This window comes from Nocardia sp. NPDC004718 (assembly GCF_053601535.1).
Window position 1 is genome coordinate 57,117 of sequence record NZ_JBSGCA010000017.1, and the last position, 57,671, is coordinate 114,787.

Consider the following 57,671-nt stretch of genomic DNA (forward strand, 5'->3'; position numbering starts at 1 on the left):
AGTGCGACCGGCAGCGTCCTGGGCGGCCCTGCGGCTACGACCGCTGGATGCGCTGGCTCGGCAGCAGCCCTTTCTCCATCCGGCCGCGCACGTCGGCGCGCAGCACCAGGATGAAGCCCCAGACCACGGCGAACACCACACCGATGACGCCGATGGACATGTGGATGAACGCGCCGAGCAGCACCAGGACCTGCAACCCGAGGTTGAACGGCAGCGCCCAGGACCGCCGCTGCAACCCGGCCCCGAGGAACATCACCACCGCGAGCACCACGAGATAGGTGCCGGACAACCAGGTCACGCCGCCGCCGACGTCGGCAACCACCGGCAACGCGAGCAACACCACGATCGCCTCGAGCACCAGCGTGCCCGCCATCACCCCGCGGAAGCCCTTCCACGGGTCGGTCGCGGGCGCGGGCACCGACTGCTCGTCTCGTTCGGCCGGTTCGCTCATGCTGTGCCCTCCTCGGCATCCGCCGGGCTCGTGACCGGCGCTCATGCGGTGGTTCTCGGTCCCGCGATGGTCGAGTGGGCCGGGGTTCACGCACCTGGCGCTCACGCCGGGTCCTTTCCGAACAGCGCGCGAGCCGCGCCCGCCGTGACGACCGATCCCGTGATGATCACTCCCGCGCCGGAGACCATCTCGCCCGCGTCGCCCACTTCTTCGGCGATCGCGATCGCGGTCTCCAGCGCGTCGGGCAGGGTGGCGGCGGAAACCACGCGCTCGTCGCCGAACCGCTGGACCGCGAGGTCGGCGAGGGTCTCCACGTCCAGCGCGCGGGGCGACCCGTTGCTGGTGACGACGATCTCGTCGAGCACCGGCTCCAGCGCGGTGAGGATGCCCTCGGCGTCCTTGTCACCGAGCACCGCGACCACGCCGACCAACTTGCGGAAGTCGAATTCGTCGGTCAGCGCCGCGGCCAGCGCCCGCGCGCCCGCCGGATTGTGCGCGGCGTCGATGAAGATGGTGGGCGCGCTGCGCATCCGCTCCATCCGCCCGGGACTGGTGACGCTCGCGAAGCCCGCGCGCACGGCGTCGATGTCGAGCCTGCGCTGCGCGCCCGCACCGAAGAAAGCCTCCACCGCCGCGAGCGCGAGCACCGCGTTGCGCGCTTGATGCTCGCCGTGCAACGGCAGGAAGATCTCGTCGTACACCCCGCCCAGGCCCTGCAACTCGAGTTGCTGCCCGCCCACCGCGATCTGCCGGGCGAGCACGCGGAACTCCGAGCCCTCGCGCGCGACCGCGGCGTCCACCTCGACGGCGCGGCGCAGCAGCACCTCCATCGCCTCGGGTTCCTGCTGCGCGATCACCGCGACGTTGTCGCGCGGCACCAGGCTCTCCGGGGCGCGCTTGATGATCCCGGCCTTCTCCCCCGCGATCGAGGCCAGGTCCGGACCCAGGTAATCGGTGTGGTCCAAGCCGATCGGCGTGATCACCGCCACCTGCCCGTCGATGACGTTGGTGGCGTCCCAGGTGCCGCCCATTCCCGTCTCGACGACCGCGACATCGACCGGCGCCTCGGCGAAGGCGGCGTAGGCCATGCCGGTGAGCACCTCGAACTTGCTCATCGCGGGCCCGCCCGCGGCCGCCGACTGCTTGTCGATCATCTCGACGAAGGGCAGCAGTTCGCGATAGATCTCCACATACCTCGCCGGGGTGATCGGCGCGTTGTCGATGCTGATCCGCTCGGTGGCCAGCTGCAGATGCGGACTGGTGATCCGGCCGGTGCGCCGATGCAGTGCGGTGAGCAGCGCGTCGATCATCCTGGTCACCGAGGTCTTGCCGTTGGTGCCCGCGATGTGGATCGCCGGGTAGTTCTGCTGCGGCGAGCCGAGCAGGTCCATCAGCGTGCCGATCCTGGTGAGCGACGGCTCGATCTTGGTCTCCGGCCAGCGCTGGTCGAGTTCCGCCTCGACCAGCGCCATCTCGGCCAGTTCCACCGGCGACGGACCGGAGCCGAGCCGCGCTCCGCCGCCACGGCCCTCGTCGTCGCCGTATTGCGGTTCCGGCTCGTGGTTCACTTGCCGCTCAACTCCGCCAGTCGGGCCCCGATGCGCTCCACCTCGTCCGCGGCGACCTGCTGCCTGCCGCGGATCTTCTCGACCACGTGGTCGGGCGCCTTGGCCAAGAACGCCTCGTTGCCGAGCTTGGCGGCGGTGCCATGGAGTTCCTTCTGCGCGGCGGCCAGATCCTTCTCCAGCCTGCGGCGCTCGGCGTCCAGGTCGACCGCGCCCGAGGTGTCCAACTCCACGGTAACCGTCCCGGTGCTCAGGCGGACCTCCACCGACGCGGTCGCGGCGAAGCCCGCATCCGGCTCGGTGAGCCGCGCGAGGTTCGCGACCGACGCCGCCTGCTCGCCGAGCCCCGCCTCGCCGACCCCGATCAGCTTGGCCGCGACCTTCTGCTTGTCCGCCAAGCCCTGGTCGCTGCGGAACCGCCGGATCTCCGTGATCAACCGCTGGGTGTCGGAGATACGTTGCGCCGCTTCCTGGTCCGCGGGCACCCCGGAGGCCTGCGGCCACGGCGCGATCACAATCGACTCGCCGCCGGTCAGCGCCTGCCACAACGCCTCGGTGACGAACGGGACGACGGGGTGCAGCAGGCGCAGCACCGCGTCGAGCACGGTACCGAGCACCAGCCGGGTCGCTTCCGCGCGCGCGCCGTCGGCGGCGAACTGCACCTTGGCCAGCTCGAGGTACCAGTCGCACAGCTCGTCCCAGGCGAAGTGGTAGAGCGCCTCGCACGCCTTGCCGAACTCGTAGGCGTCGAACGCGGCGTCCGCTTCCCCGCGCACCGCGTCCAGCCGGTCCAGGATCCAGCGATCGGCGTCGGTGAGCTGTGCGCGATCGGGCAGGTCGCCGACGCGCGCACCGTTCATCAGCGCGAACTTGGTCGCGTTGAACACCTTCGTCACGAAACTGCGCGAGGCGAGCACGTGCGGCTCACCCACCGAGAGGTCGCCGCCGGGCTGCGCGCCGCGTGCGAGGGTGAAGCGCGTGGCGTCGGCGCCGAAGGCGTTGATCCAGTCCAGCGGGTCGATGCCGTTGCCGCGCGACTTGGACATCTTCTTGCCGAACTGATCGCGGATCAGGCCGTGCAGGAACACGTCCTTGAACGGCACCTGCCGCGCGCCGCCCTTGCCCGTGGTCAGCACGGCGTCCTCGGCGACGTAGGTGCCGAACATCATCATCCGCGCCACCCAGAAGAACAGGATGTCGTAGCCGGTGACGAGCACGCTTGTGGGATAGAACTTCTCGAGTTCGGCGGTGGCGTGCGGCCAGCCCATCGTGGAGAACGGCCACAGGCCGGAGGAGAACCAGGTGTCGAGGACGTCCGGGTCCTGCACCCAGCCCTCGGGCGCCTGCTCGTCGGGCCCGACGCACACCACTTCGCCCTCGGGGCCGTACCAGATCGGGATGCGGTGGCCCCACCACAGCTGACGCGAGATGCACCAGTCGTGCATGTCGTCGACCCAGCCGAACCAGCGCGGCTCCTGGCTCTTGGGGTGGATCACGGTGTCGCCGCTGCGCACGGCGTCGCCTGCGGCCTTGGCCAGCGACTCGACCTTCACCCACCACTGCATGGACAGGCGCGGCTCGATCGGCTCGCCGGTGCGCTCGGAGTGCCCCACGGAGTGCAGGTACGGTCGCTTCTCGGCGACCACACGGCCTTCTCGCGCGAGCCGCTCGCGCACCTTGACGCGGGCCTCGAAGCGGTCCATGCCATCGAATTCGGTTCCGGTGCCGGAGATCCGGCCGCGCTCGTCCATGATCGTCGGCATCGGCAGCCCGTGCCGCAGACCCATCTCGAAGTCGTTGGGGTCGTGCGCCGGTGTGATCTTCACCGCGCCGGAGCCGAATTCGGGATCGACGTAGTCGTCGGCGATGATCGGGATCTGCCGTCCGGTGATCGGATGCTCCAAAGTGGTGCCGATCAGCGCCCGGTAGCGCGGGTCCTCCGGATGCACGGCCACCGCCGTGTCGCCGAGCATGGTCTCCACCCGGGTGGTGGCCACGACGACGTGCGGTTCGTCGTCGCGGAGCGAGCCGTAGCGCAGCGAGACCAGCTCGCCTTCCACGTCCTCGTACTTGACCTCGATGTCGGAGATCGCGGTGCGCAGTTCGGGCGACCAGTTCACCAGCCGCTCGGCGCGGTAGATCAGGCCCGCGTCGTAGAGCCGCTTGAACATCGTCTGCACGGCGCGCGACAGGCCTTCGTCCATGGTGAAGCGGTCCCGGCTCCAGTCGACGCCGTCACCGAGCGCGCGCATCTGCCACTGGATGGCGCCGCCGGATTCCCGCTTCCAATCCCAGACCTTCTGCACGAACAGTTCGCGGCCGAAGTCTTCCTTCGTCTTGCCGTCCACCGCGAGCTGCTTCTCCACCACGGTCTGGGTGGCGATGCCCGCGTGGTCCATGCCGGGCAGCCAGAGCACCTCGTACCCCTGCATCCGCTTGCGGCGCGACAGCGTGTCCATCAGAGTGTGGTCGAGCGCGTGGCCCATGTGCAGCGTGCCGGTGACGTTCGGCGGCGGCAGCACGATCGAGTAGGGCGGCTTCCCGCTGCCGGTGTCGGCGGTGAAATAGCCAGCGGCTACCCAGCGCTCGTACATCTCGGCCTCCACCTCGCTGGGAGTCCAGCTCTTGGGGAGGGCATCGGCACGATTACGCGTGTTGTCAGGGGCTGCGCTGGTCACCCCGCGATTCTAGAGCGCGTCGCTGCGCCGACTTCGGGTCGGTCGACCCGGCTCGCCGCTGCCCGCGGATCCGCCGGGCGGCAGCGCCGTGGAAATCGGGCGGGATATCGGCCCGCGGGGCGCTCCGGACGAATCGCGCGGAGCGGTATTTCACGACGGAGACAAAGAAAGGCGGAGTCTTCGGTGGATGAGGGACACCGAACACTCCGCCTATGCCAGTAGCTTACCGGCGATCCGAGGCCGGACTCGGAATCCATAAGCAATTCTCAGCTTCCGGTATTTTCTACCCCGGATATTCCCCTTATCGGGCCGGCACGGTGACGTCGGCCGACACCAAGTCGCCGTTGATCGCGATCGCGGCGGTCGAGCCCGCGCCCGCGGCGGAGATCACCTGCGCAGCCGGATTGCTCACATTACCGGCGGCCCATACGCCCCCCACGCTGGTGCGCCCGGTGGCGTCCGTCACCACCCAGCCGTTGTCGTCGAACGCACAGCCGAGCGCCACCAGCACGTCGTCGTTGGCGCGGAAGGTCGGCGCGACGAATATCGCCCTTCTCGGCACCGCTCGCCCGTCGGCCAGCTCCACTCCGCGCAGCCGGTCCCGCACCACGAACCGGGCGACCTCGCCGTCGAGCACCCGCACTCCGCGCGCGTCGAGGTGAGCGCGGTCGTCGTCGGACAAGGTCATCTTGTTCGGGAACAAGATGACGTCGTCCGACCACTGCGGCAGCAGCAGGGCCAAGTGCACCGCCCGCGCCGAGGCGCCGGGTTCCCGCCCGCCGAGCACGCCGAGCGGCTGGTCACGCACCTCGTAGCCGTGGCAATAAGGGCAGTGCAGCACGTCGCGCCCCCATCGTTCGCGCACGCCCGGCAGCCGTGGCAGTTCGTCGCGCAGCCCGGTAGCCACCAGCACGCGGCGCGCCCGCAGCGGCGCACCGCCCCGCAGCCGCAGCACGAACTCCGACTCACCCACCCGTTCCGCGCCGACGACGACGTCGGAGATCACCTCCGCGCCGTAGCCCGCCGCCTCCTCGGCTCCGGCCGCCAGCAACTGCGCGGGCGGCATCCCGTCCCGGGAGAGGAACCCGTGCATGCGCTCGGCGGGCGCGTTGCGCGGCGCGCCGCCTCCGATCACCGCGACCCGCCGGCGCGCCCGGGCCAGGACCAATGCCCCGGACAGTCCCGCCGCGCCGCCACCCACGATCACCACGTCATATGTCTCGCTCATCCGCGATCACCTCCACCGACACCGTGCCGTCGCTCGGCGCGAATCAGCAACTATTGTTGCCAAATCCGGGACAACGCGGTGCACTGGTGACATGTCCACACCACCGGGCGTCGCCCAAGCCCTCGCCGACATCGGTCCGCGACTCAAAGCGCTGCGGACTCGACGCAACGTCACGCTCGCCGCGCTGGCGGAAAGCACCGGGATCTCCAAGAGCACGCTGTCGCGGCTCGAGTCCGGCCAGCGAAAAGCCAGTCTGGAACTGCTGCTGCCGATCGCGATGGCCCACCAGGTGCCGTTGGACGAACTGGTGGCCGCACCGCGGATCGCCGACCCCCGGGTCCACGCGACGGCGCGGAAGATGAACGGGCTCAGCATTCTTCCGCTGACCCGGCAGCCGGGGCCGCTGCAAGCGTTCAAGATCGTCATCCCGCCCGAGCGTGGCGAGCCCGACCCGAAGGTGCACGAGGGTTTCGAGTGGCTCTACGTCCTGTCCGGACGGCTCCGGCTGGTGCTGGGTGAACACGATCTGGTGCTCGGCCCCGGCGAAGCCGCGGAATTCGACACCCGCCAACCGCATTGGTTCGGTAGCGCGGGCCGGGGACCGGTGGAAATTCTCAGCCTTTTCGGGTCCCAGGGTGAACGAATGCATCTTCGCGCGCGGTCGGCCGGCCGGAAACCCACATGAACCGATAATGTCCGAAATGTCCAGTATTGCCGAAAAGGCGAAACCTCGGGACTCTGGGAAGGGTGAACACCCCAGGCGCACCTCACTCGGCGAATCACCAAGAAAAACGGGGGTTTTCCCGGATGCCGAACCCGTCTCGGCCGCGGACGCTGGGAGAGGTGAACCCCCCGCTGGAAGCCGTGCCCGGGCACGTCCCCGAACCGCGACCGCCGATCCTGGTCCCGGACGCACTGCACGATCTACGCGGTCGCGCGGTCGCGGAGATTCGATACCCCGCCGCGGCGGCGCTGATCGTCGCGGGCGTCCCCGGCGCGGGTAAGAGCACCGCCTTGCGCAAATTCTTCGACGCCGACGCGGCGGCCACCGCACCGTCGCATAGTCCCGCCGGGGTGCTGGTACTCGACTCGATGCAGGCGCGCAATCGCTGGCGGCCCAAACTCTGGTGGCTGCCGTACCTGCTGTGGCGTCCGGTGGTGCACGTGGCGCACTTCGTCGCTGTTCGCGCCGCGTTGCGTGAGGTCGACGGCCCGGTCGTCATCCACGACTGCGCCACCTTCCGGTGGGCGCGCGTTCTGATCGCGCGCTGGGCGGCGGGACGTGAATTGCACCTGCTCCTGCTCGATGTGCCCGCGCCGGTGGCCAGGGCGGGCCAGCACAGCCGCGGACGGCGGATCAATCACGTGGCCTTCCGGCTGCACGTGCGCGGCTGGCGGCGATTGATGAGCGTGGTGGCGACGGAATCCGCGGCCCGCGGTTCCCGGTCGGTCGTCATCGTCGACCGCGCGGCCGTCGACCGCCTTGGGTGCGTGACCTTCGCCCGACCGGCGCAAACCGCCGCCCAGGTGCGCCTCAGGGCACCAGGACGGTCAGCGCCGCCGGGACGGCCCTGATGGTGAGCGGCAGGGTGCCCGCCGGTTCGCCGTCGGCCGTGGCGGGCGCGCCCGCGGCGGTCAACGTGACGGCCGCGGCGCGGAACTGCTTGACCTCCGGGTGATTCTGGCGTTTTCCCGCCGACAGCGCGGGCAGCAAGCGCAGCATCTCCCGCCGCGACAGCGCACCGACCACGGTCAGGTCGAGCAGTCCGTCGTCCATGATCGCGTCCGGGCAGATCAACATGCCGCCGCCGTAGGTGCGGGTGTTGCCGACCGCGACCATGACCGCCTCGGTCTCCAGCAGCGAGCCCGCGCCGGGGTTGGTGAGCCCGTCGGTCACCGCGTCCACCAACTCGACGCGGTAGGGAACGGTGAAGCGCCCGGAGATCTCGGCCAGCGCGGCGACGGTATAGCGCAGCCTGCCTTTCGGCCAGCGCATCTCATTGGCGCGCAGCGTGACTCGCGCGTCGAATCCGGTGCCGGTCACCGTGGCGAACCACATCGGCGCGCCGGGCGACTCGATCCGGCCGAGATCGATCGTCCTGGTCCGCCCGCGCAGCACGAGCGCGGCGGCGGCGAGCGGGTCGTCGGTCGGCACACCGAGTTCCCTGGCCAGGTCGTTGCCGGTGCCCGCGGGAACCATGCCGAGCGGGACGCCGGTCTCCGCGACGGCCTGAAGGGTCAGGTTGATCAGGCCGTCGCCGCCGACGCAGACCACGGCATCGGGCGGCGCGTCGCCCGCGATGACATCTCGCACCTGCCGAACCGTTTCGGCGGCCGAGGGCGCGCACACCTCGGCGACCTCGGCGCCGCCCGCGCGGAGACGGGCGATCGCGGCGCTCGCCGCCGCGCCGCTCTTGCCGTGCCCGGACCGCGGGTTGGTCACCACGGTGACCTTGCGTACCGGCGAATATTCGGTCACGGCACCAGCTTTCCCGGATTGAGGATGCCGGCCGGATCGAGTTCGGCCTTTACCGCGCGCAGGACGCGCACGCCGAGGTCACCCACTTCGTCCGGCACCCAGGGGCGGTGGTCGGTGCCCACCGCGTGGTGGTGGGTGATGGTGCCGCCCGCCGCCACGATGGCGTCGCCCGCGGCGCGTTTGGCAGCCTGCCACTGCGCCAGCGGGTCGTCCAACTGCTTGGCGACGACGGTGAAGTACAGCGACGCACCGGTCGGGTAGGTGTGCGAGATGTGGCACATGACCAGCGGGGGCGTCCCCTGCGCCCTGAGCGAATCGGTCAGCGCCCCGGTCACCTTCTCCTTCAGCGCGCTCAGATTCGACCAAGTGGTGGCGGTTTCCAGGGTTTCACAGAGCACCCCGGCATCCAGGAGCGCGTCGCGCAGGTACGGCGCGGCGAAACGACCGTGCTCCCATTCCCTGGCCGCTGTCTCGCCCAGGGCCGAGCCGCCCGCCGCGGCCAGCAGGGCGCCCGCTTCGGCGCTGCGCGCGGCGACGTGCGCGGCACTGCCCTCGTAGGTGGTGACGGCCAGGCATCCGGCCACCGGGTTGCCGCCGATATCGCCGGAGCGGGCGAGGTTGATCCCGGTCTCCGCCTCGTCGGACAGCCGGAGCACGGTCGGCGCCGCACCCTCCTGTACCACCGCGCGCAACGCTGCGGCGCCGGTCGCGAAATCGGGAAACGACCATGCCTGGTAGGCGACGGTTTCCGGGACCGGGTGCACGCGCAAGGTGACCGCGGTGATCACGCCGAGCGTGCCCTCCGATCCGACGAACAGCTCACGCAGATCCGGCCCCGCTGCCGAGGCGGGGGCGCGCCCGAGGACGAGCGTGCCACTGGGCGTGGCGATCTCGAGCCGCTGCACCATGTCGTCGAAACGGCCGTAGCCCGCCGAAGCCTGGCCGGACGATCGCGTCGCCGCGAAGCCGCCGATGGTGGCGAACTCGAAGCTCTGCGGGAAGTGACCGAGGGAGAAGCCGTGCACGCCGAGCAGTTCCTCCGCGCGCGGGCCGGTGAGTCCCGCGCCCAGTGTGGCGGTGCCGCTGATCGGATCGATCGCGGTGATCGTGTCCAGCCTGCGCAGATCGAGGGCGATCACGGCGTCGAAGCGACCGCGCACGGGTTCGACGCCGCCGACCACGCTGGTGCCGCCGCCGAACGGCACCACCGCGACGGCGTTCGCCGCGCAGTAGGCGAGCACGGCGAGCACCTCGTCGTGGTCGGCGGGGAAGACGACGGCGTCCGGCGCGTCCTGCGGGCCCTCGGCCCGGCGGCGCAGCAGATCGGGTGTGCTCTTCCCCCCTGCGTGCCGCAACCGATCGCGGTGGTCGGCCGACACGTTCCCGGAACCGACCACCTCGACCAACCCGGCTCGCCGCGCGGGCGTCAACGCCGATTCGCGCAGTGGCACGTCGCCCTCATCGCGGCGCGCCACCGGATCGCCGGACACCCCGAACACCTGCGTCAGCAGACCACGGATCCGCTCCGAAAGTGGCTGGTGCCCAGCCGGGATTCCCCAGGCATCCCAGACCATACTCGCCGCCGACCCGCTCACGCCGGTCTTTGCCGCGGAAGCCGAATCGCCCGCGGCGTGCTGCCGTGTCTCCACCATGCGTTACAGTTTGACATAGACTGTCAAGCAGTAACGAAGGTTCGGACCATTCCCCCGGTCGACGCCAGTCGTCGGCCGATCAACCCCCGGTGGTGACACCTTGACCGCTCCTGACGACTCCGCCGAGCGCCTCTCGGCGACCGACCTGGCGATCCTCGACGCCGCTCGCGCGTGCGTGGAGGAATTCGGCGTGCGCCGCACCACCCTCACCGAAGTGGCGCGGCGAGCGGGCGTCAGCAGGCCGACCGTCTACCGCCGCTGGCCGGACACCGGCGCGCTGGTGGCCGAGCTGCTGGTCCGCGAGCTGCGCGGGATCGTGGCGGCGACCATGCCGTCGGCGGGCAGCGCGCGCCTCAGGCTGGTCGAGGGCGTGGTCGCGGGAGCGGCAACGGTCCGGTCGAATCCCTTGTTCGGCAAGATCTTCCGTACCGACACCGATCTGATGCTCACCTACGTCTTCGGCAGGCTGGGGCGCAACCAGCGCACTCTGATCGAGCTGTTCGCCGCGGGTATCCGCGACGGCCAGCGGGACGGCTCCATTCGCGGGGGCGACCCGGAACGGATGGCCACGATGCTGCTGCTGATCGCCCAATCCGCGGTGCAGTCGGCGGGCACCGTCGCGCCGCTGCTGTCGGGCGAGCACCTCGACACCGAACTCCGTCGCGCGATCGACGGGTACCTGGACGACCACGCCCGGGAGACGACCGAGGACAAGCGCGATGAGCCGTCTTCGCACCCTTCTCGCCGTATCCGAAAGGCATTGTGATGAGCACTGATCCGGGACACACCGGGGACTTCGCGTTGAACGCCGCCCGCCGCGCGGCGGATCTGTCCCGGCTCGGTGACGGCGCCGAGGTCGACGTCCTGGTGATCGGCGGTGGCGTCACCGGCGCGGGCGCGGCGCTGGACGCCGCGGCCCGCGGGCTGCGCACCGTGCTGGTGGAACGCCACGACCTGGCCTTCGGCACCAGCCGCTGGAGTTCCAAGCTGGTGCACGGCGGCCTGCGCTATCTCGCGAGCGGCCACGTCGGCATCGCCCACGAAAGCGCCTCGGAGCGCGGCATTCTCATGCGCACCACGGCGCCGCATCTGGTGCGCCCGCTGCCCCAACTGGTCCCGCTGCTGCCGAATATCGGCACGACGCAAGCCGCACTGGTGCGCGCCGGTTTCCTGGCGGGTGATCTGTTGCGGCGTGGTGCGGGCACCCCCGCTGCGCTGCTGCCCCGGTCCCGGCACATCGCCGCCGCGGAGGCGGTACGGCTCGCACCGACCGTGCGCCGCGCGGACCTGCGCGGCGGGCTGCAGGCATGGGACGGACAGCTGGTCGACGACGCGCGCTTGGTCGTCGCACTGGCGCGCACCGCGGCGGCCAACGGCGCGCGCATTCTGACCCGCGTCGAAGCGCTCGACGTGACCGGGAATTCGGCGACCCTGCGTGACACGCGCACCGGGGAGACCCTGGCGGTGCGGCCGCGCGCCGTGGTGAACGCCACCGGAGTCTGGGCCGATCAGGTGGATCCGAGCATCCGGCTGCGCCCGAGCCGCGGCACCCACCTGGTGTTCTCCGCCGCGTCCTTCGGCGGCCTGTCCGCGGCGCTCACCGTACCGGTGCCCGGCAGCACCGGCCGCTTCGTCTTCGCCTTCCCCGCCGCGCACGGCCGGGTGTACCTGGGGTTGACCGACGAGGACGCGCCGGGCCCGGTTCCCGACGAGCCGAAGGCCACCGACGGCGAGATCGATTTCCTGCTCGACACCATCAATCCCGCCCTGCGCGAGCCACTGACCCGCGCCGATATTCGCGGCTCCTACGCCGGGTTGCGCCCACTGCTGGAGACCGCCGACGACAGCACCGCCGACATCTCGCGCAAACACGCGGTGCTGCGTTCCCCGAGCGGGATCGTCACCATCGTGGGAGGCAAACTCACCACCTACCGCAAGATGGCCGAGGACGTGATCGACGCCGCCGTCGCGCACAACCGTCTCGCCGCGGCACCGTGCCGCACCCGGCGGCTACCACTGGTAGGCGCGGTCTCCGGAGCGGCGCGCGACCGCATCGACGCGCCGCCGGTGCTGATCGAACGCTACGGCGGTGAGGCGGACGCCGTGCTGGCCGCGGCGCGCCGCGATCCTGCCCTCGCCGAGCCGGTCGCGCCCGGAATGGACGTAATCGGAGCCGAATTCGCGTTCGCGGTGTCCCACGAGGGCGCGCTGGAGGCCGACGACCTGCTGGATCGGCGCACGCGCATCGGCCTGATCGCCGAAGATCGGGCCGCCGCGGCGCCCGCGGCCGTACGCGCCCTCGCTTGACGGCACGACGCGTACGGGCGGCTCAGTCCATCGACCATGCGGACAGTTCCGCGCGCATGCACGCGCGCGGCCAGCGGTCGAGGCCGTGGGCCTGCTCGGCGGCGCGCAGCGCGACCAACCCCGGCGTCTCCTCCCCCGCCGACAGGTACCGGAAGCCGAGCCGCTCGTAATACGGCCCGTTCCACGGCACCTCGGTGAACGTGGTCAGCGTCATCGCGGGTAGGCCCGCGGCGGCGGCCCATCGGGCGGCCTGGTCGAGCAAGCGCTTGCCGATCCGGCGCCGGGCGTGATCCGGGCGCACCGAGACCTGCTCGATGTGGGCGTTCCCGTCGACCACTGCCGCGACGAGGTAGCCGATCGCCATGCCGTCGTCGGTCCACACCCAGGCCCGCCCGGCCTGCTGGAACTGCCGCAGAGTCGCCAGTGAGGGTGGTTCGTCGTCGGCCACGGTCGTCATCCCTATTTGCGCGAACGGCTCACCCGCCGCGCGCTCGATGTCCTGGAGCACGGGGAGGTCTCGGGGCGTCGCGGGCCGGATCACCGGCCCATTGTCAGTCCACCCCCACGACATGAACCAGCGAATTTCACTGCGCCCGCGTGGCGAGGATGCCGTTGAGCAGCACTTGCACGGCCCAGGCCGCGCGCGCCGCACCGCCGCCCGCCAGCAGAGCCTCCCGCATGGCCACGACGGTCGGATAGCGGTCGGCGGGCAGTTCGGCGAAGCGCCGCTCGATCGCGGCGAGGTACTCCTGCTCGCTGCCGCCCCCGACGCGGTGCGCACTCTGTTCGGCCGCCGACGCGGTGATGTGCAGAAACAGCAGGTCCACCGCCCACGACGCGGTCCGCTCGTCCAGTCCCGCCGCGGTGAGCGAACCGAGCATCAGCTCCACCAGCCGCAGGGCGTTCGGACTGCTCGGAATCACGCCGAGCGCGACGAGCGCCAGCCCTTCGTGCCTGCTCATCGCCGCGACCGTGGCATCGACCAGTTCGGTGAGCCGCTCCCGCCAGCTCGCCCCGGCGGGCTCGGGGACGGAACCGAGGACATGGTCGAGCATGGCGGCCATCAGATCTTCGCGATTGGCGACGTACACGTACAGCGAGGCGGCACCGGTGTCCAAGTCCTGTGCGACCCGGCGCATGGTCAGCGCCGCCGCTCCATCCCGGTCCAGGATGCGCAGGCCGGTCTCGACGATCACCTCGCGGCTCAGCGGAGCTTTGGCCGGGCGGGCCCTGCGGCTGACGGCTGCTGCGCTCATGGGCCGAGCATACGAGGGACGAACGCCGTTCGGGTGACCGGCGCACTCCCATGCGCGTCCGGAGATACCGCGAAGAGGCCGATCCGGCGAGACGGATCAGGCCGCCGAACGCCGCCCATCGCGTGCGAGGGCTCTTCGACGTGGTCGCGGCCGACCGATGCGCCATGCTGCGCGGAGCCCGGCACAACGGGGTGCGCCGACGATCCGCGGTGGGCGCAGCGCGCCCGGTCCCGCCGGCGGATGCACCGCCGATACAGATAATGTGACTCGCACCATAGTATTTCTTTGTTCGGCATGACCGGCCGCTTGCTGCGGAAAACACCACAACATGCAGCTCACAGCCTTCGCGAAGGTTGGCGGCGACCGCTCACGAGAACCCGCCCGACAGAGTGCGATTCGAGAATCCGAGGACACGGCGAGACGTTCGCACTGTCCGCTTCGCGATGCGCGCAGACCCCGGTTCGGTTGTCGCCGACGCTCTATGCTGACTTCGGTATGCCGGTAGTGCGCCGGGAAGGAGGGCGCGGGTGCGCAGAAAACCGTCCACCGTGGGTGTCGCACCGGGCGACGGACTCGTCGCCCGTTTCGGTGCGGTCGTCGCCTACCTCGGGGCCGAAACGACCTCCACGGACCGAATACTCGGCACCATCGAAGCCGTGGCCGAAGGCGAGCATCCCGGCGCCGCGCTGGCGCAACGCTTGGCCGCGGTGATCTTCGGCAGCACCGTCCAACCGCCGCCGTTCGGTGTGGTCGCCCCCACCGCGGACGGCGTGCTGATCCTGTTGCGCGGACCGGTGACCGCGGAGATCCAAGGCGCGGAGGGCACCCGCCGCCTCGACGGCGGGCGTGCGTTCACCTGGGTGGACGAGATCGTGCGCGAACCGGTGCGCCGCATCACGATCGGCGCGGACACCGGCGAGCCGCCGACCGCCCTGCCCCGCACCGACCTGCGCGCAGGCGTGGTCCCCGGCGGCGGCTTCGTGCTGCACGCCGCGGTACGACGCACCGGAAAAGCCGCCGAACCACGGACGTCCGAGCCTTCCGCACAGGCCGAGCCCGAGGCGACGGCGGCGGCCGGTTTCGCAGCCATGCCGGAACCGACCGGCGCGTCCGACGCCGTCCCGCGAGCATCGCCCGCTCCCCGCCCGACCGGCGCGTCCGACGCGGTCGCACAGGCAACGCCGATCCCTCGGCAGACCAGCGCCGCCGACGCCGTCGCACCAGCGACACCCAGGCCGACGGAGTCGGTCCGCCCCTTCGCCAAACCGCGTCCGCCCCGGCCGATCCCGGACCGACCGCTGGCGTGGTCCCAGGTGCAGCCCGCGCGCGAACCGGTCGCCCTGCGCAAAGCGCCCGAGAACGGCGGAACGCGAGCCATGAGCCCGGCGGCGCTGTCCGGAGACGCCGTCGGTGCGCTGGTCACCGAAGAGGGGGCGGCCTACCCGTTGGACCGCGCCTACGTCATCGGGCGCGGACCGCAGGTGGACGAGGCGGTCCGCACCGCCGCCGCCACGCCGATCGTCATCCAGCGCGATCGCCATGTCTCGCGGGTCCACGCCTATGTGTCGGTGGACGGCGGCAAGGTGTACATCCGGGACGCCGCCGCTACCTCCGGCACCTTCATCGCGGGTCCAGGCACCGACCAGTGGACCAGGATCGGCACGTCCCCGACCGAGCTCCCGCCCGGCTGGCGGGTCCGCATCAGCGAGCGGGTCCTCACCTACCGAGGCGACGAGCAGCGCACGGGCACGGCGGATATCGCGGGAGCGCGCCGCCGTTCGTAGCCGGGCAAAGTGGCCGCGGTGACGACAGCGTCGCCGCGCCCGCACACGCACGGCGTCGGTCACCCGGACCGGCGCCGACCATCGAGCCGCCCTGCGAGGTGGACTCCGTTCGAGCATGTCATGACCCCGGTGCTCGCGGCTGCCTCGCGCCAGGACGCCGCACGGCGTGAACGGCTCGCCGGGCCGCCGCGCTTGCGGAACCGGGCTCCGGATCGCCCCTCGCACGGCCGAGGCCGGGGCCGACAGCACAGCCGTGCACCGGACGGCTTCGCGCCCGGCTCACCGGCCTCGCGCCGGAGACGGCCGATCCACCGGTCGAGTCGAGCCCGGACCGCGCGGGGAGCACAATGGCGGCATGCACCGAAACGGACCGAGCCGCGACATCGACGAGGCCGAGCTGACGGTGACCCCGCCCGAAGAGCAGGCCGCGGGCGTCACCGCCGTGGCGGTGGCGTTGAAACGCTCGATCGAGGAAATGGGCGTCATCCGCACGGCGCGCACCCTGGCCCGGGTCAATCAGGTGCACGGCTTCGACTGCCCTGGCTGCGCCTGGCCGGAGCCGAGCGGCCATCGCAGGCCCGCCGAGTTCTGCGAGAACGGCGCGAAAGCCGTCGCCGAGGAAGCCACGCTGCGCACGGTGACCCCCGAGTTCTTCGCCACCCACTCAGTGGCGGACCTGAGTGACAAATCCGGCTATTGGCTCGGCCAGCAGGGCAGGCTGACCCACCCGATGGTGCTGCGTCCCGGAGACACCCACTACCGGCCGATCGCCTGGGACGACGCCTACCGTTTGATCGCCGACACGCTACGCGGGCTGGACTCCCCGGACGAGGCGGTGTTCTACACCTCCGGCCGCACCAGCAACGAGACCGCGTTCCTCTATCAGCTGCTGGTGCGCAGCTACGGCACCAACAATCTGCCGGACTGCTCCAACATGTGCCACGAGTCCTCCGGCGCGGCGCTGTCGAGCTCGATCGGGATCGGCAAGGGCTCGGTCTCCATCGACGACTTCGCCAAGGCCGACCTGATCATCGGCGCGGGGCAGAATCCGGGCACCAATCATCCCCGGATGCTCAGCGCGCTGGCCGCGGCGAAGGCGAACGGGACCCGGATCGTCGCGGTGAACCCCTTGCCCGAGACCGGGCTGCTCGGCTTCCGCGACCCGCAGACGATCAAGGGCGTCACCACCGGCGTGCCGATCGCCGACGACTTCCTGCAAATCCGCCTCGGCGGTGACCTGGCCCTGTTCCAGGCGCTCGGCCGCCTGCTGCTGGAAGCGGAGGATCGCGCACCGGGCACGGTGGTCGACCGGGCGTTCGTCGACGCCCACTGCGCGGGCTACGCCGAATACGAAAAGCACGTGCGCATGGTCGATCTCGACACCGTACTGGAAGCGACGGGTCTCACCACGGCCGAACTCGAGCACACCGCCGAGCTGTTCGCCCGCTCGCGCAACATCATCCTGTGCTGGGCGATGGGCCTGACCCAGCAGGCCCATGCCGTGGCCACCATCGAGGAGGCCACCAATCTGCTGCTGTTGCGCGGCATGATCGGCAAACCGGGCGCGGGTGTGTGCCCCGTGCGCGGTCACTCGAATGTGCAGGGCGACCGCACCATGGGCATCTGGGAGAAGATGCCCGATACCTTCCTCGACGCCCTCGACCGCGAATTCGGCATCATCAGCCCGCGCGAGCACGGCCTCGACACCGTCGCCGCCATCCGCGCCATGCGCGACGGACAGGCGAAAGTCTTCATCGGCATGGGCGGCAACTTCGTCTCCGCCACCCCCGACACCGCCGTGACCGAAGCCGCGCTGCGCGACTGCGCGCTCACCGTGCAGGTCTCCACCAAACTCAACCGCAGCCACGTCGTGCACGGCCGTACCGCGCTCATCCTGCCGACGCTCGGGCGCACCGACCTCGACCTGGCCCCGGATGGCGCCAAGAATCAAGTCTCCGTGGAGGACTCGATGTCGATGGTGCACCTGTCCACGGGACGGTTGCGGCCGGTCAGCGACCAGCTGCGCAGTGAAGTCGCCATCGTCTGCGAACTCGCCCAGGCGGTCCTTGGCCCCGACCACCCGGTGCCGTGGGCCCGCTTCGCCCGTGACTACGACAGCATCCGCGACGCCATCGCCCGCGTCGTGCCCGGCTGCGCCGACTACAACGCGAAAGTCCGCGGCCGGGGCGGCTTCCAGCTACCGCATCCGCCGCGCGACGCCCGCGAATTCCGCACCGCCACCGGCAAGGCCAACTTCGCGGTCAACGAGCTGACCTGGCTGCCGGTCCCCGCGGGCAGACTGATCCTGCAAACCCTGCGCAGCCACGACCAGTACAACACCACCATCTACGGCTTGGACGACCGCTACCGCGGCATCCACAACGGCCGCAAAGTGGTGCTGGTCCATCCCGAGGACATCAGCGCGTTCGGTTTCCGCGACGGCGATCTGGTCGACATCGTCTCCGAGTGGACCGACGGCACCGAACGCCGCGTCGAAGGCTTCCGCCTGGTCTCCTACCCCACACCGCGCGGCAACGCCGCCGCCTACTACCCCGAGACCAATCCCCTGGTGCCGCTGGACCATGTCGCCGAACGGTCGAACACTCCCGTTTCCAAGGCGGTCACGGTGCGGTTCGAGGCTTCGGGCACATGAGCCGCGTCACCGCTCGCCGCCGGATGCGCCGGATCTCGCCCAGCGGGCAGATCCAGCGCCCGGACACCTTGGCCGTCGAAGAACCGCTGGAGATCCGCATCGACGGACAGTCGCTGACGGTCACCATGCGCACCCCCGGCAACGACATCGACCTGGTGCACGGATTCCTGCTGAGCGAAGACATCATCGGTTCCGCCGAGGACATCGTGGCGGCCCGCTACTGCGCGGGCACCGACGACCAGGGTCGCAACACCTATAACGTCCTCGACGTCACCCTGCGCACCCCCGTCCCGGTGCCGACCCGCTCCTTCCTCACCACCGGAGCCTGCGGACTGTGCGGCAAGACTGCCCTGGACGAGGTTCGCAAGCGCACCCGATTCCCCCTGCACGCCGCCGGCCCGGTGGTGGACACCCGGGTACTGGCCGCGATGCCCGGCATGCTGCGTGACCGCCAATCGGTGTTCGAAGCCACCGGCGGCTTGCATGCGGCGGGCCTGTTCACCACCCACGGGCAAGCGCTTGCGGTGCGCGAGGACATCGGCAGGCACAACGCGGTGGACAAGGTGATCGGCTGGGCACTGCGCGAATCCAGGGTGCCGGCCCATGATCTGGTGCTGATCGTGAGCGGACGCGCGTCGTTCGAACTGGTGCAGAAGGCCGTCATGGCCGGAATCCCGATGCTCGGCGCGGTCTCGGCGCCGAGTTCGCTGGCGGTCGATCTGGCCGCCGACGCCGGACTGAGTCTGATCGGCTTCCTCCGTGGCGACACGATGAACGTCTACACCGCCCCCGAGCGGCTGCGCACCGATCCGGGCGCCGACTCGTTGTTGGCCTGACTCACTATTGCCCGCGCCGGACGCCCGTTCTACCGTGACTGCACGGAGCTGGAACGGATTCGGCGAGAACGGAGCGGCCGATGCGGATATCGGTGGAGGGGAACTCCGAGGGCCTGCGGGTGCGGATGCGGTTCGAGCAGTACCGCCGCCTGCTGCTGACGCGGATCGTGCTGGCCGTCTTGGCCGTACAAGGAGCGATCGTCGGCCTTTGGGCCACGTTCGCGCCGCACTCCTGGTACACCAGTTTTCCGGGGTTCGGCGCCCAGTGGGTGGCGGCGGACGGCCCGTACAACCACCATCTGGCGGCCGACGTGGGTGCCTTCTTCCTGGCGCTGACAGCGGTGACGATCGCCGCGCTCGTGGTCAACCGAACCACGGCGGCCCGGATCGCGGGCGTCGGCTGGCTCACCTTCGGTGTCCCCCATTCCCTTTACCACCTCTTCCACAAGCCCGCGGAGATGGGCGCGGCGAGCTTCACGGCCAGCCTGATCGCGGCGTTCCTGCTCGTGATCGGCGGAGCGGCCTGCCTCTTCCTGCCGCCGCGTGGCGAGTTGCCCCTCTCGGACCCGCAACCGGTGACGCTGCGTTTCCCGCGCCGCCGTCCGCGCGCCGTCCGCTGATCGGCGAACCCGGCAGCCGAGTCCGGGACGCCCGTGGGAGATCACCACGGGCGTGATCCGGTGGATCCGCGGATGACGCCGCGACTGGGCGAATTCCCCGCCCGTCAGTCCTTCAGCGCTTCGAGCAGTGCCGCGCGCTGACGCGCACCGAGCCCGCCGATCCGGCGATCCTCCGGGATCTCCGCCTGGTCCATCAACTTCGCGGCCTTCACCGGCCCGACACCGGGCAGGGCCTTGATCACCGCGGCCACCTTGGTCTTCTTCACCAGCTCGTCGGAGTCTGCCTTCTTCAGCAGATCCGCGACCGAAACCTTGCCCGCCTTCACCTTGCCGATCAGTTCGGAGCGTGCCTTGCGGACCGCAGCCGCCTTGGCCAAGGCCTCGGTGCGCTGCTCTGCGGTCATGGTAGGCAGTGCCATGTCTCCTCCGCTTCCACTCGTCACTCGAACATCTGGTTGACCGGACCGAGTAAACAGCACGGCACCGGGAGCGCAAGCTCGACACACCGGGGCACGAACTGCGGAAATGACGATGAATTTCCCCGGTCCGCGCCGTCGGAATCATTGGACGGCCGACGGGCTACAGACGAAAAGGACTAAAAGAACACCACGTCACGGAGCTGTCCCTCGCCCGGATCGTCGCGTCGGACGACGCGTACCGAGAACCCCGGAGCAGGAGCGGTGCGCCGCTACGGCGACTACTCCGAAGCGGCCGTCGCCGCGCGGTAACGCGGGATGAGCCGTTACCGACAGAGTCAGCAAATACCGAGCGCGGGTCTGGTTCAACGGCGAACCTGAGGGGGGTCAACGGCGATCCCCCGAGCCCGCTCGGGTCATACCGAGCGGAGCCTTCACCCCGGACAACAGAAAATATCGCGGTTCGCACGGCCCGTGACAGCATGACGGCATGGAGCCGAGCACTCCGCAGGGGACGGCCGCGTCCGCGATTCTGTGGCTATGGCCCGGGCAGGCGATCTATCGCGGACCGTCCCTGCGTCCGGACGCGCATTCCACCGCCGTGAACTGTCTGGCCGTCGGGTTGGACGCGCCGTTCACACTCGCGACCGATGCCGTCACGCACACCGTGCGCAGCGCGCTGATCCCGCCGCGCCGGGTGCACCGCGTCGTCGCGGGCGGCGACCAGATGATGTTCTGCTATCTGGATCCGGGGTCGCGGGGCGCCCGAGCCTGCCGAGACCGGATGATCCGGTGGCACGCCGAATTCGGACTCGGTCATCGGGCGGAAGCCGCGCTCGCCACGGCCGCGAGCGCCACGTGCCCCGATCCGCGCTCGCTGGCCGAACTCATCGGCGCCGGGCCGGCCCCCACGCCGGACGACCGGGTAGCCGAGGCGATGGCGGCCCTCCTCGCCCATCCCGCGCGGGAATTCGCCGCCGCCCGATTCGCCGCGGCCGCGCACCTGTCGGAGTCGCGCTTCCTGCATCTGTTCGCCGCCCAGGCGGGCACCTCGTTCCGGCGGTACCGGCTGTGGGCCAGGATGCTCGGCGTCGGTCGCGCGCTCGCCGAGGGCGCGAACCTCACCGCCGCGTCGGCCGACGCGGGCTTCTCCAGCCCCTCACATTTCAGCGACGCTTTCCGCACCCTGTTCGGCCTGTCGGCCACCACACTGCTCGCCACCGGAGTGCGGATCGTCGTGCTGGACCAAGCGCAGGGGATCGAATCGGGCGCCCGAACGCGCTAGGCTACAAACTAGAACACGTTTCATTTCAAAGGAGACTCGATGGCCGAACAGATTCGCGACGTGGTGGAGCAATACGTCAAGCTGGTCGGCTCGGGGCCGACCGAGGACATCGTCGCCCTGTACGCGCCCGACGCGATCGTGGAGGACCCCGTCGGCACTCCACCCAAGCGCGGCCATGAGGCCATCCGCGAGTTCTACGGGGTGATCGCCGCACTGGATCGGGAGACCGAGCTGCGGCCGGAGGACGTGAGAATCGCAGGCAATCAGGCCGCGTTCCCGTTCACCATCGTCACCAAGGTCGGCGGGCAGCGCTTCGTCCTGTCACCGATCGATGTGATGGAGTTCGACGAGGAAGGCCGGATCACCGGGATGCGCGCCTACTGGAGCCAGGAGGACATGCGGGTCGAGCCCGAGTAGCGCGCGCGGCGGCCGGGTGCGCCAGGTCACATCGCGGCCCCATCACATTCCGGCACGGTCTCTCGTCCGAGAAGTAGGAACCACATCCGCTGATCGAAGGAGATCGACATGGGCGCCACCCGTATCGCCGCCGTCACCCCGCAACACGCGGGACCGACGACCAAGCTGCTCTACCGGCTGGCCAAGCGCCGCTTCCGCGAAGTGCCGGAGCCCTTCGCCGTCACCGCCAACCATCCGAAATTGCTGAGGGCCAGCGCGGTCCACGAGACCATGGTCGGCAAGGCCAGCACCGCCCTGCCCGCCGTCATCCGCGAGATCGCGGTGTATCGCACAGCGTGGACGATCGGCTGTTCGTGGTGCGTCGACTTCGGAGCCATGCTCATGCGCCTGGGCGAGCTGGACGTCGCGCGGCTGGAACACATCGCCGACTACGCGACCTCGCCGCTGTACTCCGACGACGAGCGCGCCGCCATCGCCTACGCCGACGCGATGACCGCAACGCCGACCGCGGTCACCGACGAACAGGTCGCCGACCTGGAGCGGCGCTTCGGCCGAGCGGGTGTGGTGGAGCTCAGCTATCAGATCGCGCTGGAAAACTCACGCGCCCGGTTCAATTCAGCGCTCGGGATCACGGCGCAGGGCTTCAGCACCGATTCGTGCCGGGTGCCCTGGTCGTGAAAAGGGCTGCGGCGCTGCGGGAATGGTTCGATCCGACCTGATACTTCGGCGCCGCGTTCACCCGGGGCTGTCGTTACGGCCCGGAATGCACTAAGAATAAGAGGTGTTGACGTCGCCTGGCCGTGCCGCGGCCTGCGAGCTACCTTCGCGAGTTTCGGTGCGGGGTGACGGCGTCTTCGGTTTCTCGAGTTCCCCTCCGCCCGACCGTTTGGAGCCGCATGCTCGACGAACAGACCCCGGACGACGACGTCGCACGGCTGGCGAGACGAGTCGAGAAGGCCCGCGGCCGTCTCGCCTACCAGTTCGACCCGGCTCTGACCGGCGCGCTGTCGGAGGAGGAACTGCTCGCTGAACGCGAACTGGCCGAACGGATCCGGACCCAGGACCGCGAACAGCGCTGGAAGCACGCCGAGGCGGGCGCCGCGGCCTCCGACCGGGCGCGGCACACCGCGGAGGCCATCGAGAAGGCCGAGATCAGGGACCTGCTGTTGGCGCGCAAGGCGATTGCCGCGCAGCGGCGCGCGTCCAGCCCGCACGCCAGGTTGGCATCGCTGTACCGGCACCGCTCCTGGTCGCTCGGCGCGCTGGCCGGCGTGGTCGCCGCCGGAATGCTGTGGTCGGCGGTCAACGTTCAGCACAACATCGCGCCAGGTGGCCCGGACGACCCACTGTACTGGTTCAGCTACCTGCTCGAGGCGATGATCAGCGTGTCGCTGATCATCATCATGATCGGCACGAACAAGGTCACCGAATGGGGCGTGCTGGACAACCGGAGCCAAGTCGCGGCGGCGGAAATGGCCCTGCTCGCGCTCACCGTCGGACTGAACACCTACCCGTACGTGAGCGCCGGGCGATGGTTCGACGCCGCCGTGCACGGTGTCGCCCCGGTGATGATCGGCGTCGCCCTGCTCATCCACGATGCCGCGAGCGCGCGATACGGACGCGCGATCGGCTATGCCACCGAGCAGGTACGGAGCCTGCCCGACCCGACCGGGCACAACCCCTTGCCGGAACGCTCCGCGGCGGACAGCCTGACCAGCGCGGACGGCGACTTCCCGGTGGATCTGCACACCCCCGTGGTGCAGGGCGCACACAGCTAGGCCTATCAGCCTGCCGTGCAGCGCAAGTCGTCGAAGAACGCCCGCTCTACGTCCGCGCCGGCGCGCGAGCCGTCGAGTCCTGTGCTCGCGCCCCGGTGATCAGTACGGATACCGGCGTTCGACCGCGTCCTTGGCCTCTTTCAGGCCGCACCCGGTGAGTTCGCGATACCGCTTGATGGCGTGAATCTTCTTGCCCTGCGCCAGAAGCGCATCGATCTCGGCCATGCCGTCGCCGCGCGGGACCGCAGGCACGGCACGCGGCGACACGGCCGATGCCGGCGCCTCGATGCCCAGATGGGTCATGATCAGGTCGAGCTTGGCGTGCAGGGCATCGACCTTGCGCTCCAGGCGCCGGTTGGCGAACATGCACCGATGGTATCGACCCGGGCCGCGTCAGGCCGCGTCGAGCACGGCGTCGGCGAGACTCGACATCGTCTCGAAGCGCGCCAGATCTCCCGCCAGCTCCAGCAGCCGGTCCACACACCGGGGCCCGGTCACCAGGCGCATCCTACGGCCGGTCTGGGCCAGCATCGACCGCGCGTCGACCAGGACGTGCAACCCGACGACGCCGAAGAACGTGACCTTCGACAGATCGACGACCACCAAAGGCGCCGCCGTGCCCAGCGAGCCGATCAGCCTGCGTCGAAACACTTCGATGGTGTAATGATCGACTTCGCCCGCGAGCGCGCACAGCGTGACCGAGTCGCTCGGAACTGTGACAGAGATCTTGAGCCGCTCGGCGGGGTGATCGGCATTGCGAGCGGCGGTGAGAACGTAGGTGGGGTTGGCCAAGCCTGTCGACATGAGGACCTCGGTCCAGTCGCCCGCGAGCAATCTCGAAACGGACTTGCTCGCGGGTAATGACGCGCCCCGGAGAGAACGCCGGAACTAGGCTGTCTGCTCAACCCTCACGGAGTAGTACCCCCTGCGACGGGTCGCCACACCCGAATTACGCCGACTTCTCCCGGCGCTCCGGCCGCTGCGCCTTGCGCGGCACGATGGTGGGCAGGACGTTGTCGTTGACCGTATCCGCGTTGACGACGACCTTGGCGACGTCGTCGCGGCTGGGGATGTCGTACATCGCGGGCTGCAGGACTTCCTCCATGATCGCCCGCAGGCCACGCGCGCCGGTGCCGCGCAGAATCGCCTGGTCGGCGACCGCCTCCAGCGCGTCGTCGGTGAACTCGAGATCGACCCCGTCCATCTCGAACAGCCGGACGTACTGCTTGACCAGCGCGTTCTTCGGTTCGGAGAGGATCTTGACCAGCGATTCCTTGTCCAGGTTCGTCACCGAGGCGACCACGGGCAGGCGGCCGATGAACTCGGGGATCAGGCCGAACTTGATCAAGTCCTCTGGCATGACCTCCGCGAAGTGATCGGTGGTGTCGATCTCGGCCTTCGACCGCACCTCGGCGCCGAAACCGATGCCGCGGTGGCCGGTGCGGTCGGAGATGATCTTCTCCAGACCGGCGAAGGCGCCCGCCACGATGAACAGCACGTTGGTGGTGTCGATCTGGATGAACTCCTGGTGCGGGTGCTTGCGCCCGCCCTGCGGCGGCACGCTCGCCTGAGTGCCCTCCAGGATCTTCAGCAGGGCCTGCTGCACGCCCTCGCCGGACACGTCACGGGTGATCGACGGGTTCTCGCTCTTGCGGGCGATCTTGTCGACCTCGTCGATGTAGATGATGCCGGTCTCGGCGCGCTTGACGTCGTAGTCGGCCGCCTGGATCAGCTTCAGCAGGATGTTCTCGACGTCCTCGCCGACGTACCCGGCCTCGGTCAGCGCGGTGGCGTCGGCGATGGCGAACGGGACGTTCAGCATCTTCGCCAACGTCTGGGCCAGGTAGGTCTTGCCGCAGCCGGTGGGACCGAGCATCAGGATGTTGGACTTGGCCAGCTCGACGGTCTCGCCGCGGCTGTCCCGACCCTTGTCACCGGCCTGGATGCGCTTGTAGTGGTTGTAGACGGCCACCGCGAGAGTGCGCTTGGCGGTGTCCTGGCCGATCACGTAGTTCTCCAGGAAATCCCGGATCTCGGCGGGCTTGGGCAGCTCATCGAGCTTGACCTCGCTGGACTCGGCGAGTTCCTCCTCGATGATCTCGTTGCAGAGATCGATGCACTCGTCGCAGATGTACACCCCTGGTCCCGCAATGAGCTTCTTGACCTGCTTCTGGCTCTTTCCGCAGAACGAGCACTTCAGCAGATCGCCGCCATCTCCGATGCGCGCCATCTCGTGGGTCCCTACTTCCTTGTCCGCGTGCAACCGTCCGTCCAGGTTGCCAGCTGTCCACCACTTTCGCAGCCGCAAACGCATCGGCTGATTTCGTGGCCGGTGGGGCAGTGCCGTCAACCGGGAGCAAAGGTCCCTAGGTTGACCGTACCCGGTGTTCGGGATGGAGGTCGACAACTCGCGCATGTTTCTCGCGCGGGTTGTGCGAGTCGTCACGAGCCATCCTCCGGACCGCCCGCCGCGCGGCGCCGTCGGTTCGAACAAATTCTCGAACCCGCGGCGGCGCGAGGGCGGCCCGGCCGGGCGGTATGCCCCATTGCGTACTTCCCGGCCGGAATTCCCTGTCACGAAGCAATTTAGAGCGAACAGCCCCGGGATCGGCAATTCGCCCCGCCGTCCCGGCTCCGGCCGGGAACGACGATTCGCGCCTTATTTCTGCGCGCTCAGCTTCCGGTAGTCGAACACCGTGTCGATGATCCCGTACTCCTTGGCCTCCTCGGCCGTCAGGATCTTGTCGCGGTCGGTGTCCTTGCGGATGGTGTCGGCGTCCTTGCCGGTGTGCCGAGCGAGCGTGCTCTCCATCAGGCGGCGCATGCGCTCGATCTCGGCGGCCTGGATCTCCAGATCCGACACCTGGCCCTGGATGCCGCCCTCCAGCGAGGGCTGGTGGATCAGCACGCGGGCGTTGGGCAGGCACGCGCGCTTGCCCGGGGTGCCCGCGGCCAGCAGCACGGCGGCGGCCGAGGCGGCCTGGCCCAGGCAGACGGTGGCGACGTCGGCGCGCACGTACTGCATGGTGTCGTAGATGGCCATCAGCGAGGTGAACGAGCCACCCGGCGAGTTGATGTACATGGTGATGTCGCGGTCGGGGTCCAGCGACTCCAGCACCAGCAGCTGCGCCATGATGTCGTTCGCCGAGGCATCGTCCACCTGCACGCCGAGGAAGATGATGCGCTCCTCGAACAGCTTGTTGTACGGGTTGGACTCCTTGACGCCGAAGCTCGAGTGCTCGATGAACGACGGCAGGATGTAGCGCGCCTGCGGGCTCTGCGGTGCCATGCCGGACAGGCCGGCGCGCGGGTCGATCGAATTGGCCATCTTCGTCTCCAAAGTCGGTGCGGCGGCCGGACGTTCGAGGTGTCCGGGGGCCTGTGGGTGATCCGGTGCGTTACTTCTTGGCGCCGTTGGCCTGATTCGCGTGGCTGATCACGTGGTCGATGAAGCCGTATTCCAGGGCTTCGGCCGCGGTGAACCAGCGGTCGCGGTCGGCATCGGCGGTGACCTGCTCGACCGACTTGCCGGTGTGCTGCGCCTGCAGTTCGTTCAGCTCACGCTTCGTGTGCGCGAACTGCTCGGCCATGATCGCGATGTCGGCCGCCGAGCCGCCGATCCCCGCGGAGGGCTGGTGCATCATGATCCGCGCGTGCGGCAGCGCGTAGCGCTTGCCCCTGGTGCCCGCGGTGAGCAGGAACTGTCCCATGGACGCGGCCAAGCCCATGCCGTAGGTGGCGATGTCGCACTCGGCGAACTGCATCGTGTCGTAGATGGCCATGCCCGCGGTCACCGAGCCGCCCGGCGAGTTGATGTAGAGCGAGATGTCCTTGGTGGGATCCTCCGCCGAGAGCAGCAGGATCTGCGCGCACAGCTTGTTCGCGATGTCGTCGTCGACCTGTGTGCCGAGGAAGATGATGCGCTCACGCAGCAGGCGCTCGTACACCGAATCACTGAGGTTGAGACCAGCAGTCGCGGTTGTCATGACCCCTGCCTGGTTGATTGTCACGGATACCTGCCTTCTCTCGCCGGCTCGTTGCGGATTGCCGCATAGCCATCACTGGTTGGATATGCCGCACCCGGTCGGACATGGCCATCCAACTTGTCGTCACAAACATTAACGAAGCAGGGCGGCACCGAACTCCCGGTACCGCCCTTTCTTCGCTCACAGCGCAATCAGCGCACCTCGCGGGCGTCGACCACGCCGACATTCCATGGAATTATTCGGCGTCCGCCGGGGCCGTCTCGACGGCCGCGTCCTCGTCGGCGGAATCGGCGGGGGCACCGAACATTTCGGTGGTGTCCACCGAGTTGCCCGCGGAGTCGGTGACGGTCACCTGGCCGACCACGCCCGCCAGCGCCTTGCCGCGCCGCACGTCGGCGAAGATCGCGCCCAGCTGGCCCGCCTGCTGCACCTGCTGGATGAACTGCTCCGGCGACAGGCCGTAGCGCTGCGACTGGAACAGGATCCGCTCGGTGAGCTCCTCCTGGCCGACCTGGGTGCCCTCCGCCTCGGCGATCGCGTCCAGCAGCAGCTGGGTCTTGACCGACTTCTCGGCGGCCTGCTTGGTGTCGGCGTCGAACTCCTCGCGGGAGCTGCCCTGCGCCTCGAGCGCCTCGGCGAACTTGTCCTCGTCGTGGTCGAAGCCGTGCACCGCGTCGTGGGTCACCGCGTCGATCTCGGCCTTCACCACGGCCTCGGGCAGCGGCACCTCGACCTGCTCGAGCAGGGTGTCCAGCACCTTGTCGCGGATCTCGCCCGCCTGCTGCACCTTCTTGACCCGCTCGACGCGGCCGCGCAGATCGTCCTTCAGCTCCTCCAGCGTGTCGAATTCGCTGGCCAGCTGCGCGAACTCGTCGTCGGCCTCGGGCAGCTCACGTTCCTTGACGGTCTGCACGGTCACGGTGATGACCGCGTCCTTGCCCGCGTGCTCGCCCGCGACCAGCTTCGAGGTGAACTCCTTCGACTCGCCCGCCGACAATCCGACCAGCGCCTCGTCCAGGCCCTCGATGAGCTGACCGGAGCCGACCTCATGGGACAGGCCGGTCGTGGCGGCCTCGGCCACCTCCTGGCCGTCCACGGTCGCCGACAGGTCGATGGAGACGAAGTCGCCGTCCTGCACCGGACGCTCCACCCCGGTCAGGGTGCCGAAGCGCTGGCGCAGCGACTGCAGCTGCTCCTCGATGTCCTCGTCGCCGACGGTGAACGCGTCGACGGTGACCGCGATGCTCGCGTAGTCCGGCAGCGTGATCTCCGGCCGCACGTCGACCTCGGCGGTGAAGGCCAGCTCCTGGCCGTCCTCGATCTTGGTGATCTCGATCTCGGGCTGACCGATGACCTTCACCTCGGAGGTGGTGACGGCCTCGCTGTAGCGACCGGGCAGCGCGTCGTTGACGACCTGCTCCAGGATCGCGCCACGGCCGAGACGGGCCTCGAGCAGCTTCGCGGGCGCCTTACCGGGACGGAAGCCGGGGATGCGGACCTGCTTGGCCAGTGCCTTGTACGCGCGGTCGAAATCCGGCTTCAGCTCCTCGAAGGGCACCTCGACGTTGATCCGGACCCGGGTCGGGCTCAGCTGCTCGACGGTGCTCTTCACGGACATGCTCCTTGTTCGTTGTTCGTACTGGTTGACGTTCGTCTTGCGGCGCCCCGCCCCCGGCATTCCAGGATCGGAACGGTGGGCGAGGCGGCCCTACGCCGGCTGCCGCATTCCCCCACCGGCGCCGATCCGAACCGGAGTCCCGGCCTCGGCCGAGACGACGAGGGGTGCGGCGTACGCCACGCATCCCGACCAGGTTAGTTGACCGGCCGAGCGGACCTGCATCCGGCGGTGCCCGGCGGGAGACGCGAGCGGCCGGGCTACTTCCCCACCGAGACCGCGTCGGTGACGAAGACCAGCGTCTCGTACGGGGCGATGCCACGCCCGCCCGCGCCGTAGCCCAGCTCCGGCGGCACGATCAACAAGCGGCGCGCGCCCTCCTTGACGCCGACGAGTCCCTGATCCCAGCCGTTGATGACCTGGCCGGCGCCAAGGGTGAGCTGGAACGGCTTGCCGCGATCGAACGAGCTGTCCAGCGTCTTCTTGTCCGACCAGGTGACCAGCGCGTAGTTCATGGTCAGCTGCTGGCCGGGCACGGCGCCGGGCCCGCTGCCCTCCTTCAGGTCCTTGACGATCAGCTGCTTGGGCGGGTCGCAGTTGTCGGGGAGGGTGATCTTCGGCGCGGCGCCGAAATCTCCGGTGACGCGGATGTCGTCGGCGGTGCACTCGCGGCCCTTGCTCTGGGTGGCCGGGCGCTGCGCGGAGGGCCCCGCCGCCACGGTGGTCCGCGTCGTGGAGACGGCGGGAGTGGACTCGTCGTCCGAGCCGCAGGCGGCCAGCGCGATGGTGGTCGCGGCGACGGCGCCGATACCGATGATCCTGCCGAGAATGTGCATGCCGCGGACCCTAGACCACGAACGGGCCCCGGGTGGGACGAGCTTCCCGCGACACGCTCGGACCGCCGCGCGCGGCCCGCTTGCGGCTAGGCTGGCGGTGAATTCTCCATCCGGCGTTGTCGATTCCGATCGGCAACCTTCGCAGGACCGCGACGGCGGCCGGTCGTGGCGCCGCCGTCCCCGATGCCACGAGCGTGAGGAGAGTCGGCACATGACCCACATGGCGAGTGCGGGCGGCGATACTTCGGCGGACAACGTCGGCAGCACCGGCGGCCGCACCGTCGCACCGCGTCCCTACCGGCTGGCGGACGTGCCGGGGCCACTGGCACGCGACGAGCTGGCGGCGGTCGACGCGTGGTGGCGCGCCGCGAACTATCTCTCGGTCGGCCAGATCTACCTGACGGCGAACCCGCTGTTGCGCGAACCGCTGCGCGCCGAGCACGTCAAACCCAGGCTGCTCGGGCACTTCGGCACGGTGCCCGGCCTGAATCTCGTGTGGGTGCATGCCAATCGCGCGATCCGGCAACGCGGCCTGAACGCCGTCTTCGTCGCAGGCCCAGGGCACGGCGGTCCTGGCCCGAACGCGTGCGGCTGGCTGGAGGGGACGTACTCCGAGGTCTACAGCCACATTGCGCAGGACGCCGCAGGCATGGGCGCGCTGTTCCGCCAGTTCTCCTTCCCCGGTGGGGTGCCGAGTCACTGCGCACCGGAGACGCCGGGCTCCTTCCACGAGGGCGGCGAACTCGGCTATTCGCTGCTGCACGCGTTCGGCGCCGCCCTGGACAACCCCGATCTCACCGTGTTCTGCGTGGTCGGCGACGGCGAGGCGGAAACGGGTCCGCTGGCCACGAGCTGGCATGCGAACAAGTTCCTCAATCCGGCGCGCGACGGCGCGGTGCTGCCGATCCTGGCGCTGAACGAGTACAAGATCGCCAATCCGACCATCCTGGCGCGCATCCCGGAGCCGGAGTTGCTGTCGCTGCTGCGTGGCTACGGCTACGAGCCGATCGTCGTCGCCGGCGACGACCCCGCAACCGTCCACCAGGCGATGGCCACGGCGGTGGACACGAGCATGGAACGCATCGGGCGGATCCAGGGCGCCGCACGCGACGGCGCCGATGGGGCGCGGCCCAGCTGGCCGATGATCGTGCTGCGCACACCCAAGGGCTGGACCTGTCCGCCGGTGGTGGACGGCGACCAGGTCGAGGGCACCTTCCGCGCGCACCAGGTGCCGTTGCCGGGCGCGCGCACCGACGCGGACCATCGCGCGGTGCTGGAACAGTGGCTGCGTTCCTACCGCCCGGAGGAACTGTTCGACGACGACGGCAAGCCGGTGCCGGAGCTGACCGCTCAGGTACCCGTCGGCGAACGGCGGATGAGCGCCAACCCGGTCGCCAACGGCGGTACGCTGCTGCGCGACCTGTACCTACCGGACTGGCGCGACTTCGGCGTCGAGGTCACCGCGCCGGGCGCGACCCTGCACGAGGCCACCAGGGTGCTCGGCGGCTGGCTGCGTGAGGTCACCAGGCGCAATCCGCACAACTTCCTCACCTTCGCGCCGGACGAACTGGCCAGCAACCGCTTGCAGGACATCCTCGAGGTCACCGGCCGCAACTGGCAGGCGGAGATCGACCGCCGCGACCAGAAACTCGACCGCGGCGGCCGGGTGATCGAGGTGCTGTCCGAACACATGTGCCAGGGACTGCTCGAGGGCTATCTGCTGACCGGCAGGCACGGCGTGTTCACCTGCTACGAGGCGTTCATCCACATCGTGGACGCCATGTTCAACCAGCACGCCAAATGGCTCGACGCCAGTTCGTCGGTGCCGTGGCGGCGTCCGATCCCCAGCCTGAACTACCTGTTGTCCTCGCACGTCTGGCGCCAGGACCACAACGGCTTCACCCACCAGGACCCCGGGTTCCTGGACGTGGTGCTGAACAAGAAGGCCTCGATCGTGCGGGTGTACCTGCCGCCGGACGCGAACACGCTGCTGTCCACCTATGACCACTGCCTGCGCTCCCGCCACTATGTGAACGTGGTGGTCGCGGGCAAGCAGCCGCAGGCCGACTGGTTGTCGGTGACCGAGGCCGCCGAGCACTGCGCGCGCGGGATCGGCATCTGGTCGTGGGCGGGCCACGGCGACGAGGTGGGCACCATGCCGGACGTGGTGCTCGCCTGCGCGGGCGACATACCGACGCTGGAGACCCTCGCCGCGGCCGCGATCCTGCGCGAACGTCTGCCCGACCTGCGCGTCCGGGTGGTGAACGTAGTCGACCTGATGCGGCTGCAAACGCAGGACGAGCACCCACACGGCCTACCGGACAGTGAGTTCGACACGCTCTTCACCAGGGACCGGCCGGTGATCTTCGCTTTCCACGGCTACCCGTGGCTGATCCACCGGCTGACCTATCGGCGCACCATCCACGACGAACTGCACGTCCGCGGCTATCGGGAGCGCGGCACCACGACCACGCCGTTCGACATGGTGATGCTGAACGATCTGGACCGCTACCACTTGGTGATGGACGTGATCGATCGGGTGCCGTCCCTGCGCGAGCGGGCCGCGGGGCTGCGGCAGGAGATGGTCGACGCGCGGTGGACGGCCCGTGCGTGGACCAGGGAACACGGCGAGGACCTCCCCGAGGTCGCCGACTGGAGCTGGCCTTACCAGCGGAGCTGAGCTCCCACGAATTCGGCGGCGGAAAGTACGATCGACCGTATGGAAAGTGGTCAGCGAACCGCCGAGATCACCGACAAGCGCCTGTTGCGCGGCGCGAAGACGCGTGCCACGGTGCTGCGGCATGCGGTCGACATCGCCTCGCTCGACGGATTGGACGGCCTGAGTTTCGGCAGGCTGGCCGAAGACACCGGGCTGAGCAAGGCCGGAATCCAGACCCTCTTCCGCACCAAGGAAGCACTCCAACTGGCCACCATCGATCACGCACGCGACCGCTTCGTGGAAGCGGTCGTCGAACCCGCACGGTCCGCGCCGCACGGCGTCGCCCGTCTGCGGGCCTTGGTGGAGCACTGGATGGTCTATGCCACGACGCCGCTGTTCGCGGGCGGATGCTTCCGCGTCGCGACCATGGCCGAGCACGACAGCAAGCCGGGCCCGGTGCGCGACGCCCTGTTCCGGGATCAGGGAGCCTGGGTTCGGCTGCTGGCGCGGGAGCTGCGCGCGGCGGCGTCCGCCGGTGAGATCCCCGAACTGGACGCCGATCTGGTCGCCTTCCAGATCGATGCGGTGCTCTGCGCGACGAATACCGCGCTGCGGATCGGTGATCCGGAGGCCGCCGACCGCGCCCACCGCATCGTCGAAAGCTTTCTGCGACCATCGTGAACACGCGCTATACGCGTGGGGTATGACTCGAATCGAATTGTGGGAGATACCAGACCATTCGGAAATCTCGGACACGAGCCCGCGCGACCTTGTATCTTGCGAACAACGCGTTCCGCGCGTTTCCGAAGCAACTCCCCCATCCGTCGCCGCTGCCGGAGGGCGCGCAGAAGGGCGGTTCCCCATGAACCACACAGCCGAGGCGACCGGGTTCGAAATCCTGGGTGCGATCTTGATGGTGGCCTGGATGGTCGTCATGTGGGCGGCCGTCGGCGTGCTCGCCATCGCGATGCGCAAACCGTTGCGACCATGGATGTTCCGCACCGCGCTCGGTGTGATCGCGTTGGGCGTCATCGCCCAGATAGGTCACTTCCAGGAGCACGTGGCACAGGTCGGTTACTGGGTCCAGCACCCGAACTCACCGGCGTGGATGACGCCGTGGGGCACCGGCTTGGCCAAGGGATTCGGCCAGGTAAACCATATGAAGCCGTCGCTCGGGATGGAAATCCTGCACCTGGTCGGCAATTTCCACTTCCTCGCCGGACTGGTCGGTGTCGCACTGGTCACCCACCACGCCCTGGAGAGCAAGGCGCGCAAGTGGGGCCGCATGGGCGTCCTGATGCAGGGCATCCACGGACTCGAGCATCTCGCGCTCACCCTGACGGTCGCGTTCGGCACCAAAGCGATCGGGCTGTCGACCTTCTTCGGCCTGCTCGACCCGGGAGCCGGTGCGTCGACCTACCGCATCTGGTGGCATTTCCTGGCCAACGTGATCGGCACGAGCATCTTCGCCATGGCGCTCTACTACCTGTGGCAGGAGCGCGCCGTGATCGAAGCCCCGTTCCGCGACCCCGCCGCCGCGAAGCCGAGCCGCGCGCCCGCCGCGGCCACGGGTTCGGGGGCCCCGGCATACGCGGCGGTCACCGAAGCCTGATCCAGCAACCCTGAAGGGCGTCTGCCATCGCGGCAGGCGCCCTTTTCGCGTATGCGCGCGGCATTCGCAGCGCGTTCATCACGCCCGCAGCGGCGAGCTGCGCGGCACTGCCGCTGCCCTTCATTCGCCCACATCCCGCACGCATGGCGGCTCCACCTCCGCGGTCAGCAGCACGGCCCTGGCGCGGTGAGTGCAACGAAGCGCAGCCGTGCCCCCGGCCGGTCGTGCTACCCACGTCACTTTCGGCGACAGCGCCGTATCACTGCCGCGCCCCCTACCGGGGCCGCCGGAAGGCCGCACCGTCCCGAAAAAGCGTCGCGTAGTGCAAGTTTCGCAAGGCCCCGGTTACAGGCGGTCGGCATTGCCCCTGGTCACGACGCCGACCCACGTCGGAAACTCCGCAACTCTTCCCAATTATGGGAAAGCACTCGACAAGGTATCGACCCGTCGATTAATGTGACGTTATCCAACGGCACGATAGATAGGGACCCGCCGATCGGACCACACCGGGCCGATCTCCGATCCCGAGGTGGCGAGATGAACGGACGCGAACGATGACCGGCATCACGCCGCACCAGCGACGGACACAGACCTGGCTCGTCCGCCCGCTGATCGTGAGCGCGATAGCGGCCACGCCGGAAACCCCGGCGCCGGCCGAAGCGCTGGCCGGGCCCGACGCGATCGTCGCGGCACCGCGCCCCGCAGACCCGGGCCGCCACGGAGACGACAGGCCGGGCTCTCCCCATCCCGACAACCGGGACCGAGCCGACCGGCACCGGCCCGCGGACCAGACGTCCGCGACGGATGCCGCCCCGATCCCTTCCCCGCCCCCACCTCGCGCGGCAACCCCGACCATCGACGTTCGCCGCACCGCCGCCGCTCGAACCGTGTCGCCGCGCACGGCTCGAATTCCGAACGGAGACTTACGATGACCGCCACGACCCATTCCGCCGCACGGCGACTGCTCGCCTGTACCGCGATCGTCGGCATCCTCACCGCTGGCGCCGTTGGCATCGCGGGCGCCGAGTCGCACTCGGGCCCCTCCGACCCGCGCAACGGCACCGGCGACACCAACGGCTGGCACCAGATCGACCCGATGGGCTACAACCACCGCGACAACGACCCGCTCCGCGCGGACGAGCACGACGACGCCATCCGCGATTACCACCAGCGCCAGAGCACCCCTGCGCCGGCCGACACCACGACGGGCAACAATTCCGTCAGCCCCAGCTGGTCGCGCGTCGCCCGCCCGGACGGCAGCGGCTACACCGTCTGCCGCCCGCAGGCCCGCTGGTGCCAGTGATCGCCGGACCGGCTCACTCACTCGCACCCACAACCTTCCGTGACGTCCTTCTGGACTGATCGTACCGCTGCCTAGCGGCACATTACTTGAAGTATCACCAATCCCGGAAATCCACTCCGGCCGGGATAGCGCACGAAAGAGAAACACCAATGATCAAGATTAACGGGCTTCGCCGGACGACCGCGTGTAACGACAAGCGCGGCACGGCACGGACGCTCACCCTGCTGGCGGCGGCAGCGGTGGCGGCGGGCGGCCTGAGCCTCGGCGCGGGCACCGCCGAGGCTCAGGGCGCTGCCTGCCTCTGGGCCGGTGGCGCCTACGGCCAGGGCACCACCGTCGTCGCGGGGGGCTCGACCTTCACCTGCGGCACCGATGCGGTCGGCGCGCCCTACTGGCACCGCGGACACAACGTGCGGCAGGCCAGCACCGTGCCCAACCCGGGCGCGTACACCCACCCCGCGGGCCTGTTCAGCCCCGGCGCCCGCCAGTACGGCACGGAATACAACGACTACTGCGTCGGAAGCCAGCTCATCGAGGGTTCCGAGGACGTCTACCAGGTCGTCTCGGACGGACGCGGCTCCGTGTGGTGGAAGGCCGCGGGATCGATCGACCAGTGGGCCTTCGATCCCGGCACCGGGCCGCAGCATTCCTGGCGGTCGTCGAGCCTGTGCTACGACGGCTCCCTGACCTGACCCCTGACCGGCCTTCCTACCGGCACGCCCGTGACCGCCGCCGCGGTTACGGGCGTGTTCGCGTTCGCGCGGGCCTTCGCTCCGATTCCAGCCGGATCCGCTCCTCGAGGTCATCCGGTACGTGCCAGCTGATGTCGGCCCTGGTAGCCGCCATCAGCTTTCTGCGTACGGTCGCCACCTGGGCATCGACCGTCCGGATCGAGCTGCCCCTGCGCGCGGCGATGGCGCTGTTGGCCCAGCCCGCGGCGGCCAGCACGGCGACCTCGCGTTCCGCGGGCGTCAACTCGTCCCAGCGCGAGGCCGTCGACCTGGCCTGCGACCGCCGCGCAGGCAGCAGCCGATCGGCAGGCAACCTGCCCAGCAGCAGTAATTGCAGTTCGTCGCGTTCGGGACGCAGGCGGGCGCCGCGCTGGACCGCCGCCTCGTGCGCCTCGGCGCCGAGGACCGCGGTGACCGCCGCGACCGCCTGAGCGGTGCCCCTGGCCACCAGGGTCACCCGGTCGGCGACGATGCCCATGGAGCGGTGCAGCGTAGCGATTCCACCTTGCAGATGGGCGATCTCGGTGGCGGCGGCGATCGCTTCGGCGCTGTCGGTGTCCCCCGCCTCGATCCGGGCGGAGAGCAGGTAGGTCAGCGCCATCATCATGAAATGCGCGACCCAGCCCGCCGTCCAGGTGTCCCCCGTGACCAGCAGGCGTTCCAGGGTGGACCGCCCGAGCGTGACCGCCTCCCGCGGATCGCCGTGCCGGGACACCGCGATCATCCAGGCCAGCTCCGCCCATGAGGTCGCCCAGCCCGCGTCGGAGGCGACGGCCCGGTCCAGATGCCTGCGCGCGGCCCCGAGCGCGACGTCCGCGTCACCGAGGTTCGCGTACGTGAGCGCCTCGAACAGTTCGCTGCGCTGCTCTCCGGCCCGGTCGCCCAAGGTGGCGAATTTCCTGCGCGCCCTGGCCAGCACGTCCACCGCCCGGATGTCGAGATGGATCAGCAGCAGTTCGAGTCCCCAGGTGAACTCCACCGCGGCGGGCAGGCCGACATCGGTTGCCGTCGTCTGCCGCCAGCCGCGCCGCAGTTCCGCGTCGGACAGGCACTCAGCGGCGCATTCGTCCAATAGTTGCGCCGTGTAGGCGTGCCTGCCCTGCCAGATGGCGATCCAGCCCACCAGCGCGGTCGCGTTGATCCGCAGCCGGGTCGGCGGCGGCTCGACCTGCGCGGTGACTTCCAGCGCCTGTTCGGTCAGGCTGGTGATGGCGCGGTTGGACCCGGTGATGAACGGCACGCGCAACGCCATCAGCGTCGCGGCGGTCTCCAGCCCGACCACGGCCTCCTCCGGATCGGCGAGACTGGTCTCGACGGCGATGAGGATGTTGTCCCAGGCCGCCCGCGCCCAGGCGATCCACTCCTGCTCCCGCGGGCCGTACCAGGTGGCCGGGCCCGCGGCCACACGGTCGCGATAGTGCCGCCGATGCCGGGCGAGCAGCCGCGCCTCGTCCAGGTGGTCGCCACGGGCCGACAGCCGGTCGCGCACGAACACCCGAACGCTTTCCAGCAGGTAGTAGCGCACCGTCGAGGTGGTGATTCGGGCCGACAGCAGCGAGCGTTCCACCAGGCGCTCGAGCAGCCCCTCGATTCGCTCCGCGGGCAACGTCGCGTCCGCGCACACCGCCACGATCGCGTCCACGTCGGCCCCGCCGCACGGCGTCTCGTCGTTCTCGGCGTCGCAACCGGTGGCGAACACCGACAAGCGGTCCAGCAGCAACTGCTCGGACGCGGTACACAGGCCGTAGGACCAGGCGATCACATCACGCACGCTGCGGTGCCGTTCGCCGATGCCGCCCCTGGCCCCGTGCGTCCACTGCAGGCGGCGATCGTCGGTGTCACCGGACAACTCGCGCAACAGGATCGCCGGTGGCCGGTGCAGCAGCCGCGCCGCGGCCAGGCGGATGAACAGCGGGTTGTTGTCGACGTGCCCGCAGATGCGGGTGGCGATGGCGAGCTGGCCCGGATCCTCGGAGATCGGCCGCCCGGTGCGCTCGGCTCGCCGCCGGAACAGTTCGAGGGCGTGCACGCTGGACAGCGGGGGCACGGCCACCAGCTGCTCGTCGATCCAGCCGATCGGCTCCCGGCTGGTCGCGACGATGGTCAAGCCGGGTGCCGCCTGGAGCAGTCCGATGATCAGCGGGCCGACCCCGGCCAGCACGTGTTCGCAGTTGTCCAGCACCAGGATGGTCCGGTGCGCCTCGCCATCGGCGAGACCGTCTGCGAAGATCTCCACCAAGCCGTCCCAGGCGGAGCGGCCCGCGATGCCGTTCTTCGCGACGGACAGCAGCACCTCCTCGGCGACCGCCCCGGTCTCCGCGCCGGGCACCAGCCGGGCCAGGCGCGTCCAATACACCGGATGCCGCGCCGCGCCGCGATAGCGCCGTACGGCTTCCACCGCCAATGTCGTCTTGCCGATGCCGCCGGGCCCGACCAGGGTGATCAACCGGGCGCTGGACGAGCTCAGCAGAGCTTCTATCCGCCGTAGTTCGGCGTGCCTGCCCACGAACTCGACGGGCGCGGCGGGACCGTTGTCACCACCGCTGTTCACCTCCGACATGCCGACGCACCTACCGATCCAGACAATCACCGCTCGACGAGCCTAATGGGCGCGGCCGGGGGAAGGGTTTCGCACGCCTCCGGCCCGGTCGCCGGGGAGGCAGTCGTCTATCGATCCCGGCTCCCCCCTCGACGGCGACGGCTGGGTCGCCGCTCGGATTCGTAGCGCACCCGATCGGCGAGTTCGTCGGGGATGTGGGCCGCGATGTCGGCGCGCGAGGCGATCTCCAGCTTCTGCCGGATGGCGGCGACCTGCGCGTCGACCGTGCGGATGGAGCTGCGCCGCCGCCCGGCGATGGCGCTGTTGGGCCAGCCTGCCGCAGCGAAGACGGCGACATCGCGCTCGGCGTCCGACAGATCGTCCCAGCGCGAAGCGGGCCGCCGCGATACCGGCCGGGAGGAGGCCGGGCGATCCGGGCGCCGGGAGGCCGGGACCGGATCCGCGGTGGGACACCACAGTGCGTCCAGTTCGGGCCGCAGCCGCGATCTGCGCTCGGCGGCGGCATAGGCCCGGTCGCCGAGCACCGCGCGGGCGGCCTCCGCCGCGCCGCGGATCTCGGCGGCGATCAGCGGAACCCGTTCGACGGAGATGTCCATCGAGCGCTGCCGCGTCTTGAAACTGCCGACCAGATACGCGATCTCCGTCGCGGTTTCGGTGCACGCGGCGCGATCACGGCCCTCGGCGCGCTGCGTGATGAGGACCTGGGCCAGCGCGACGATGTGCGCGCCCACCGCCCAGCTCGCCGTCCAAGTGTCCTGCTCACCCCGGTGCCGCGTGAGCACACCATGGGTCAGCGCCAGTGCCTCGGCGGCGGACCCGTGTTTGGCCAGCGCCACCGCGCGCGCGATCTCGGCCCAGCCTCGCGACAACGTCGAGCCCGACGACGCCGACCGCGCCAGGAACCGCGCGGTGTGCTCCAGCGCCTGCGTCCGGTCGCCGAGGAGAGCGGCACAGAACACCACGAACACGTCGCTGCGCTCGGCGCCGATGCGATCGCCTTGTTCGGCGAACTTGTGGCGGGCCCGGGTGAGGACGGTGATCGCGCGCCGGTCGCCGCGCACGAGCATCAGTTCGAGTCCCCACATCCACTCGACCGGCGCGGGCAGCCCGAAATCTATGTCGGTGTATCGCGGGCCCGCATCCGGCGGCAGGGCCGCGCGGTCGGCGAGCAGTCGCGGGATGTGATCGGTCCGCCCTTGCCACAGCGAGTTCCAGCCGAGCAGAGCGGTGGCCAGGTCGGCGAGCCCGGAGGTGCCGGGGCCGGACCCGCGGGTGGCCTCCAGTGCGCGTTCGGTCAACCGGGTCAGCGCGCCTGCGCCGGACTTGACGTACGGCACCTTCATCGAGAGCAGGACAGTGGCGATCTCGAGGGCGACCACGGCTTCGGCCGGATCCGCCAAGCCGGATTCGATGCCGAGCACGATGTCGTTCCACGCCGACCGCGCCCACGCCAGCCAGGTCTGATCCTGCGGGCCGAGCCAGATGGCCTGTCCGGCGACCACCTTGTCCCGTAGATACCGGCGGTGCCGTCCGGCGAGCCGGTCGAGTTCGGCGCGGCCCCGGCGGCACAGCCGCTCCCTGGCGAACACCCGGACGCTGCCCACCAGGTACCAGCTGACCGTGGTCGCGGTGAGGTGCGCGGACAACAGCGACTGTTCGGTGAGTCGCTCCAGCAGATGTTCGATCTCACCGGCGGGCAGGTCGTCATCGGCGCATACCGCGATCGCGGCGTCGAGGTCGATGCCCCCGCGCAGCGACTCGTCGTCGGTCTCGTACCCGGCGGCGAAGACCGACAGCCGCTCGAGCAGCAACTGCTCGGAGGCCCCGCACAGCGCGAACGACCACGCGATCACGTCGTAGACGCCGCGGTGGCGCCGCTCGGCGCCCGCACGTGCTCCGTGGGTCCAGTGCAACCGCTTGTCGTCCGCGTCGCCGGTGAGTTCGTGCAGCACCATGGTCGGCGGTTGATGCCGCAGGCGCGCCGCGGCGAGTCGGATGAACAGCGGGTTGTAGTCGACCCGGCGGCAGATCCGCGCGGCGACGGCCGTCGCCTCGCGCTCGTCCGGGATCGCGCGTCCGATGAGTTCGGCCCGCTGCCGGAACAATTCGAGCGACTGCCGCGGCGACAGCGGCGGTACGGGCAGGATGTACTCGTCGGCCCAGCCGATCGGTTCCCGGCTGGTGGCCAGGATGGTCAGTCCCGGTGTGCCTTCCAGCAATTCGGCGATCATCGCCGCGACCGCGCCGAGCAGGTGTTCGCAGTTGTCCAGGACGAGGACGGCACGTTCGGTGGAACGGTCTCCGCTGGTGAAGGTGCGCACCAGCGCGTCGCGGGCCGGCGGCGAACCGGCATCGGCGCGCACGGCCGACTGCATCACGTCCTGCGCGGTGGCGGTGCTGTCGGCCTCCAGCCCGGCCAGTCGCGCCCAGTACACCGGCCTGTCCCGCACGCGGACGCCACGGCGTAGCGCCTCCGCGGCTAATCGGGTTTTGCCGATCCCGCCCGGGCCGACCAGGGTGATCAGGCGGGCGCCGCCGTCCAGCAGCGTGCCCAGCCGGTCCAATTCCGTTTCCCGGCCGATGAATTCACTGGTGGATGCAGGCAGCACGTCGCCACGTGCCTGAACCAGGGACATAAAACGAAAGTTAGCCGACGACGCGGCAATGCGCTCGACAATCAGAGGTTAGGTCGACGGTGAAGCCGCCCGCTCGCGCGGTCGCCGGTCCGGTAAGCGCTTCCCGCGCCGGTTCCTACCTGGCGGAGGCCATCTGCTGGTAGTGCATCTGCACCACCGCGCTGTCGAAGGTCATCACGTCCACCAGTTGCAACCCCGACACCACCGCGGGCGTCGGGAACAGCGGAATCCCGCCACCGAGCAGGATGGGATGCACGAACAACCGGTACTCGTCGATCAGGTCGTGCTTCATGAACGCCGACGCCGTCTCCGCGCCGCCGAACAGGACCATGTCGCATCCCGGCTGCGCGCGCAACGCCGTGACCTCCTCGACGAGGTCCTCCCTGACCACGCGGGTGTTCCACCCCGCGCAGGCCATGGTGCGCGAGAAGACCAGTTTCGGCGTCTCTTTCCAGCACCGCGCGAAGTCCACGTAGAACTCCGAGATCGCCGGATCCACGTCGGCGGTCGGCCAGAACGACGCCATGATCTCGTAGGTCTTGCGGCCGTAGAGGAACAAGTCGGCCGAGCGCAATTCGTCCAGGAACGACTCGCACAGTTCCTCGTCCACCACCGGCCAGTGGACCTCCTGATCCGGCCCTTCCGCGAAGCCGTCGAGCGACATCTGCATCCACAGTGTCACGCTTCCCATGTGCCCACACCCATCTGCTGCCCTTGTGCGACATTCAGATTGTCGGGGGGAGCGACACTTCGGCGCATCGGTAGGTTGCTCGCAGACATACCTAAGTAGGAGATGTCAGACGACTCGGCGCCGCGATCGCGCGCCGGATGGTGCCAATATACCGTTGATCAACGGCACGTTACCGCCACGTATCGCCAATGATGGGAATCTGAAACGGAAATACTTCGTTCGGCGACGCCAGGCAGTCGGATCAGGCTTCCGGCAGCGCCTCGGCCAGCTCGGCGTCCTGGTCGAGATACCTTGCGACGAGCCGGTTCACGAGTTCGGCGGTGGTCTCCGCCGGGACCGGCCTGGTCGCCGCCAAGCGCTGGGCGAGTTCGGCGACCTGCGCCGGACCGCGTTCGGAGCCCTGGAATGACGCCCACGCGGTGCGCCGGAACAGGTCCACGTAGCGGCGGGCGATCCGCTCCGCGTCGGCGCGCAGCTTCTCCAGCTCGCCGAGGACCTCGTCGGCCGGGATGCCCGCGGCCGCCATCTGGTCGAGACTCTGGGTCAGACGGCGGTCCGCGATCCGGTAGGTCGCGGCGTCGACGGGCTCGTACAGACCCGCGGCGACGACCCGGGCCAGACCGTTGGGCACGTCGCGGTAGCGCTCCGCCAGTTCGGTCGCCGCGATCGTGTCCCCGGCGTCCACGACGGGCGGCTCGGTCGCGCCGGGCTCGCCGACACCGAGGATGTCCCCCAGGTCGTCGCCACGGTCCCAGGCGTTGAGCAATTCCTTGATGCCGTTGAGCTTGATCCCACGATCGAGCAACCTGCTGATGGTGCGCACCCGATTGAGGTGGTCGGCACCGTAGAACCCGGTACGCCCCTTGACCTGCGGGGGCGGCAGCACACCGCGTTCGTGGTAAACGCGCAGGCTGCGCACGGTCGTACCGGCCTCCCGCGCCAGCTCGTCGATCGTGTATTCCACACCCGCAGTCATACCTCAAGGAAACCACATCGCAACACGTGACGACCGCCGGTGCGCGGCCATTGTCGGGACGACCGACCGGTCTCTAGCGACATTTCAGCAAACATCACTGGCGCGTGGCGACGCGGCCTCCCGAGGGCGCGCCCACCAGCCGTTCTTCCCGCCTCTGGAAATCCATCCGGCGCCCGGTTCCGCCGCCGCGCCTATCCTTCCGGCATGGGTGAATCCGCGGGTCCTCCGGCCAGTCTCGCCGACCGCGAGCGCGCGATGCGTGAGCTGACCCACCACCTGGGCACCGGGCGGTTGAGCCTGGCCGAGTTCGACGAACTCAGCGCGGCGGTCGCGGCCGCGACCAGCAAGAGTCAACTGGCCGAACTGTTCGCCGACCTGCCGGGCAGCACACCGCCCCCGGCCGAGGTCACCCCGGTCAACCCGCTGCCGCGCCTGGTCGTGCTGGCCGGGGCGGCCGTGGTCTTCTCGGTGGTGCTCGCGGTGACCACGGGCAACTGGCTGTGGCTGCTGGTGATACTGGCCGCGCCAGCGCTTTTCATACTCACCGCGCGCACCACCTGAGACCGGTCACCACCTCGACTTCGGCCGCACGTAGTTGGCCAGGTCGACCAGGCGGTAACGGTGCAGCCGGTGCGGGGCGATCCGGGCCAGCGCCCGCAGGCTCGACTCCAGCCCGCGTTGCAGCCCCAGCGGGGTGAACGGGAAACCCAGCAGGGTGGCGTCCGCAGTGGCGGCCTGACCGCCCGCGCGCACCCACTCCAGCGCCGCGCCCACCACGATCACCTGCAGTTGCAGCGCCCGCGGTTCGTCCGGCGCGGCGTCCAGCCGCGCGGCCGCCTCCAGCAGGTCGGCCTCGGTGGTCTCCGGGATCGGTTGCGAGACCAGCAACAGACATCCGGTCATGCGCGCCACGTTCTGATACCGCGACGCCTCCGGCACCTGATCGAGCACCTCGACCGCTTCCAGCAGGCCGCCGTCGGCGGCGAGCCTGCGAGCCAGGCCGAACGCCGCGCTCACCACACCGTGATTGGTCCGCCACACCGTGCGGTAGTACTCCTCGGCGAGCCGATGCCAGTGGTCGCCCGCGGCATTCCCGAGATGCTGGTGGTTGAGCTCGGCGGTGGCCGCCAGCGCGAGCGCGGGGGCGATCTCACCGGGCAGCATGCCGTGTACCAGGTCGAAGTACTCGTAGGCGCGCTCGTACTGGCCGTCCAGCAGGGCGGCGACGGCCGAGTACCACTCGATGCGCCAGTCCGTGCCGTAGTCGGGCCGCAGATCGGCGAGCCGGTCGCAGGCGGGCACCACCTCGCCCAGGTCCAGGTGCGCGCGCACCGCGGTGAGCGTGCCCTCCAGCTCGAACGTCTCCGGCTCCGGGATGGTCCCGGAGACGATCCGGTCGGCGGTGCGGCGCAGCGCGTCCAGGGCGTGCCTCGGATCGCCGTGCAGCAGCGTGGACAGCAGGTCGGCGCTGGGATCCTCGCTGTCGATCAGCGGCACCGGCAGGGCGGCGACGACGCTCGGCGCGTCCAACGCGGGCAGGCGATGCCGCCCGTCGGTCATGCCGTCGGTCTGGCCGATCAACGTCTCGATCCCGAAATCGCCGCGCATCGCGCCGAATTCCAGCGACGCCTGCGGATGTTCCTTGCCGGTGTCGTAGGCCAGCACCATTCGCAGCACGCCGGCGAGCTGGCCGTACATCGCGTAGGCGGTCGGGAAGCGGCGCCGCGGCTCCGGATCGGTCGCCCGGCACAGCAGCCTGCGCAACGCCGGATATTCCCGCAGCAGTGGCTGGTCGTCCGGCGAAGGGATGCCGGGCAGTTGGTGTCCGTCGGCGTTCTTGGGCATGTCCAGCACCAGCGCGGCCAGCGTCCGCCCCACGGTGTAGATGTCCGAGGCGACCGTCGGGCCGGTCTCGGTGATCTCGGGCGCCTGATAGCCCGGGGTGCCGTAGATGCTGCCGTAGGACTCCATCGCGGCCACCGCGCCGAGGTCGATCAGCTTGACCTCGTCCTCGCTGACCATGATGTTGTCGGGCTTGAGATCGTTGTAGGCCAGGCCGAACGAGTGCAGGTAGTCCAGCGCGGGCAGGATCTCCATCATGAAGGCGATCGCCTCGGACGCCGGAATACGTTCCGGTGCGCGCAGATCCAGCATCTTCTTCAGCGAGCGTCCGCCGACGTACTCCATGACGATGTAGCCGTCGGCGACGTCGCGCCCGGAACGGTGCTTGACGAAGTTGTGGATCTTGACGATGCCGGGATAGGCCACCTCGGAGAGGAATTGGCGTTCGGCGAGGGCGACCACGTGCGCCTCGAAGTCGAGCGGGTTCTGCAACCCCTTCAACACCACCCAGCGGTCGCTCACATTGCGATCGATCGCCAGGTAGATCCATCCGAGCCCGCCATGGGCCAGGCAGCCTTGGACTTCGTACTGGTCGGCGACCATCTCCCCCGGCTGGAGCAGGGGCCGGAAGTTGAACGGCGAGGCGCATCTTCCGCATTCGCCCTCGACGGCGCCGGGCCGCGCTTCGGTGGTGCGGCCGACCGGCTGCTGACATTTCCAGCAAAACCGTTTGTGCTCGGGCACTTCCGGGTTCTGCATCACCGCGGTGCGCGGGTCGAGTGGGCTCACCTTGGGCATGGACACCAGTCCGCCGCCCAATCTGCGCCCGCTCGGCCGCGAGCGCCCGCTGCGCCCGGAACCGGGGTCGGACTCGAGTGCGCCGAGCAGCAACTCGGCGGTCCCGATGGTGTGCTCGTCGCCGCCGTCCCGGTCGGCCGGTTCGACGGCGCTCGGAACCGAGTCGACTGCCACGGCACGTGGTTTCTCGACATACCGTGGAGTCGACCACGGATTGGGTAGTAGCGGAGACACTTCGGTCTTGAGCAGGTGCCGAGTTGCCCAGGGGTGGGCAGTTCGCCGGGGCACGTCGGTACCGCGCATGCGCCGATTCGCCCAAGGGTGCGCAAGTGGACGGTCGGATGCGCTGGGGTGCTCCGGCATACGAACCTCTCAGACCCGCCGTGTGATCGCGGTTTCATTCTGGTCCGTCGCCTGTCGATGCGCGCTGGTTTTGTTCCCGACATTGGGAATAGATCCGCCCCGGACGAACGGCCCGGGGCGGATACTGCCTTACTCTTCGTCGGGCTTGTCGAGGATCACCACCGGGTCGCCCGATTCGCGGCGCGGGCGCTCGGCCAGGACCGGGAACTGACCGGTGATGCCCTGGCGGATCTCCGCGATCTGCAGCACCCGCTTTCGGGCGAGGAACCAGCCGCCCACCAGCGCGGGGGCCATGATGACGACCATCGCGATCACCGCACCGCGCTGCACGTGGTCGTCGCTGAAGGCCATCAGCCCGACCACGACCGCCAGGAACGCCAGCGTCGCGAAGCTCGTGTACGGCGCGCCGATCAGCCGGAACGACGGACGCTGCGCGCGGCCGGTGCGCGACCAGCGCCACAGCTGCAGCTGGCAGACCACGATGGCGGTCCACGCGAAGATGGTGCCCAGCGCCGACATGTTCAGCACGATCTCGAAGGCCTGATCCGGCACCACCGCGTTCAGGCCGACGCCGATGAGCGCGACCGCGCCGGTGGCGAGGATGCCGACGTAGGGCACGCCGCCGCTGGACATCCGCGCCGCGATGGTGGGCGCGCTGCCGTTCATCGACATCGAGCGCAGGATGCGGCCGGTCGAGTAGAGACCGGCGTTCAGGCTGGAGAACGCCGCGGTCAGCACGACCAGGTTCATCACGGAGCCCGCGCCTTCCACGCCGAGCCGCGAGAAGAAGGTGACGAAGGGGCTCTCGCCGTTCTTGAACGCGGTGTAGGGCAGCAGCAGCGCGAGCAGGACCAGCGAACCCACGTAGAACAGCGCGATCCGGGCGATCACCGAGTTGATCGCGCGCGGCATGATCTTCTCCGGGTTCTCCGCCTCACCGGCCGCGGTGCCGACCAGTTCCACTGCGGCGTAGGCGAATACGACACCGGTGGTGACCAGGACCAGCGGGAGGAGCCCGGCCGGGAACAGCCCGCCGTGGTCGGCGATCACGCTCGGACCGGTGACCTGACCGTCGATCTTGAAGCGACCCGCGAGGAACACCGTGCCGACGATCAGGAAGGTCACCAGCGCGACCACCTTGATCAGCGCGGCCCAGAACTCGAGCTCGCCGAACCACTTCACCGAGACCAGGTTGATGCTGACCACGATCGCGAGCGAGACCAGGGCGATCGTCCACTGCGGTATCGCCTCGAACGCTCCCCAGTAATGGACATACGTCGCGATGGCGGTGATGTCTACGATCCCGGTCATGCACCAGTGGAAGAAGTACATCCACCCGACCGCGAACGCCAGCTTCTCGCCGTAGAACTCGCGGGCGTAGGAGACGAACGATCCCGAGGAGGGGCGATGCAGCACCAGCTCACCGAGCGCCCGCAGGATGAAGAACACGAACACGCCGCAGATGGCGTACACGAGGAACAGGCCGGGGCCCGCGCTGGCCAGCCGGCCACCCGCGCCGAGGAACAGGCCGGTGCCGATCGCCCCACCGATCGCGATCATCTGCAGCTGACGCGGGCGCAGCGACTTGTGATAGCCCGAGTCCTCGTCTTCGAGCGCGGCAGCGTGCGCGGGCGCATCCGCGGGTGGTCGAACTGTGGTCATGGCGGTGGCCTTTCACGTGACGGCGATCATAACTTCGCTCAATGTACCGTTATGTAGCGGCACGTTCAATAGCGAGTCGCGACTTGTAACACGCTGGACATCAAAGACTTTGAAAAAAGGGCGTCCGAGCAGCGACGATCGTCGCGACATTCGTTGATCGTGCCACCGCGTATCGGTACGCTAGATGAGACAAATCGGATGAGGGAGCGCAGATGGCCTGGTTCGAGCGGGAATTCATCGCGGTCCCCGAGGACCGCAAGAACCAACTGGTCTACAAGTGGCCGGACGTCAACATCCGCCGGTACAGCCGCGCGATGGTCAACGCCGACCAGATCGCCCTCTTCCTGAAGTCCGGGCGCGTGGTGGGCGCGATGGGCCCGGGACGCCACCGCATCGACGCCGACGAACTACCGGTGCTCGGCGCGCTCGTCGATACCCTCACCGGCGGTAACTACTACCGCGCCGAACTGTATTTCGTCTCCACGCGCGAGTTTCCGGGGATTCGCTTCGGCGGACGGCTGGACGACATCCTCGACCCGGTCAGCGAGCAGGTGGTGACGCTGCGCGTCTTCGGCGAATTCGCCCTGAGCGCCCGCGATCCGGCCGAACTGCTCACCGCGCTCGCGGGCACGGCCGATCTCACCGACCAGGAACGAGTGCAGAACTGGTGCGCCGACCTGCTGCTCAAATCCATGAAGATGGCGGTGACCCGAGGGGTCGCAGGCGGCGACTGGCCGGTGCTGGGACTCTCGGCACAGCTGCAACCCATCGAGCAGGCCGTGTTGCGCCAGACCAACACCGCGCTCTACGAATACGGGCTGCGCATCCCGCGGATGGGCAACTTCGACATCAGCCTCGCGCCGGAGGACGCCGACCGGCTGAAGCGGCTGGCCAAAGACGTCAAGTACATCAACCTCACCGGCGATTTCCAGCGCTATGCCGCGGGCGAGCTCGCACTCGGCGCGAGCCAAGGCTTCGCGCGCGGGCACCACCACGGCGTCGAAGGCGGATTCCTCGGCGCGGCGCTGAGTTTGAACGCGATCGGCCATCACGTCGGCAACCCCTCCCCCGCGCCGCAATTGCCCGCCGCCGCGCCCGAGACGGCCCAGACGTCGTGCGCCGCTTGCCAGTCCGCGAATCCCGCGGGCGCGAAGTTCTGCATGAACTGCGGGGCGCGTCTCGCCCCGCAACCGCGGCACTGCCCGAACTGCGGTTCGGAAGCGACGCCCGGCGCCAAGTTCTGCGGCAACTGCGGAACGCCGATGCCCGGAGGCTGACGCCGAGCGCCTGCCTCCGGGCATCGGGGGGGAAGATCAGCCCGCGACCGTCGGCGCGACGGTCGACTCACCGCCGCTGACCATGCCGCGCACCTGCCGCGCCGCCACCGAGAGCGCCGCGAGATCGTGCGTCTCGGACGCGAAGATCTGCGCCAGCGCCGCGCCGGCACGGGACAGCCGAGACCGGTTGGTCGATTCCCAGTACGCGATCTTCTCCGCGGTGCTGTCCTGCGGTTCGGTCGCGGTCAGTACGTCCCGGGTCAGCGACCGCAGCGAATCGTAGAGATCCTCGCGGACCGCCAGCCGGGCCAGCGCCCGCCAGCGCCCGCCGCGCTCCAGCTTGCCCACCGCGGTCACCAGCCGTTCGATCTGGAAGTGCTCGTTGAGCGCGTAGTACAGCACGGCGACCTCGGCGGGATCGCGATCGGCGATGTCGGCCAGGTCGATCACGTCCAGCAGCGGGAAGCGGTGGATCAAGCCGAACGCTTCCTCGGCCAGTTCCCGCGGCGCGCCGCGGGTGATCGACCGCCGCGAACGCTCGGCGAGGTCGTCGCTGAGGTAGCCGGTCAGCCACCCGGGCACCTGGCCGGAGAGGGCGCGCACGCCGTCGCGGTACCTGGCGATGTCCGCGCCGATCGCGATCGGTTGCGGCCGGTTGGACAGCAACCAGCGCGCGGCCCGATCCAGCGTGCGCTTGGTCTCCAGCTCCAGCTCGTTGCGCGCCGCCGTGGACATCGGCGTCTGCCTGATCCGCTCCCACAGCGCGTGCAGATCGAAGATCTCCACCGCCGCCTTGTAGGCGCGCACCGCGTCGTCGGTGGTCGCCCCGGCCTCTTCCGCGAGCCGGAAGGCGTAGGTGATGCCGCCGTAATCCACCATCTCGTTGATCACGACGGTGGCCACGATCTCGCGCCGCAGCGGGTGCCTGCCGATCGCCGTGGCGAACCGCTCCCGCAGGGGCGCGGGGAAGTAGGCGGGCAGCACCGATGCGAACGCCGCGCTGTCGAGCAGATCGCCGGCCAGCAGGTCGGCCTTGAGCGAGAGTTTGACATGCGCCATCAGATTCGCCAGCTCGGGCGAGCTGAGCCCGATCCCGTCGGCGGCGCGGCGGGCCAGTTCCGCCTCCGTCGGCAGCGCCTCGAGTTCGCGGTCCAGACCGCGGCGCTGCTCCAGGTCGTTGATCAGCCTGCCGTGCACCCCGGACATGCCCGCCGCGTCGGCCCGCGACATCCCGAGCCGGAAGTTCTGCGAGATGTTGTCGCGCAGCACGAGCTCGGAGACCTCGTCGGTCATCGAGGCCAGCAACGGGTTGCGCTCGTCGACGGCGAGTTCACCGCTGGAGACCACGGCGTCGAGCAGGATCTTGATGTTGACCTCGTGGTCGGAGCAGTCCACGCCTGCCGAGTTGTCCAGCGCGTCGGTGTTCATCCGTCCGCCGTTGCGCGAGAACTCGATGCGGCCCAGCGCCGTCGCGCCCAGGTTGCCGCCCTCGCCGATCACCTTGACCCGGAGCTGGTCGGCATTCACCCGGACCGCGTCGTTGGACTTGTCGCCCACCTCGGCGTTGGTCTCGGTGCTCGCCTTGATGTAGGTGCCGATACCGCCGTTCCAGAGCAGGTCGACCGGAGCCAGGAGAATGGCCTTGATCATCTCCGGCGGCGACAGGGTGGTCACGCTCGGGGGCAGGTCGAGTGCCGCGCGCACCTCGGGCGTGACCGGGATCGCCTTGGCGGAGCGGTCATAGACGCCGCCACCCGAGCTGATCAGCGATGTGTCGTAGTCCGCCCACGACGACCTCGGCAACGCGAACATCCGCTGCCGTTCCTGATAGGAACGCGCCGCGTCGGGAATCGGGTCGAGGAAGATGTGGCGGTGGTCGAACGCGGCCACCAGACGAATGTGCTCGGACAACAACATGCCGTTGCCGAACACATCACCACTCATGTCACCGACACCGACCACCGTGAAGTCCTGGGTCTGGGTATCGATCTCCATCTCACGGAAGTGCCGCTTGACACTTTCCCACGCACCCTTGGCGGTGATGCCCATCGCCTTGTGGTCATAACCGGCCGAACCACCGGAAGCGAACGCATCACCGAGCCAGAAACCGTAGCTCTGAGCCACGTCGTTGGCGATATCGGAGAACGTCGCGGTGCCCTTGTCGGCCGCCACCACCAGGTAGGTGTCGTCACCGTCACGCCGTACCACTTGTGCTGGCGGAAGGACTTCGCCCGTCGCGCGGTCCACGTTGTCGGTGATGTCCAGCAGGCCGGAGATGAACGTGCGATAGCAGGCGACGCCTTCCGCCCCGAACGCTTGGCGGTCGGCGGCGGGATCGCCGGTGGCTGCCGGTGGCTGCTTGACCACGAAACCGCCCTTGGCGCCGACCGGCACGATGACCGCGTTCTTCACCGCCTGCGCCTTGACCAGACCGAGAATCTCGGTACGGAAGTCCTCCAGCCGATCCGACCACCGCAAACCACCACGAGCGACCGAGCCGAAGCGCAGGTGCACGCCTTCCACCCGCGGCGAGTACACGAAGATCTCGAACTGCGGCCTCGGCTTGGGCAATTCGGCGATCGCGTGCGGATTCAGCTTGACCGACAGGTAGTCCAGCGCGGCTCCGGCCTCGTCACGCCGGTAGTAGTTGGTGCGCAGGGTCGCCTCGATCAGGCCGAAGAGGGCGCGCAGGATGCGGTCGGTGTCCAGGCTGACCACCGCGTCGATCTCGGCCTGCACCCGCGCGGCGATCTCCGCCGCGCGGTCGTCCGCCTCCGTCCCGACGCCGTCCGGGTCGAAGTACGCGGCGAACAGGTCGATGCACGACCGCGCCGTCGCCGGATGGGTCAGCAGCACGCGGGTGATGTTGCCGAAGGTGTAGGCGAATCCGGCCTGCTGCAGGTACTTGGCGTAGGCCCGCAGCAAGGCCACCTCACGCCAGTGCAAGCCGGCGCGCAAGACCAGTTCGTTGAGGCCGTCGACTTCGGCGCGGCCGAACCACATCGCGGTCACCGCGTCCGGAAAACGCCTCCGCGCACTGGTTTCCGGCAGCGACGCGGCATCGACGGAATGCGCCAGCTGGGCGGCCGGCTCGGCGTCGAGCGCTTCCCGCAGCGGCGCCGCGCTGACCCGCAATCCGAAGTCGTAGATCCAGCGGTCCGGCCGGTCCGCCAGCACGACGCGATAGGGCCGCTCGTCGACCACCTCCACACCGAGGCTGTGCAGCACCGGCAGCACCCGGCTCAACGAGACGCCTTCGCCCGCGACGTAGAGCGTGAAACGCCATTCCGGCGCGGCGGAGTCGCCCTGGCGGTAGAGGTCGGTGTCGATCTCCCCGTCGGACAGCCGCTCGAGGCGCCGCAGATCGGTGAGCGCGTGCGCGGGCTCGTGCTCCTGCTGGTAGCCGGTGGGGAAGGCCGCCGCGTAGTCGGTGGCCAGCGCCTGCGGCACGTCGGACGCGCCCGCGGCCTCGGCGACCAGTCGGTCGCCCCAGGTCCACGTCGTCGCCAGCAGCAGCTCCTGGATGCGCTCGCGATTCTCCTCGGAGATGTCGGCGGCGTCGGCGCCCGGCTTGCGGTGCACCGTGAAGTAGACGACGGCCAGCTCCGATTCGGTGGCCCGCGCCGAGTACGCGATCTGTTCGGCGTCGAACTGCTCGCGCAAGATCTCGCCCATGCGCACGCGCACCTCGGTGGTGTAGCGGTCGCGCGGCATGTAGACCAGGCAGTAGATGGTGTCGCTGCGCGAATCGCGCCGGATGAACAACCGTACCTGCCGCCGCAGACCGAGATTCATGACCGCGGAGACGGTTTCGAACAGCCTGCGCGCGTCGGTGGAGAACAGCTCCACCCGCGGGAACGACTGCATCATCTCCAGCATGGCCTGCCCGGAGAACGAGTCGAGACCGAAGCCCGCCCATTCGATGACCTGCAGCACGCGCCGGGAGATGACGGGGATGTCGAGGATGTTCTCGTGCAGGCCCGCGACGGTGAAGGTGCCGACGAAGACATGTTCGCCCTTGACCATCTTGACGGTGTCGCCCCAAGCCGCGCGGCCGCTCGGGTCGCTGGAGCCGTAGTCGGCCACGCTGATGAAGTACAGGTCCCTGGAACCGGGCAGCAGCGAGTCCACCGAGCCGTTGGCCATTCGCAGGACCGTGCGCTTCGCGCCGACGACGGGCACGCTGATGTCCGCGGTGGCGCCGTTGCCGAGGATGCCGAGCCCGGTGCCGGGCAGCTGCCACGGTTCGAAGTCGGCGTTCGCGGTCGGCGCGGAGCGGCGGAAGTGGTAGTAGCCGTAGCCGAGCGGGGTGAAGTGGCCATCCGAGAGCCAGCGCAACAGGCCCGCGGTCTGTGGGATCTCCGCGTCGCCTGCCCACTGCGCCGCCTGATCGAGCTGGTCGGCAACGGTATTGAGCACCTCGACCATGGTCGGCGTGTCGTCGGCGACGCGGCGCAGGTCGGCCAGCAGCGGCGGCAGGGCTTGCTCGATCCGGTCCACCAGTTCGTCGGACAGGCCCGCGCCCAGCTGCACGTGGATCCACGACTCGCGCAGCGTCCGCCCGTCGGTCTCGCCCGCCGGTTCGGCCACGCCGTCGCGTGGGGCGATGGAAAGCACTCGGCCGTCGGCGTCGCGCGACACGTCGAACACCGGATGCACGACCTCGGTGATCGTGGCGCCCAGGCGGCGCAGCGCGGCGGTCACCGAGTCGACAAGCAACGGCATGTCGTCGTTGACGATCTGGATCGCGGCGCCGACTCCGGCGCTGTCATCCGGCCGGTAGACGTGGGTGGTCGCCGAACCGGGCGCGCGCGTGGCCGCCAGTTCCAGATGCTGACGGAAGATCCGCTCGGCCCGATCCGTAATCGCCGACGTCGAGGACCCCGGCTGGATCCACCGGAAGTACGCCGCTTCCAGGTCGGTCGGATCATCGCGGAACCGCTTCGGTGAAATCGTCTGCTGGGTGGTTGCCACCATCGATCCGTTGCCTTCCCGAGAACTGCGCTCGTACGTGTTTCGTACTTCACATAACGTACCGCTGGATAACGGCACAATCAACAGTGTAACAATAATTTTCTCTCGCCGACATGGGTTGCGGCGTCCGGGATCAGGTATTTTCCGGGCCCGGCGGAGGTGTGCGCTGCTACCTCAGCGGAGCAGTCCCGCACGCGACAGGAAAGTCTGCGCGCCCGTTCGACCGGCGAAGTTGCCCGTCTCCAACCGAAGACCGGTCCGGGTATCCGCGTACCAGACGGTTGCCGAGGGGCCGATCGCCGCGTAGACAGGACCGTCCACGAGGGCCGTACCGCCCGCGCCGCGCCATCGAGAGATGCTGTCCGCCAAACGATCCTGCGGTAGCAGTTCGGCGTAGAAGGTCAGATCCCGGCCGCCCGCGATATTGCCGAACAGCATCGGGTCGGTGGCGGCGACGACGCACTTCTCCCGCTGCCCACCGGAATCCAGCGGTTGACAGCTCGCGGCCGTGCGGAGCAGATCCGGGATGGCCCGGACCGGCGCGCTCCCCTGCGCGCTCCCCTGCGCGATCGACGGCAGGGACGGCGAACAGGACCATAGACCCCAGACGGCGGCCACGACCATCAGCAGCGCGAGCACCCCCACCGCCTGCCACTGCCAGCGCGGATAAGCCTTGTCCACAAACCTTTTCGCTTCGCCGCCGACCTTCTCGGCGACTTCGGCGACCTGACCGGGCAGGTGCTCCGCGACGGACTTCACCGTGTCCACGGCCGAGCGCAGCGGCGCTCCGCAATGGGTGCAGCGGGCATCCGCGCCGGTGTTGCGGTGGCCGCAGTACTGGCAGGCGAGTTCGGGCAGTGTGGACACCTCAGTGCCCCGTGATGACGATGGAGGAGATCGCGGTGGTGTTGACCGAAGCATCACCCTTGGACTCGAGCACGGTCAGCACGATCTTCGAGGCGCTCACCGCGGGCGCCATCTTGGTCACCACCAAGGTCCGCTGGTCGAGCGTCGGCTGCGTGTAGACGGTCTTGGTGCCGTCGTCGAACTGGTACGAAACCCGGCTCACCGTGCGGTATTTCGCCCATTGATCGGTGCCGTCCGCGCTGATGTGGTCCCAGCCGGGCACGATCCCGATCGAATCGATCTGGTAGGTCTTGCCCAGATCGATGGTGATGACCTGACCGTCGACCTTGTAGGCCCGCACACACGACCACGCCTTGCCAGCCTGCCCGCCGAACGCGTCCATCCCCGAGGTGCTGCCGGGCGGGCACTTCGACTCCGCGGACTTCGGCTGGATGATCGAGCTCGACGGCGGCGCGGGCGAGGTCGAGGGCGCGGCGGAGGTCGGCGGCGGCGTGACCACCAGAACCTGGTTCTGCGCCGTGTTCTTCGCACCGCCGCCGGTGGTGATCAACAACAGCAAGAGCAGCACGGCGAGCACCGCGGCCACGATCAACGCGACTTTGGGTTTGCGCAGCTGGACGAGCGCGTCCTTGGCGACCTGCTGGGCGGGGGCGAGCCGGTTGGCCGAGGCCGTGGACGGGCGTTCCGGCTCCGGCTCCGCCTCGGCCTGCGCAGTGGATCGCGCGGCGACCGAGGAGAAGTCGTTCCCGAACTCCATAGCCGGACCGGAATCCTGCGCCTGCCCGTTCAGCAGCGCGAGAATCCGCTCACTGGCCTTGGGGCCGTCACCGGTGCGGCGCCGCGGCGCGACGTCCATCGGCTGCGAGTCGAGATCGGGCAACCCGAGCGACGGGACGCTGATAGCCGCGCTGTCACCCGACTCGGCGCCACCGCCGAAATCCGCGCCGACCGTGGACGACGTCGTTGAGGGCCCGAACGAAGGATCAGCGAGCAGTGCGTCGAGGACCGCACCTCGATGACGGAGAAATACATCTCCCGGGTCCTCGGCGGGCATGTCCGGATCGTATCCGGCCCGAGGCGCCCGCCGAGGCGGCCGCTATTCCCGCTGGAGAGAACAGCCGACCGGCCGGGTCAGCGCTTCTTCTCCTCGGTCACGAAGTACTCCGGCGGCACGTCGAAGACGCGAGCCAGCGCGATCACCAAGTCCAGGCGCGGGATCGCGTCACCGTGGATCAGCCGGTACAGGCCGGACTGCGACACCGGCACGTCCGGGTAGGCCAGTTCCAGGTGCTGCGCCAGCGAGTAGAGCGTCAGCGACCGCGTCGATCCGTCCTCGGTCGAGACGACGGATTCCGCGATCAGCTCCGACAACCGGCTGGAGAAGATCGCCGCAGCGGCCTGTCTCGGGGTTAGCGCGTCCCCGGCGTCCTGATGAGAAAGTTCGCCGCCATCGGAATGGGTGTCCGCTACCACGGTGATAGACATTAACCGACCGCTCCCATCAGCTCACGCGACGGCCACCGGGTTGCGGAGGTGCAACCACGGGTCCGGATGCCCCCGCGGGATGCGCGGGCGGGCCGTCGACAGTATCGAAATATCGGGTTTCGCCTCTCGGCTCGATGAGGTCAACCCGCACCGTGCGCATCGGAATGCTCACGTCCACCGCGGTCGCGCTGACCTGGTTGATCGCGAGATCGACAGCGCGTCTGCGCGGACCGCCGGGCTCGCTGATGGTGACCGTCGTGTGCGCGCTGGACGCACGCGGCGGCAGGTGGTCGAAGACCGCGATGGTGGCCGGAGTCTCCGCCTCCGCGTTTGCTGCGCCGTGACCGTCGCCCGGGTCGGCCAAGCGCATCGAGCGCGGGTCGCCGACCGCGGTAACCAGTTGACGCCAGCTGTCCGGCCGCGCCGAATGGATCTCCACGTCCGCGCCGACCACCATCGCCCGCAGGATGATCTGCTGGGCGACGGGCAGCTTGGCATGGACGTCGATGGTGCGCCTGCGCGGGTTGAACCGGGCCGGGTCGAACAGCGGCAACGCCAGGGTGTGGCGCGGCTGCCCGCTGATCGCGCCGAGGATCTGGCCGTTCGGGCCGATCGCGACGGCCAGTTCGGCGGCGATGTCCTCCGGCGCGATGTCGGCGCCGGACTCGAAGCCGCGCAAGGCTCGGATCGAGTCGCCGGTGGGCAACGATGCCAGCAGGGCCGTCGACTGGTCGCCGCCCAATAGCCGCAGGTAGTCCGGCGGTTCGGTGGTGACAGCCGGGCCGATGAACCGGACCAGGGCGCGTGGACCGTCAGTGTCGGAGGTCAGGCTCACCACCAGGGTGGTGCGACCGCGGTTCCAGGTCCAGCAGTCGTCCAGGCCCACCCCGCCCAACCGGGACCAGTCGATCAGGAAGCTGGTCACGGACCGGCCTGGCACCGACGTCTGTAGATTGCTCCACGTTTCCTGGAGGTCGGAGAGCTCGATTCCCGCGTGCAGCAGGCGCGTCGCGTCCCGCAGCGCGGCGGCCGGCAGCGCGTGCGCCGCGATACCCCGCTCGCGCAGACGGCCCGCGATTCGATGTGTGGCGCTGGCCAGCGCTTTGGGGGCGACCACCGAGCACGGCCCGCGCTTGCTCAGCGCCGCCAGGTTGCGTTCCTGATCGAGCCGGACCACGAGCCAGGTCAGCCGGTCCCCCACCACCGGGTGGGAGCCGATCAGCTGGTCGTAGAGCATGCTGTAGCTACCGCTGGAGCGGACCCGCTGACCGGTCGTGACGATGTCGATGTCGACCGCGATGCCGAAGTGGTCCAGCATGGGAAGCAGCAGGTCGACCGGGATCGTGTCCTCGGTGTAGAGGGTTCGCTCGGCGATGACGGTGGGCAGATCCAG

At 69.4% G+C, this 57,671-nt stretch carries 46 protein-coding genes (1 of these 46 only partly in view); 19 read left to right on the forward strand and 27 right to left on the reverse strand.

Annotated features, from left to right (window positions below; genetic code table 11):
* Positions 1-34: 34 nt before the first annotated feature.
* The 4 genes from ACWEH3_RS15485 to ACWEH3_RS15500 form a co-directional block, all read right to left on the reverse strand.
* The gene (locus ACWEH3_RS15485; protein ID WP_450018366.1) at positions 35-451 is read right to left on the reverse strand and encodes a DUF4233 domain-containing protein; all 417 of its coding nucleotides are present in this window, start codon (positions 449-451) and stop codon (positions 35-37) included.
* Between the two features lie 101 nt (positions 452-552).
* The gene (gene folC, locus ACWEH3_RS15490; protein ID WP_450018489.1) at positions 553-1,938 is read right to left on the reverse strand and encodes a bifunctional tetrahydrofolate synthase/dihydrofolate synthase; all 1,386 of its coding nucleotides are present in this window, start codon (positions 1,936-1,938) and stop codon (positions 553-555) included.
* A gap of 77 nt (positions 1,939-2,015) precedes the next feature.
* On the reverse strand, positions 2,016-4,694 hold the full coding sequence (locus ACWEH3_RS15495; protein WP_450018368.1) for a valine--tRNA ligase: 2,679 nt from the start codon (positions 4,692-4,694) through the stop codon (positions 2,016-2,018).
* Between the two features lie 301 nt (positions 4,695-4,995).
* Complete coding sequence (locus ACWEH3_RS15500) at positions 4,996-5,922, reverse strand: NAD(P)/FAD-dependent oxidoreductase (RefSeq protein WP_450018370.1); 927 nt, start codon at positions 5,920-5,922, stop codon at positions 4,996-4,998.
* Positions 5,923-6,013: 91 nt separating this feature from the next.
* On the opposite strand from ACWEH3_RS15500, the gene ACWEH3_RS15505 reads away from it, so the two are divergent.
* Together ACWEH3_RS15505 and ACWEH3_RS15510 are read left to right on the forward strand one after the other, a co-directional pair.
* A complete protein-coding gene (locus ACWEH3_RS15505) occupies positions 6,014-6,607 on the forward strand; it encodes a helix-turn-helix domain-containing protein (protein WP_450018372.1) in 594 nt (197 codons plus the stop codon).
* A gap of 158 nt (positions 6,608-6,765) precedes the next feature.
* Positions 6,766-7,497: an AAA family ATPase gene (locus ACWEH3_RS15510; protein WP_450018374.1), complete on the forward strand. Its 732-nt coding sequence runs from the start codon at positions 6,766-6,768 to the stop codon at positions 7,495-7,497.
* Here ACWEH3_RS15510 and ACWEH3_RS15515 read toward each other — a convergent pair.
* Together ACWEH3_RS15515 and ACWEH3_RS15520 are read right to left on the reverse strand one after the other, a co-directional pair.
* Positions 7,457-8,401, reverse strand: a complete 945-nt coding sequence (locus ACWEH3_RS15515) for a diacylglycerol kinase (RefSeq protein WP_450018376.1) — start codon at positions 8,399-8,401, stop codon at positions 7,457-7,459. The two genes, ACWEH3_RS15510 and ACWEH3_RS15515, sit on opposite strands and share 41 nt — an antisense overlap.
* The gene (locus tag ACWEH3_RS15520; RefSeq protein WP_452358338.1) at positions 8,398-9,975 is read right to left on the reverse strand and encodes an FAD-binding oxidoreductase; all 1,578 of its coding nucleotides are present in this window, start codon (positions 9,973-9,975) and stop codon (positions 8,398-8,400) included. Before ACWEH3_RS15520 ends, ACWEH3_RS15515 begins: the two co-directional genes overlap by 4 nt.
* 178 nt (positions 9,976-10,153) lie before the next feature.
* Between ACWEH3_RS15520 and ACWEH3_RS15525 the strand changes: the two genes are divergently transcribed.
* Both ACWEH3_RS15525 and ACWEH3_RS15530 read left to right on the forward strand, forming a co-directional pair.
* A complete protein-coding gene (locus ACWEH3_RS15525; RefSeq protein WP_450018378.1) occupies positions 10,154-10,819 on the forward strand; it encodes a TetR/AcrR family transcriptional regulator in 666 nt (221 codons plus the stop codon).
* The gene (locus ACWEH3_RS15530; RefSeq protein WP_450018380.1) at positions 10,819-12,360 is read left to right on the forward strand and encodes a glycerol-3-phosphate dehydrogenase/oxidase; all 1,542 of its coding nucleotides are present in this window, start codon (positions 10,819-10,821) and stop codon (positions 12,358-12,360) included. Before ACWEH3_RS15525 ends, ACWEH3_RS15530 begins: the two co-directional genes overlap by 1 nt.
* A gap of 22 nt (positions 12,361-12,382) precedes the next feature.
* On the opposite strand, the gene ACWEH3_RS15535 is transcribed toward ACWEH3_RS15530, so the two are convergent.
* Positions 12,383-12,901 carry a GNAT family N-acetyltransferase gene (locus ACWEH3_RS15535; protein ID WP_450018382.1) on the reverse strand — a complete coding sequence of 173 codons (519 nt, stop codon included), beginning with the start codon at positions 12,899-12,901 and terminating at the stop codon, positions 12,383-12,385.
* Positions 12,902-12,944: 43 nt separating this feature from the next.
* A complete protein-coding gene (locus ACWEH3_RS15540) occupies positions 12,945-13,616 on the reverse strand; it encodes a TetR/AcrR family transcriptional regulator (protein WP_450018384.1) in 672 nt (223 codons plus the stop codon).
* A 527-nt stretch (positions 13,617-14,143) separates the two neighbouring features.
* Here ACWEH3_RS15540 and ACWEH3_RS15545 point away from each other — a divergent pair.
* The 4 genes from ACWEH3_RS15545 to ACWEH3_RS15560 all read left to right on the forward strand — a co-directional run bounded on the left by ACWEH3_RS15545 (position 14,144) and on the right by ACWEH3_RS15560 (position 19,509).
* Positions 14,144-15,400, forward strand: coding sequence for an FHA domain-containing protein (locus tag ACWEH3_RS15545; RefSeq protein WP_450018386.1), 1,257 nt, complete (start codon positions 14,144-14,146; stop codon positions 15,398-15,400).
* 355 nt (positions 15,401-15,755) lie between these two features.
* On the forward strand, positions 15,756-18,053 hold the full coding sequence (locus ACWEH3_RS15550; protein ID WP_450018388.1) for an FdhF/YdeP family oxidoreductase: 2,298 nt from the start codon (positions 15,756-15,758) through the stop codon (positions 18,051-18,053).
* Entirely contained in the window at positions 18,050-18,889 is an 840-nt protein-coding gene (gene fdhD / locus ACWEH3_RS15555; RefSeq protein ID WP_450018390.1) for a formate dehydrogenase accessory sulfurtransferase FdhD, read from the forward strand. Before ACWEH3_RS15550 ends, fdhD begins: the two co-directional genes overlap by 4 nt.
* 80 nt (positions 18,890-18,969) lie before the next feature.
* Positions 18,970-19,509, forward strand: coding sequence for a hypothetical protein (locus ACWEH3_RS15560; protein WP_450018391.1), 540 nt, complete (start codon positions 18,970-18,972; stop codon positions 19,507-19,509).
* Between the two features lie 104 nt (positions 19,510-19,613).
* Here the strand turns inward: ACWEH3_RS15560 and mihF are convergent, their stop codons facing one another.
* Complete coding sequence (gene mihF / locus ACWEH3_RS15565) at positions 19,614-19,928, reverse strand: integration host factor, actinobacterial type (protein WP_039796616.1); 315 nt, start codon at positions 19,926-19,928, stop codon at positions 19,614-19,616.
* Between the two features lie 487 nt (positions 19,929-20,415).
* On the opposite strand from mihF, the gene ACWEH3_RS15570 reads away from it, so the two are divergent.
* The 4 genes from ACWEH3_RS15570 to ACWEH3_RS15585 all read left to right on the forward strand — a co-directional run bounded on the left by ACWEH3_RS15570 (position 20,416) and on the right by ACWEH3_RS15585 (position 23,405).
* Positions 20,416-21,210, forward strand: coding sequence for a helix-turn-helix domain-containing protein (locus tag ACWEH3_RS15570; RefSeq protein ID WP_450018393.1), 795 nt, complete (start codon positions 20,416-20,418; stop codon positions 21,208-21,210).
* A gap of 39 nt (positions 21,211-21,249) precedes the next feature.
* Positions 21,250-21,627 (forward strand): nuclear transport factor 2 family protein, encoded by a 378-nt coding sequence (locus ACWEH3_RS15575; protein ID WP_450018395.1) that lies wholly within the window; start codon positions 21,250-21,252, stop codon positions 21,625-21,627.
* Between the two features lie 108 nt (positions 21,628-21,735).
* Complete coding sequence (locus ACWEH3_RS15580; protein WP_450018397.1) at positions 21,736-22,305, forward strand: carboxymuconolactone decarboxylase family protein; 570 nt, start codon at positions 21,736-21,738, stop codon at positions 22,303-22,305.
* 218 nt (positions 22,306-22,523) lie between these two features.
* Entirely contained in the window at positions 22,524-23,405 is an 882-nt protein-coding gene (locus ACWEH3_RS15585; protein ID WP_450018399.1) for a hypothetical protein, read from the forward strand.
* Positions 23,406-23,504: 99 nt separating this feature from the next.
* Here ACWEH3_RS15585 and ACWEH3_RS15590 read toward each other — a convergent pair whose 3' ends face one another.
* The 7 genes from ACWEH3_RS15590 to ACWEH3_RS15620 form a co-directional block, all read right to left on the reverse strand.
* On the reverse strand, positions 23,505-23,771 hold the full coding sequence (locus tag ACWEH3_RS15590; RefSeq protein ID WP_450018401.1) for a ribosomal protein L7/L12: 267 nt from the start codon (positions 23,769-23,771) through the stop codon (positions 23,505-23,507).
* Positions 23,772-23,798: 27 nt separating this feature from the next.
* A complete protein-coding gene (locus ACWEH3_RS15595) occupies positions 23,799-24,209 on the reverse strand; it encodes an STAS domain-containing protein (protein WP_450018403.1) in 411 nt (136 codons plus the stop codon).
* 145 nt (positions 24,210-24,354) lie between these two features.
* Positions 24,355-25,635, reverse strand: a complete 1,281-nt coding sequence (gene clpX / locus ACWEH3_RS15600) for an ATP-dependent Clp protease ATP-binding subunit ClpX (protein ID WP_195131826.1) — start codon at positions 25,633-25,635, stop codon at positions 24,355-24,357.
* 429 nt (positions 25,636-26,064) lie between these two features.
* Positions 26,065-26,733: an ATP-dependent Clp protease proteolytic subunit gene (locus ACWEH3_RS15605; RefSeq protein WP_355072243.1), complete on the reverse strand. Its 669-nt coding sequence runs from the start codon at positions 26,731-26,733 to the stop codon at positions 26,065-26,067.
* Positions 26,734-26,803: 70 nt separating this feature from the next.
* On the reverse strand, positions 26,804-27,391 hold the full coding sequence (locus ACWEH3_RS15610; protein ID WP_450018405.1) for an ATP-dependent Clp protease proteolytic subunit: 588 nt from the start codon (positions 27,389-27,391) through the stop codon (positions 26,804-26,806).
* Positions 27,392-27,626: 235 nt separating this feature from the next.
* On the reverse strand, positions 27,627-29,003 hold the full coding sequence (gene tig, locus ACWEH3_RS15615; protein ID WP_450018407.1) for a trigger factor: 1,377 nt from the start codon (positions 29,001-29,003) through the stop codon (positions 27,627-27,629).
* 263 nt (positions 29,004-29,266) lie between these two features.
* Entirely contained in the window at positions 29,267-29,842 is a 576-nt protein-coding gene (locus tag ACWEH3_RS15620) for an FKBP-type peptidyl-prolyl cis-trans isomerase (protein ID WP_450018409.1), read from the reverse strand.
* A gap of 211 nt (positions 29,843-30,053) precedes the next feature.
* Here ACWEH3_RS15620 and ACWEH3_RS15625 point away from each other — a divergent pair, with 211 nt between their 5' ends.
* The 5 genes from ACWEH3_RS15625 (at position 30,054) to ACWEH3_RS15645 (ending at position 36,108) form a co-directional block, all read left to right on the forward strand.
* Entirely contained in the window at positions 30,054-32,522 is a 2,469-nt protein-coding gene (locus ACWEH3_RS15625; RefSeq protein WP_450018411.1) for a phosphoketolase family protein, read from the forward strand.
* 39 nt (positions 32,523-32,561) lie between these two features.
* Positions 32,562-33,182 (forward strand): TetR/AcrR family transcriptional regulator, encoded by a 621-nt coding sequence (locus ACWEH3_RS15630; protein WP_450018413.1) that lies wholly within the window; start codon positions 32,562-32,564, stop codon positions 33,180-33,182.
* Positions 33,183-33,363: 181 nt separating this feature from the next.
* Entirely contained in the window at positions 33,364-34,113 is a 750-nt protein-coding gene (locus ACWEH3_RS15635; protein WP_355072231.1) for a DUF6008 family protein, read from the forward strand.
* A gap of 928 nt (positions 34,114-35,041) precedes the next feature.
* Positions 35,042-35,416, forward strand: coding sequence for a hypothetical protein (locus ACWEH3_RS15640; RefSeq protein WP_356966534.1), 375 nt, complete (start codon positions 35,042-35,044; stop codon positions 35,414-35,416).
* A gap of 149 nt (positions 35,417-35,565) precedes the next feature.
* The gene (locus tag ACWEH3_RS15645; protein ID WP_379254597.1) at positions 35,566-36,108 is read left to right on the forward strand and encodes a hypothetical protein; all 543 of its coding nucleotides are present in this window, start codon (positions 35,566-35,568) and stop codon (positions 36,106-36,108) included.
* A 46-nt stretch (positions 36,109-36,154) separates the two neighbouring features.
* Here ACWEH3_RS15645 and ACWEH3_RS15650 read toward each other — a convergent pair whose 3' ends face one another.
* From ACWEH3_RS15650 to ACWEH3_RS15665, 4 genes are all read right to left on the reverse strand, one after another.
* Positions 36,155-38,707: an ATP-binding protein gene (locus tag ACWEH3_RS15650; protein ID WP_450018418.1), complete on the reverse strand. Its 2,553-nt coding sequence runs from the start codon at positions 38,705-38,707 to the stop codon at positions 36,155-36,157.
* A gap of 107 nt (positions 38,708-38,814) precedes the next feature.
* Positions 38,815-41,343 (reverse strand): ATP-binding protein, encoded by a 2,529-nt coding sequence (locus tag ACWEH3_RS15655; RefSeq protein WP_450018420.1) that lies wholly within the window; start codon positions 41,341-41,343, stop codon positions 38,815-38,817.
* Positions 41,344-41,458: 115 nt separating this feature from the next.
* Positions 41,459-42,034, reverse strand: coding sequence for a dihydrofolate reductase family protein (locus ACWEH3_RS15660; RefSeq protein WP_355072221.1), 576 nt, complete (start codon positions 42,032-42,034; stop codon positions 41,459-41,461).
* Between the two features lie 241 nt (positions 42,035-42,275).
* Positions 42,276-43,010 carry a MerR family transcriptional regulator gene (locus tag ACWEH3_RS15665; RefSeq protein WP_450018423.1) on the reverse strand — a complete coding sequence of 245 codons (735 nt, stop codon included), beginning with the start codon at positions 43,008-43,010 and terminating at the stop codon, positions 42,276-42,278.
* A 204-nt stretch (positions 43,011-43,214) separates the two neighbouring features.
* Here ACWEH3_RS15665 and ACWEH3_RS15670 point away from each other — a divergent pair, with 204 nt between their 5' ends.
* Complete coding sequence (locus tag ACWEH3_RS15670) at positions 43,215-43,571, forward strand: DUF1707 SHOCT-like domain-containing protein (RefSeq protein ID WP_450018425.1); 357 nt, start codon at positions 43,215-43,217, stop codon at positions 43,569-43,571.
* 6 nt (positions 43,572-43,577) lie between these two features.
* On the opposite strand, the gene ACWEH3_RS15675 is transcribed toward ACWEH3_RS15670, so the two are convergent.
* Both ACWEH3_RS15675 and ACWEH3_RS15680 read right to left on the reverse strand, forming a co-directional pair.
* On the reverse strand, positions 43,578-45,824 hold the full coding sequence (locus ACWEH3_RS15675; RefSeq protein ID WP_450018427.1) for a tetratricopeptide repeat protein: 2,247 nt from the start codon (positions 45,822-45,824) through the stop codon (positions 43,578-43,580).
* A gap of 318 nt (positions 45,825-46,142) precedes the next feature.
* On the reverse strand, positions 46,143-47,675 hold the full coding sequence (locus ACWEH3_RS15680; RefSeq protein ID WP_450018429.1) for an amino acid permease: 1,533 nt from the start codon (positions 47,673-47,675) through the stop codon (positions 46,143-46,145).
* Between the two features lie 212 nt (positions 47,676-47,887).
* Here ACWEH3_RS15680 and ACWEH3_RS15685 point away from each other — a divergent pair, with 212 nt between their 5' ends.
* Positions 47,888-48,952 (forward strand): SPFH domain-containing protein, encoded by a 1,065-nt coding sequence (locus ACWEH3_RS15685; protein WP_450018431.1) that lies wholly within the window; start codon positions 47,888-47,890, stop codon positions 48,950-48,952.
* A 36-nt stretch (positions 48,953-48,988) separates the two neighbouring features.
* On the opposite strand, the gene ACWEH3_RS15690 is transcribed toward ACWEH3_RS15685, so the two are convergent.
* The 5 genes from ACWEH3_RS15690 to eccE all read right to left on the reverse strand — a co-directional run.
* On the reverse strand, positions 48,989-53,929 hold the full coding sequence (locus ACWEH3_RS15690; protein ID WP_450018433.1) for an NAD-glutamate dehydrogenase: 4,941 nt from the start codon (positions 53,927-53,929) through the stop codon (positions 48,989-48,991).
* A gap of 171 nt (positions 53,930-54,100) precedes the next feature.
* Positions 54,101-54,793 carry a hypothetical protein gene (locus tag ACWEH3_RS15695; RefSeq protein ID WP_356966544.1) on the reverse strand — a complete coding sequence of 231 codons (693 nt, stop codon included), beginning with the start codon at positions 54,791-54,793 and terminating at the stop codon, positions 54,101-54,103.
* Between the two features lies 1 nt (position 54,794).
* Positions 54,795-55,847: a hypothetical protein gene (locus ACWEH3_RS15700; protein ID WP_450018435.1), complete on the reverse strand. Its 1,053-nt coding sequence runs from the start codon at positions 55,845-55,847 to the stop codon at positions 54,795-54,797.
* A gap of 77 nt (positions 55,848-55,924) precedes the next feature.
* Positions 55,925-56,278: a helix-turn-helix domain-containing protein gene (locus ACWEH3_RS15705; protein ID WP_450018437.1), complete on the reverse strand. Its 354-nt coding sequence runs from the start codon at positions 56,276-56,278 to the stop codon at positions 55,925-55,927.
* 16 nt (positions 56,279-56,294) lie between these two features.
* A protein-coding gene (eccE, locus tag ACWEH3_RS15710; RefSeq protein WP_450018439.1) for a type VII secretion protein EccE crosses the window boundary here: on the reverse strand, positions 56,295-57,671 show its 3' portion. It continues 342 nt past the right edge of the window; the window shows 1,377 of its 1,719 coding nt (coding positions 343-1,719); the start codon falls outside the window, past its right edge; its stop codon occupies positions 56,295-56,297.

Excerpts from the sequence above, each read along its gene's own strand:
- ACWEH3_RS15560 (WP_450018391.1), top strand. The coding sequence starts at position 18,970 with ATGCGGATATCGGTGGAGGGGAACTCCGAGGGCCTGCGGGTGCGGATG.
- ACWEH3_RS15625 (WP_450018411.1), top strand. The coding sequence starts at position 30,054 with ATGACCCACATGGCGAGTGCGGGCGGCGATACTTCGGCGGACAACGTC.
- ACWEH3_RS15640 (WP_356966534.1), top strand. The coding sequence starts at position 35,042 with ATGACCGCCACGACCCATTCCGCCGCACGGCGACTGCTCGCCTGTACC.
- clpX (WP_195131826.1), bottom strand. The coding sequence starts at position 25,635 with ATGGCGCGCATCGGAGATGGCGGCGATCTGCTGAAGTGCTCGTTCTGC.
- ACWEH3_RS15655 (WP_450018420.1), bottom strand. The coding sequence starts at position 41,343 with ATGTCCCTGGTTCAGGCACGTGGCGACGTGCTGCCTGCATCCACCAGT.
- ACWEH3_RS15685 (WP_450018431.1), top strand. The coding sequence starts at position 47,888 with ATGGCCTGGTTCGAGCGGGAATTCATCGCGGTCCCCGAGGACCGCAAG.
- ACWEH3_RS15705 (WP_450018437.1), bottom strand. The coding sequence starts at position 56,278 with ATGTCTATCACCGTGGTAGCGGACACCCATTCCGATGGCGGCGAACTT.
- ACWEH3_RS15630 (WP_450018413.1), top strand. The coding sequence starts at position 32,562 with ATGGAAAGTGGTCAGCGAACCGCCGAGATCACCGACAAGCGCCTGTTG.
- ACWEH3_RS15690 (WP_450018433.1), bottom strand. The coding sequence starts at position 53,929 with ATGGTGGCAACCACCCAGCAGACGATTTCACCGAAGCGGTTCCGCGAT.
- ACWEH3_RS15670 (WP_450018425.1), top strand. The coding sequence starts at position 43,215 with ATGGGTGAATCCGCGGGTCCTCCGGCCAGTCTCGCCGACCGCGAGCGC.
- ACWEH3_RS15520 (WP_452358338.1), bottom strand. The coding sequence starts at position 9,975 with ATGGTCTGGGATGCCTGGGGAATCCCGGCTGGGCACCAGCCACTTTCG.
- ACWEH3_RS15500 (WP_450018370.1), bottom strand. The coding sequence starts at position 5,922 with ATGAGCGAGACATATGACGTGGTGATCGTGGGTGGCGGCGCGGCGGGA.
- ACWEH3_RS15530 (WP_450018380.1), top strand. The coding sequence starts at position 10,819 with ATGAGCACTGATCCGGGACACACCGGGGACTTCGCGTTGAACGCCGCC.
- ACWEH3_RS15645 (WP_379254597.1), top strand. The coding sequence starts at position 35,566 with ATGATCAAGATTAACGGGCTTCGCCGGACGACCGCGTGTAACGACAAG.
- ACWEH3_RS15580 (WP_450018397.1), top strand. The coding sequence starts at position 21,736 with ATGGGCGCCACCCGTATCGCCGCCGTCACCCCGCAACACGCGGGACCG.
- ACWEH3_RS15700 (WP_450018435.1), bottom strand. The coding sequence starts at position 55,847 with ATGCCCGCCGAGGACCCGGGAGATGTATTTCTCCGTCATCGAGGTGCG.
- ACWEH3_RS15605 (WP_355072243.1), bottom strand. The coding sequence starts at position 26,733 with ATGGCCAATTCGATCGACCCGCGCGCCGGCCTGTCCGGCATGGCACCG.
- ACWEH3_RS15590 (WP_450018401.1), bottom strand. The coding sequence starts at position 23,771 with ATGTTCGCCAACCGGCGCCTGGAGCGCAAGGTCGATGCCCTGCACGCC.
- ACWEH3_RS15660 (WP_355072221.1), bottom strand. The coding sequence starts at position 42,034 with ATGGGAAGCGTGACACTGTGGATGCAGATGTCGCTCGACGGCTTCGCG.
- ACWEH3_RS15665 (WP_450018423.1), bottom strand. The coding sequence starts at position 43,010 with ATGACTGCGGGTGTGGAATACACGATCGACGAGCTGGCGCGGGAGGCC.
- ACWEH3_RS15650 (WP_450018418.1), bottom strand. The coding sequence starts at position 38,707 with ATGTCGGAGGTGAACAGCGGTGGTGACAACGGTCCCGCCGCGCCCGTC.
- ACWEH3_RS15485 (WP_450018366.1), bottom strand. The coding sequence starts at position 451 with ATGAGCGAACCGGCCGAACGAGACGAGCAGTCGGTGCCCGCGCCCGCG.
- fdhD (WP_450018390.1), top strand. The coding sequence starts at position 18,050 with ATGAGCCGCGTCACCGCTCGCCGCCGGATGCGCCGGATCTCGCCCAGC.
- ACWEH3_RS15635 (WP_355072231.1), top strand. The coding sequence starts at position 33,364 with ATGAACCACACAGCCGAGGCGACCGGGTTCGAAATCCTGGGTGCGATC.
- ACWEH3_RS15570 (WP_450018393.1), top strand. The coding sequence starts at position 20,416 with ATGGAGCCGAGCACTCCGCAGGGGACGGCCGCGTCCGCGATTCTGTGG.
- ACWEH3_RS15680 (WP_450018429.1), bottom strand. The coding sequence starts at position 47,675 with ATGACCACAGTTCGACCACCCGCGGATGCGCCCGCGCACGCTGCCGCG.
- mihF (WP_039796616.1), bottom strand. The coding sequence starts at position 19,928 with ATGGCACTGCCTACCATGACCGCAGAGCAGCGCACCGAGGCCTTGGCC.
- ACWEH3_RS15550 (WP_450018388.1), top strand. The coding sequence starts at position 15,756 with ATGCACCGAAACGGACCGAGCCGCGACATCGACGAGGCCGAGCTGACG.
- ACWEH3_RS15505 (WP_450018372.1), top strand. The coding sequence starts at position 6,014 with ATGTCCACACCACCGGGCGTCGCCCAAGCCCTCGCCGACATCGGTCCG.
- ACWEH3_RS15575 (WP_450018395.1), top strand. The coding sequence starts at position 21,250 with ATGGCCGAACAGATTCGCGACGTGGTGGAGCAATACGTCAAGCTGGTC.
- ACWEH3_RS15585 (WP_450018399.1), top strand. The coding sequence starts at position 22,524 with ATGCTCGACGAACAGACCCCGGACGACGACGTCGCACGGCTGGCGAGA.
- ACWEH3_RS15620 (WP_450018409.1), bottom strand. The coding sequence starts at position 29,842 with ATGCACATTCTCGGCAGGATCATCGGTATCGGCGCCGTCGCCGCGACC.
- ACWEH3_RS15610 (WP_450018405.1), bottom strand. The coding sequence starts at position 27,391 with ATGACAACCGCGACTGCTGGTCTCAACCTCAGTGATTCGGTGTACGAG.
- ACWEH3_RS15540 (WP_450018384.1), bottom strand. The coding sequence starts at position 13,616 with ATGAGCGCAGCAGCCGTCAGCCGCAGGGCCCGCCCGGCCAAAGCTCCG.
- ACWEH3_RS15595 (WP_450018403.1), bottom strand. The coding sequence starts at position 24,209 with ATGTCGACAGGCTTGGCCAACCCCACCTACGTTCTCACCGCCGCTCGC.